The 57,671-nt window shown below is 42.8% G+C and carries 43 protein-coding genes, 1 pseudogene and 1 riboswitch (2 of these 45 only partly in view); of the genes and pseudogenes, 27 read left to right on the top strand and 17 right to left on the bottom strand.

Annotated elements, in window-relative coordinates; all coding sequences use genetic code 11:
* Positions 1 to 2,541, top strand: the 3' portion of a protein-coding gene (locus Q4492_RS01840) for a bifunctional diguanylate cyclase/phosphodiesterase (protein WP_303415553.1). The gene continues 312 nt to the left of window position 1, outside the view; only the last 2,541 of its 2,853 coding nucleotides appear in the window; the start codon falls outside the window, past its left edge; it ends in the stop codon at positions 2,539 to 2,541.
* Between the two features lie 26 nt (positions 2,542 to 2,567).
* Here the strand turns inward: Q4492_RS01840 and Q4492_RS01835 are convergent, their stop codons facing one another.
* A complete protein-coding gene (locus Q4492_RS01835) occupies positions 2,568 to 2,963 on the bottom strand; it encodes a PA2817 family protein (protein ID WP_303415552.1) in 396 nt (131 codons plus the stop codon).
* Positions 2,964 to 3,200: 237 nt separating this feature from the next.
* On the opposite strand from Q4492_RS01835, the gene Q4492_RS01830 reads away from it, so the two are divergent.
* The 6 genes from Q4492_RS01830 (at position 3,201) to Q4492_RS01805 (ending at position 9,120) form a co-directional block, all read left to right on the top strand.
* Positions 3,201 to 4,133: an ABC transporter ATP-binding protein gene (locus tag Q4492_RS01830; protein WP_303415551.1), complete on the top strand. Its 933-nt coding sequence runs from the start codon at positions 3,201 to 3,203 to the stop codon at positions 4,131 to 4,133.
* Positions 4,130 to 4,903 (top strand): ABC transporter permease, encoded by a 774-nt coding sequence (locus Q4492_RS01825; RefSeq protein ID WP_303415550.1) that lies wholly within the window; start codon positions 4,130 to 4,132, stop codon positions 4,901 to 4,903. Before Q4492_RS01830 ends, Q4492_RS01825 begins: the two co-directional genes overlap by 4 nt.
* On the top strand, positions 4,903 to 5,727 hold the full coding sequence (gene queF / locus Q4492_RS01820; RefSeq protein WP_303415549.1) for an NADPH-dependent 7-cyano-7-deazaguanine reductase QueF: 825 nt from the start codon (positions 4,903 to 4,905) through the stop codon (positions 5,725 to 5,727). Before Q4492_RS01825 ends, queF begins: the two co-directional genes overlap by 1 nt.
* Positions 5,728 to 5,739: 12 nt before the next feature.
* On the top strand, positions 5,740 to 6,297 hold the full coding sequence (locus Q4492_RS01815) for a nitroreductase family protein (protein WP_303415548.1): 558 nt from the start codon (positions 5,740 to 5,742) through the stop codon (positions 6,295 to 6,297).
* A gap of 18 nt (positions 6,298 to 6,315) precedes the next feature.
* Positions 6,316 to 6,780 carry a YiiD C-terminal domain-containing protein gene (locus tag Q4492_RS01810; protein WP_303415547.1) on the top strand — a complete coding sequence of 155 codons (465 nt, stop codon included), beginning with the start codon at positions 6,316 to 6,318 and terminating at the stop codon, positions 6,778 to 6,780.
* A 102-nt stretch (positions 6,781 to 6,882) separates the two neighbouring features.
* Positions 6,883 to 9,120 (top strand): heavy metal translocating P-type ATPase, encoded by a 2,238-nt coding sequence (locus Q4492_RS01805; RefSeq protein ID WP_303415546.1) that lies wholly within the window; start codon positions 6,883 to 6,885, stop codon positions 9,118 to 9,120.
* A 99-nt stretch (positions 9,121 to 9,219) separates the two neighbouring features.
* Here Q4492_RS01805 and Q4492_RS01800 read toward each other — a convergent pair whose 3' ends face one another.
* Together Q4492_RS01800 and Q4492_RS01795 are read right to left on the bottom strand one after the other, a co-directional pair.
* The gene (locus Q4492_RS01800; protein WP_303415545.1) at positions 9,220 to 9,786 is read right to left on the bottom strand and encodes a peptidylprolyl isomerase; all 567 of its coding nucleotides are present in this window, start codon (positions 9,784 to 9,786) and stop codon (positions 9,220 to 9,222) included.
* A gap of 476 nt (positions 9,787 to 10,262) precedes the next feature.
* Positions 10,263 to 10,703, bottom strand: coding sequence for a hypothetical protein (locus Q4492_RS01795; protein WP_303415544.1), 441 nt, complete (start codon positions 10,701 to 10,703; stop codon positions 10,263 to 10,265).
* 207 nt (positions 10,704 to 10,910) lie between these two features.
* Between Q4492_RS01795 and Q4492_RS01790 the strand changes: the two genes are divergently transcribed.
* Positions 10,911 to 12,329 (top strand): PLP-dependent aminotransferase family protein, encoded by a 1,419-nt coding sequence (locus Q4492_RS01790; RefSeq protein ID WP_303415543.1) that lies wholly within the window; start codon positions 10,911 to 10,913, stop codon positions 12,327 to 12,329.
* Positions 12,330 to 12,365: 36 nt separating this feature from the next.
* On the opposite strand, the gene Q4492_RS01785 is transcribed toward Q4492_RS01790, so the two are convergent.
* Positions 12,366 to 13,106 (bottom strand): spermidine synthase, encoded by a 741-nt coding sequence (locus Q4492_RS01785; RefSeq protein WP_303415542.1) that lies wholly within the window; start codon positions 13,104 to 13,106, stop codon positions 12,366 to 12,368.
* A 143-nt stretch (positions 13,107 to 13,249) separates the two neighbouring features.
* Between Q4492_RS01785 and Q4492_RS01780 the strand changes: the two genes are divergently transcribed.
* From Q4492_RS01780 to Q4492_RS01770, 3 genes are all read left to right on the top strand, one after another.
* On the top strand, positions 13,250 to 14,569 hold the full coding sequence (locus Q4492_RS01780) for a deoxyguanosinetriphosphate triphosphohydrolase (protein ID WP_303415541.1): 1,320 nt from the start codon (positions 13,250 to 13,252) through the stop codon (positions 14,567 to 14,569).
* Positions 14,570 to 14,646: 77 nt separating this feature from the next.
* Positions 14,647 to 15,021: a translation initiation factor Sui1 gene (locus Q4492_RS01775; RefSeq protein ID WP_303415540.1), complete on the top strand. Its 375-nt coding sequence runs from the start codon at positions 14,647 to 14,649 to the stop codon at positions 15,019 to 15,021.
* Positions 15,022 to 15,170: 149 nt separating this feature from the next.
* Positions 15,171 to 15,926, top strand: a complete 756-nt coding sequence (locus Q4492_RS01770) for a retropepsin-like aspartic protease (protein WP_303415539.1) — start codon at positions 15,171 to 15,173, stop codon at positions 15,924 to 15,926.
* Positions 15,927 to 15,942: 16 nt separating this feature from the next.
* On the opposite strand, the gene Q4492_RS01765 is transcribed toward Q4492_RS01770, so the two are convergent.
* The 5 genes from Q4492_RS01765 to Q4492_RS01745 all read right to left on the bottom strand — a co-directional run bounded on the left by Q4492_RS01765 (position 15,943) and on the right by Q4492_RS01745 (position 22,315).
* Positions 15,943 to 17,139 carry a hypothetical protein gene (locus tag Q4492_RS01765; protein ID WP_303415538.1) on the bottom strand — a complete coding sequence of 399 codons (1,197 nt, stop codon included), beginning with the start codon at positions 17,137 to 17,139 and terminating at the stop codon, positions 15,943 to 15,945.
* A gap of 1 nt (position 17,140) precedes the next feature.
* Positions 17,141 to 17,938 carry an outer membrane lipoprotein-sorting protein gene (locus Q4492_RS01760; protein WP_303415537.1) on the bottom strand — a complete coding sequence of 266 codons (798 nt, stop codon included), beginning with the start codon at positions 17,936 to 17,938 and terminating at the stop codon, positions 17,141 to 17,143.
* Entirely contained in the window at positions 17,913 to 20,264 is a 2,352-nt protein-coding gene (locus tag Q4492_RS01755) for an RND family transporter (RefSeq protein ID WP_303415536.1), read from the bottom strand. The genes Q4492_RS01760 and Q4492_RS01755 overlap by 26 nt, the downstream gene beginning before the upstream one ends.
* A 134-nt stretch (positions 20,265 to 20,398) precedes the next feature.
* Complete coding sequence (locus tag Q4492_RS01750) at positions 20,399 to 21,190, bottom strand: TetR/AcrR family transcriptional regulator (protein WP_303415535.1); 792 nt, start codon at positions 21,188 to 21,190, stop codon at positions 20,399 to 20,401.
* 171 nt (positions 21,191 to 21,361) lie between these two features.
* On the bottom strand, positions 21,362 to 22,315 hold the full coding sequence (locus Q4492_RS01745) for a methylenetetrahydrofolate reductase (RefSeq protein ID WP_303415534.1): 954 nt from the start codon (positions 22,313 to 22,315) through the stop codon (positions 21,362 to 21,364).
* Between the two features lie 182 nt (positions 22,316 to 22,497).
* Here Q4492_RS01745 and Q4492_RS01740 point away from each other — a divergent pair, with 182 nt between their 5' ends.
* Positions 22,498 to 23,022 (top strand): DUF1285 domain-containing protein, encoded by a 525-nt coding sequence (locus tag Q4492_RS01740; RefSeq protein ID WP_368389428.1) that lies wholly within the window; start codon positions 22,498 to 22,500, stop codon positions 23,020 to 23,022.
* Between the two features lie 108 nt (positions 23,023 to 23,130).
* Complete coding sequence (locus Q4492_RS01735) at positions 23,131 to 24,300, top strand: response regulator (protein WP_303415532.1); 1,170 nt, start codon at positions 23,131 to 23,133, stop codon at positions 24,298 to 24,300.
* A gap of 171 nt (positions 24,301 to 24,471) precedes the next feature.
* On the opposite strand, the gene nirD is transcribed toward Q4492_RS01735, so the two are convergent.
* The 8 genes and pseudogenes from nirD to Q4492_RS01695 form a co-directional block, all read right to left on the bottom strand.
* The gene (nirD, locus tag Q4492_RS01730; protein WP_303415531.1) at positions 24,472 to 24,819 is read right to left on the bottom strand and encodes a nitrite reductase small subunit NirD; all 348 of its coding nucleotides are present in this window, start codon (positions 24,817 to 24,819) and stop codon (positions 24,472 to 24,474) included.
* 30 nt (positions 24,820 to 24,849) lie between these two features.
* Positions 24,850 to 27,372 carry a nitrite reductase large subunit NirB gene (nirB, locus tag Q4492_RS01725; RefSeq protein ID WP_303415727.1) on the bottom strand — a complete coding sequence of 841 codons (2,523 nt, stop codon included), beginning with the start codon at positions 27,370 to 27,372 and terminating at the stop codon, positions 24,850 to 24,852.
* 102 nt (positions 27,373 to 27,474) lie between these two features.
* A pseudogene (locus tag Q4492_RS01720) lies at positions 27,475 to 28,608 on the bottom strand (NAD(P)/FAD-dependent oxidoreductase); the annotation flags it as partial.
* A 431-nt stretch (positions 28,609 to 29,039) separates the two neighbouring features.
* Positions 29,040 to 29,930 carry an ABC transporter ATP-binding protein gene (locus Q4492_RS01715; protein ID WP_303415530.1) on the bottom strand — a complete coding sequence of 297 codons (891 nt, stop codon included), beginning with the start codon at positions 29,928 to 29,930 and terminating at the stop codon, positions 29,040 to 29,042.
* Positions 29,931 to 29,959: 29 nt separating this feature from the next.
* Positions 29,960 to 30,925, bottom strand: coding sequence for an ABC transporter permease (locus Q4492_RS01710; protein WP_303415726.1), 966 nt, complete (start codon positions 30,923 to 30,925; stop codon positions 29,960 to 29,962).
* 83 nt (positions 30,926 to 31,008) lie between these two features.
* Positions 31,009 to 32,388 (bottom strand): CmpA/NrtA family ABC transporter substrate-binding protein, encoded by a 1,380-nt coding sequence (locus Q4492_RS01705; protein ID WP_303415529.1) that lies wholly within the window; start codon positions 32,386 to 32,388, stop codon positions 31,009 to 31,011.
* A gap of 410 nt (positions 32,389 to 32,798) precedes the next feature.
* Complete coding sequence (locus Q4492_RS01700; RefSeq protein WP_303415528.1) at positions 32,799 to 33,821, bottom strand: CmpA/NrtA family ABC transporter substrate-binding protein; 1,023 nt, start codon at positions 33,819 to 33,821, stop codon at positions 32,799 to 32,801.
* A 17-nt stretch (positions 33,822 to 33,838) separates the two neighbouring features.
* Positions 33,839 to 34,435 carry an ANTAR domain-containing response regulator gene (locus Q4492_RS01695; RefSeq protein WP_303415527.1) on the bottom strand — a complete coding sequence of 199 codons (597 nt, stop codon included), beginning with the start codon at positions 34,433 to 34,435 and terminating at the stop codon, positions 33,839 to 33,841.
* Positions 34,436 to 34,793: 358 nt separating this feature from the next.
* Here Q4492_RS01695 and Q4492_RS01690 point away from each other — a divergent pair, with 358 nt between their 5' ends.
* The 14 genes from Q4492_RS01690 to atzF all read left to right on the top strand — a co-directional run.
* On the top strand, positions 34,794 to 37,433 hold the full coding sequence (locus Q4492_RS01690) for a nitrate reductase (protein WP_303415526.1): 2,640 nt from the start codon (positions 34,794 to 34,796) through the stop codon (positions 37,431 to 37,433).
* Positions 37,434 to 37,592: 159 nt separating this feature from the next.
* Positions 37,593 to 37,979, top strand: a complete 387-nt coding sequence (locus Q4492_RS01685) for a YbaN family protein (protein ID WP_303415525.1) — start codon at positions 37,593 to 37,595, stop codon at positions 37,977 to 37,979.
* Between the two features lie 403 nt (positions 37,980 to 38,382).
* Entirely contained in the window at positions 38,383 to 39,630 is a 1,248-nt protein-coding gene (locus Q4492_RS01680) for an HDOD domain-containing protein (protein ID WP_303415524.1), read from the top strand.
* A gap of 186 nt (positions 39,631 to 39,816) precedes the next feature.
* Positions 39,817 to 40,809: a 23S rRNA (adenine(1618)-N(6))-methyltransferase RlmF gene (gene rlmF, locus Q4492_RS01675; protein WP_303415523.1), complete on the top strand. Its 993-nt coding sequence runs from the start codon at positions 39,817 to 39,819 to the stop codon at positions 40,807 to 40,809.
* 116 nt (positions 40,810 to 40,925) lie between these two features.
* The gene (locus tag Q4492_RS01670; RefSeq protein WP_303415522.1) at positions 40,926 to 41,720 is read left to right on the top strand and encodes a gamma-glutamylcyclotransferase family protein; all 795 of its coding nucleotides are present in this window, start codon (positions 40,926 to 40,928) and stop codon (positions 41,718 to 41,720) included.
* Between the two features lie 9 nt (positions 41,721 to 41,729).
* A complete protein-coding gene (locus Q4492_RS01665; protein ID WP_303415521.1) occupies positions 41,730 to 42,443 on the top strand; it encodes a hypothetical protein in 714 nt (237 codons plus the stop codon).
* Positions 42,444 to 42,466: 23 nt separating this feature from the next.
* The gene (locus tag Q4492_RS01660; RefSeq protein ID WP_303415520.1) at positions 42,467 to 47,530 is read left to right on the top strand and encodes a diguanylate cyclase; all 5,064 of its coding nucleotides are present in this window, start codon (positions 42,467 to 42,469) and stop codon (positions 47,528 to 47,530) included.
* A 389-nt stretch (positions 47,531 to 47,919) separates the two neighbouring features.
* Positions 47,920 to 48,019, top strand: a riboswitch (guanidine-I (ykkC/yxkD leader).
* A 62-nt stretch (positions 48,020 to 48,081) separates the two neighbouring features.
* Positions 48,082 to 49,161 (top strand): putative urea ABC transporter substrate-binding protein, encoded by a 1,080-nt coding sequence (locus Q4492_RS01655; protein ID WP_303415725.1) that lies wholly within the window; start codon positions 48,082 to 48,084, stop codon positions 49,159 to 49,161.
* Between the two features lie 48 nt (positions 49,162 to 49,209).
* Positions 49,210 to 50,040 carry an ABC transporter permease gene (locus tag Q4492_RS01650; RefSeq protein ID WP_303415519.1) on the top strand — a complete coding sequence of 277 codons (831 nt, stop codon included), beginning with the start codon at positions 49,210 to 49,212 and terminating at the stop codon, positions 50,038 to 50,040.
* Positions 50,033 to 50,836 carry an ABC transporter ATP-binding protein gene (locus tag Q4492_RS01645; RefSeq protein WP_303415518.1) on the top strand — a complete coding sequence of 268 codons (804 nt, stop codon included), beginning with the start codon at positions 50,033 to 50,035 and terminating at the stop codon, positions 50,834 to 50,836. The genes Q4492_RS01650 and Q4492_RS01645 overlap by 8 nt, the downstream gene beginning before the upstream one ends.
* 9 nt (positions 50,837 to 50,845) lie before the next feature.
* The gene (locus Q4492_RS01640; RefSeq protein WP_303415517.1) at positions 50,846 to 51,577 is read left to right on the top strand and encodes an urea amidolyase associated protein UAAP1; all 732 of its coding nucleotides are present in this window, start codon (positions 50,846 to 50,848) and stop codon (positions 51,575 to 51,577) included.
* 12 nt (positions 51,578 to 51,589) lie between these two features.
* The gene (locus tag Q4492_RS01635; protein ID WP_067863480.1) at positions 51,590 to 52,228 is read left to right on the top strand and encodes an urea amidolyase associated protein UAAP2; all 639 of its coding nucleotides are present in this window, start codon (positions 51,590 to 51,592) and stop codon (positions 52,226 to 52,228) included.
* Positions 52,229 to 52,348: 120 nt separating this feature from the next.
* Positions 52,349 to 55,981, top strand: a complete 3,633-nt coding sequence (gene uca, locus Q4492_RS01630; protein WP_303415516.1) for an urea carboxylase — start codon at positions 52,349 to 52,351, stop codon at positions 55,979 to 55,981.
* Positions 55,978 to 57,671, top strand: the 5' portion of a protein-coding gene (atzF, locus tag Q4492_RS01625; RefSeq protein WP_303415515.1) for an allophanate hydrolase. 112 nt of this gene lie beyond the right edge of the window; only the first 1,694 of its 1,806 coding nucleotides appear in the window; the start codon lies at positions 55,978 to 55,980; its stop codon lies off the right edge, out of view. Before uca ends, atzF begins: the two co-directional genes overlap by 4 nt.

The following is a 57,671-nucleotide window of genomic DNA, read 5'->3' as shown; positions in this document are numbered from 1 at the left end:
GATCTAGTTATGAGCGGTTCTATGGACGCTATCTATTTTTATGATAGTGCTGGTGTGCTCAGTGTTAAAGACGGCATCTTTGTTGATTTTCCTATATCTATTATTACTCAAGTTCAAGCGGTTGAAGAACCTGTTAAGTTTTTTTATTGCGCCGAACAGTGTTTACGCTTTATTGCTATGCCCGTCACTTTGGAGAATAACCAAATTGGTGTCGTTGTGGTGGGGCGTGAGATGCGTGACATCATTCTTGAATTTAACCATCAAACAGGACGAGATATTGGTCTTGCCTTGCAGCCGGCTGAAAGTGTTGATGATGCTCGGTTACAAATGTTGGAGCTTAAGTATTTAACTCAAAAGTCTGAAAATGAAATGTTGTTAAATACATTAGTAAGCGAGCAGCATATCTCTGCCGAAGGTGGGGTGTATGAAGTTGATGCCAATAATCGTCATTACCAAATTCTTTTAAAGGCGCCTGAGGGAACTGTTCCTGGTCAAGCTTATTGGATTCTTATAGAAGACCATACAAATACTTATATAGCGGCGAGGGATGATCTAATACAGAGCTTATTGGTTTCTGGGTCAGGACTTTTTGTGGCGGCTCTGTTTTTATTGACTGTTTTGCGCTCACCTTTGAGCGCCCTTGCTAAAGTATCGTCGCTTCTACCGCTTCTCGCAAAAAGTTCCTATGAAGATATTCGTTTAGGTATACATACAATCAAACGCAGTAATATTTTTGAGGATGAGCTAGATCTCTTACAAAATAGTACCTTAGAGGTTTCACAACAGCTTGAACATTTAGAAACCTCTTTACTTGAGCGAGCGGAAAACTTAACTGAGCGATCAGTTCAGCTTGAGGCGGAGCGTGATTTTGTTACTAGTCTTTTGAATACTGCTGAAGCAATTATTATGACCTTAGATGATGAGGGTAATATAGAGACAATTAACCGTTTTGGTTTAGGCATACTTGGGCTTAACGATGAGGAAGTGAAATCGCTTAGCTTTTTTGATCTGCAGCATAATCAGCAAGATTTAAAAAAGCATCAAGCGTTAATGGAGCGTTTGTTAAATAAGCAAGAAAATAAGATACAGGTTTCAGCGGGGATTCGAGCTAAAAATGGTCAAATATTACAGATTTCATGGTTGCATTCTGCATTAAATATCCCTGATTCAGATGTACAGGTTTTATCTATAGGCATGGATGTTACAGAACGACAGCACGCTGAAAAAAGACTTGAGTGGATCGCTAATCATGATCCGCTCACCGCTTTGCCTAATAGATTGATGTTTAATGAGCAGGTGGAGCAAGCCCTTAAGAGGCATTCAGGTGGTGAGGATATTATCGCCGTACTTTTTTGTGATTTAGATTCCTTTAAAGATGTAAATGATTCCCTAGGTCATCCGGTGGGGGATGAGCTGTTAAAGCAAGCGGCAGAGCGTATTCAAAATGTCATTAGTACTAGTGACATTTTAGCCCGTTTAGGTGGAGATGAGTTTACTGTTCTGTTGGAAGCGTGTTCTTCAGTTCAAGAGATTGAAGAGGTTGCTTCGCATATTTTAACAGCATTTAGAGAGCCCTTTATCATTGATGGTTACGAAATATTTAGTACTTTGAGTATTGGTATTGCGATCTATCCTGAACATGCGGTCGATGTGACTACGCTTGTGCAGTATGCAGATGTGGCTATGTTTGATGCGAAAGAAAGAGGCAAAAATCAGTTACGTTTTTATCATGATGAACGGGGTAGTGAGCGCTACGAACGCTTCTCTTTAGTCAATGATCTGCGCCGAGCATTAGAACGTGATGAGCTTAAGGTTTATTTTCAGCCTCAAATTGACACGAGTTCAGGTAGCGTCATGGGAGCGGAGGCGCTTCTGCGTTGGCAGCATAAAGAGCTTGGTATGATCTCTCCCGCCAAATTTATTCCTTTAGCTGAAGAACAAGGGTTGATTGTACCTATTGGCGAATGGGTGTTGCGCGAGGCTTGTAAGCAAGGGAAGATCTTGCATGACGAAGGTATGTATATTCGTATGGGGGTTAATGTTGCTGGCCAACAGATTATGCATGAAAGCTTATTGTCGACGGTGAAACAAGCAATAAATGAAACTGGTATAGACCCTAAACTAGTTGATTTGGAAGTGACTGAGAACTTTTTATTACGTCAGCCTGAAATCACGATTCCTAAACTGCAAAAAATTAGAGAGATGGGTATGTCTCTCTCCATGGATGATTTTGGTACAGGTTATTCCTCTCTTAGTTATTTGAAGAAATTACCGCTCAATACCTTAAAAATTGATCAAAGCTTTGTTCGCGATATAGGGGTTGACCCCGAAGGTGAAGCAATTGTTAAAGCGATTATTGTTTTGGCAAAAAGTTTAGGTTTAAAAGTACTTGCCGAAGGGGTGGAAACAAGTGAGCAACTTGCTTACCTTAGATTGCACGGTTGTCATTTAATCCAAGGGTATTATTTTAGTCGGCCACTGCCGGCCGCAGAACTTGTTAATTTTGTTGCTAACCAAGCAGTGGATATCACATTTGAATAAGAGTGCTGGGGATTTATACCTGTACGCTAGTTCTGGCCAAATATACTTGCGCGTTTGTTCAGATAGTCAAACTCTTCATTATTTTCTTCAGCGCTGAACCGCAGTTCATCTAACTGTTGAAATTTCTCTATCTCGTCGTCGGCCATATTATGTAGACAGCTACCTCCAAAAAACCAGAGGAGATCCCTAGCGATTAAGTGGGCTAGGGCTGGGTACATTCTAAAAGCACGTTCTAGAATTTGTTCTCCAGTTATATAGATATTTTCGTTACCTGCTTCAAACTCTTCAATAAGTTGCTTCAGGCTAAGAATAAAGGTTTCGTCTTCTGGTGTGATCTCATCATGCGTAAAGGGCTCGCACTTTATCAAATTGTTATATGCAATTTTCAGGAAATTAAGATGGTGAATTTGGTAAGATGTCATTTCGGGCTCCGATATCATGGTGAAGCTATTTTATAAGGTGGAACTTAAGCCTGCTAGTTTGATCTGAATAAATAATCCATTGAAAGCAAAATAGAGTTACTTACAATGTACGGCCGTTGTTCGTTTATATAGTTTATGGATGATATGGCGGAACTGCGTCTATTTGGTGTAGATAGTAGAACCTATACTCTTTCAAAAATTCACGTTCACCCCCTTATTTTAAGTCGGGATAGCTAGATGACATTAGCGTTAACAGTTGAAAAGTTACATAAAGTATATGGCAATGGTTTTGAGGCGTTAAAAGAGATCTCTTTTGATGTGGCTGAGGGCGATTTTTTTGCACTACTTGGACCTAATGGTGCAGGTAAGTCCACGACCTTAGGTATTGTCTCCTCATTAGTTAATAAAACGTCCGGCAAGGTATCTATTTTTGGTATTGATATTGATGACAATCTGACGGGAGCAAAGCTTAACTTAGGTGTTGTTCCGCAAGAATTTAATTTCAATATGTTTGAAAATGTTAAAGATATCCTAGTGACGCAGGCTGGATATTATGGGATTAAGCGGTCCATAGCTTCAGAGCGCGCTGATTACTATCTTAAAAAGTTAGGCCTATGGGAAAAGCGCAATGGCGCAGCTCGTATGTTGTCAGGAGGAATGAAGCGTCGCTTGATGATCGCACGTGCGTTAATGCATGATCCAAAATTACTGATTTTGGATGAGCCAACGGCAGGTGTTGATATTGAGTTGCGCCGCTCGATGTGGGAGTTTCTTCGTGAGCTAAATGCATCGGGTACTACGATTATTTTAACGACACACTATCTGGAAGAAGCAGAAAGCTTATGTCGAAATATCGCTATTATCGATAAAGGTCAGATTATTAAAAATACCAGCATGCGTGCCTTACTGCAGCAGCTCACGACCGAGACGTTTATTTTAGATGTTGATGCCAGTTTGTCTGAAGCGCCGCAATTAGATGGGTACGTCGTTCGTTTGATTACAGATAATGTTTTGGAAGTGGACGTTGAGAAGGAGCAGGGCTTAAATAGCTTGTTTGAACGTTTACAAGATCATAATCTGTCAGTGCGAAGTATGCGAAATAAATCAAATAGGTTGGAAGAGTTATTTGTATCGCTTGTGGATAAAAACCTTAATCAGGATAAAGCATGAACGCCCACGATCTTTTTATCGCTTTTTGGACTATTTTTCGCCGTGAAGTGCGTCGTTTTACCCGTATTTGGGCGCAAACTTTACTTCCGCCCGCAATCACTATGACGCTGTATTTTATTATTTTCGGTAATTTAATCGGCAGTCGTATAGGAGAGATGGGCGGCTTTAATTATATGGAATATATTGTTCCAGGTTTAATTATGATGTCCGTTATTACCAACTCATACAGTAATGTGGTCTCCTCATTTTATAGTACTAAGTTCCAACGTAGTATTGAGGAATTACTCGTATCGCCTGTTCCAAACTGGATTATTTTAAGTGGTTTTGTTCTTGGTGGCGTTGTACGAGGCTTAGGTGTGGGCTTGATCGTAACCTTGCTGTCCCTATTCTTTACGGATCTTCAGGTACAAAACCTATTAGTGACTATCGCAATCGTTTTCTTGACTGCTGTTTTGTTTGCTTTGGGAGGGTTCATTAATGCGGTGTTTGCCAACTCGTTTGATGATATCAGTATTATTCCTACCTTTGTTTTGACACCACTTACCTATTTAGGTGGCGTCTTCTATTCAATTCAGTTATTACCTGAATTTTGGCAGGGCGTATCTCAGCTGAACCCTATTCTTTATATGGTGAATACCTTCCGTTACGGTATTTTAGGGGTTAGTGATATAAATGTTGGGTTCGCTTTTATGATGATCTTGCTATTTATTGGCGGGCTCTTCTCTTATGCACTTTATCTGCTTCAAAATGGCAAAGGAATTCGTAGTTAATGAATACAAATGATGATGTAAAAAACTCGCCGCTTGGCCAAGACACTGAGTATATTAATAGTTACGATCCCTCAATATTATATCCAATAGCACGTGACCTAAATTGGAAAGAACAGGGCGTTGATCGCAGTACGTTACCCTTTAAAGGGGTCGATATTTGGAATGCTTATGAGCTTTCTTGGATAAATCAGCGAGGAAAGCCGGAGGTTCGTCTTGCTGAATTCCGCGTGTTTGCTGATAGTAAAAATATTATTGAATCTAAATCCTTTAAGCTTTATTTAAATTCACTGAATTTGAGTAAGTTTGAATCGCAGAAAGAGGTTGAGGCCTTATTGATTAAAGACCTTTCTGAAGCGGCGGGAGGACGAGTTAATGTAAGGATCTATCATCCTGATCAGGCGCCAGAGTTTGGCCAATTTACCGGCTTCTGTATTGATAACCAAGATGTTGAGATTACACAATACACACCAGATCCCGAGCTTCTATTTACTTGTGAAGATCAGGTTGAAGAGGTTCTATATAGCCATCTCTTAAAATCTAACTGTCCTGTAACAGGGCAGCCAGATTGGGCAACTTTAGGTATAAGCTACTCTGGTAAGGAGATTGATCGAGAGGGTTTACTTAAATATATAATTTCCTATCGTGAACATGGTGATTTCCATGAACAGTGTGTAGAAAATATCTTTATGCATATCTGGGAGCGTTGCAAACCAGATAGTTTAAACGTTTATGCTCGTTATGTGCGCCGTGGTGGATTGGATATAAACCCATTCAGAAGTAGTGAAATGGAAGATATCGATAATCTACGTTTAAGTCGACAATAACTGGAGCTGTTTATGGATGCATTAGAACTCTTACATAACCGTGTATCTTGTCCCGCCTTGGCTGAGCCAGGGCCAACTAAAGCGCAGCTCGATAATATCTACCAAGCGGCGCTTAGAGCACCGGATCATGGAGCGATTAGACCTTGGCGTTTTTTAACAATCACAGGGTCTTCTCGTGAACGTTTGGGCGAATTATTTTTACAAGCGGCTTTAGCTGACAACTCTGAGTTGGCGCCAGAGCGTCAAGAGAAAACACGTAAGATGCCGTTGCGTGCACCTACTTTGATTGTCGTCATAGCGGCGGTATGTGATCACCCTAAAGTTCCTCAGCTTGAACAAGAGGTTTCGGCAGGATGTGCAGCACAAAATATTATTTTAGCGGCCCATGCCCAAGGTGTTGGAGCAATGTGGCGTACCGGTGAGATGGCTTATCATCCGCTTGTAAAATCAGGATTAGGTGTCAAAGAAGAAGAAACGATTATTGGTTACATCTATTTAGGTACAGCTAAAAAATTACGTAATCCACCTCAACATGATCAGGAAACTTATGCCACTGATTGGCATGGGTAAAGTGAAAGGCAGCCGTTTTTGACAGATTATAATCAAATAGCAGAAGAGTTCCTTGTTAAGTTGAAGGGACAAATTCCATTGATTAATCATTTGGGACTTTTTCCTCTCAAATGGGATGGGACAAGGCTAGAGATGAAGGCCTCCCTCGCACCTAATGTGAATGATAAAGGCACAGGTTTTGGTGGATCTTTAGCAACGGTCGCCACCTTGTGTGGTTGGAGCATCGTTACACTTTATCTCAAGTCTCAGGGGCGGAATGATGATGTTGTCATCCGTGATAGCCATATAGAGTATTTTCTGCCGATTACCACCGATTTTACAGCAAGTACCTCTTTGCCTGATGAGGGGGCTGTTAGCCTGTTTTATCAGAAAATGTTAGAGAAAGGACGCGCTAGAATGGATCTTATTATCGACATTAAGCAGGATGATAAGATCGCTATGCGTTTGACGGGTAGTTATGTTGCTTTAGAAAAAAGACGTTAATACAAATAATATTCCTATCTAGTCTTGTCCTTTAATACAAACTAATCACTTAGTTTTGAGTGGTTAGTTCTTCTATTTAGTTTCTATTTATTGGATACCATCATGATATACCGCTTCTCGTTACAAGGTGTTAAATGTGCTGGCTGCGTCCGTTCTCTGGAAAAGGGTTTAACTGCGAGCAGAGTGATCGATGACTTTTCGGTGAATTTTGCGGATCGTAGTTTAACGGTTTCTTCTATGGAACCTGTTGAGCAGATCATCAGCACGGTAGAGGAGATTGGTTATGGTGCGATAGAGATAACGGACACGGATAGTTTAGAGAAAGTTCAGCTAGCTGAGCAGCAGCATTACCGAACAACGTTGATACGTAGCCTTGTTGCCTTAGGTTTTGGGGCTTTGTTAATGGTTCAGATGTGGCTTGGGTGGGTGCCACCTATTAATCAAACCAGTGGGATTTTGTTGGGTGTTATCACCGGCTTATTATCACTTGTTATCATGTTTGTCTGTGCAAGCCATATTTATAAAGGTGCTTGGCGGTCTGCACTTAAGTTAAATTTTAATATGGATAGTTTAATCGCACTGGGAACAGGTGCGGCTTGGTTTTATTCCACAGGTATTGTTTTAGTCTCCCTGTTTGGCGTGGTTCTTCCTGAACCTGCGACCCATCTTTATTACGAAGCTTCAGTGATGATTTTGGGGTTTATCTTATTAGGGCAAGCGCTCGAAGCAAAAGCGAGAAAGAAAACCGGTGATGCTGTGCGTAGTTTAATGCAGCTTCAACCGAGTACTGCATTACGGATACGTGGTGATGATGAGCAAGAGGTCGCCATTGAATTACTCTCGTTACAAGATTTAGTGCGAGTGCGTCCCGGTGAGAGCATTCCTGTTGATGGCGTAGTTGTATCGGGTGACAGCTACATCGATGAGTCGATGCTAACGGGTGAGTCAGAACCTGTACATAAAGTACAAGGTGAGATGTTGGTAGGAGGGACTCTGAATGGTTCAGGTAGTCTGCTTATGCAAGTTGAGCAGGTGGGTTCTCAAACAGTATTGGCACAAATTATTGAATCAGTCAGAGATGCACAAAACTGTAAGCCTGATATTGGTAAATTGGCGGATAAGATTGCTTCTGTTTTTGTCCCTTGTGTAATGTTTATTTCTGTTTTAACGGCGTCTATTTGGTTTGTTATTGGTCCTGAGCCTCAATTCACCTACGCTGTCATTACGATGATGACCGTTTTGATTATTGCTTGTCCTTGCGCTTTGGGATTAGCAACACCTATGTCGGTCATGGTGGCGGTAGGACGGGCAGCGAGTGAAGGTGTCTTGATTCGAAATGCAGATGCGTTGCAATTGGCTGAACGAGTAACAACGGTCGTATTTGATAAAACAGGTACAGTGACAGAAGGTAAGCCTGTAGTTACTGATCAAGAGTATATTTGTGACAGTCGAAATATTAGCCAAGTCCATCGAGCAATTTTAGCGATACAGTCTCGCTCTGAACATCCTCTTGCCGCAGCCATATGTACTCATATGCAAATGACGTTAGATCATGGTGGTGAAAACCTCAGTGTTGAATCGTTTGAAAGCCTCTCTGGATTAGGGCTTTCTGCTTGTGTAGCGGATAAGCATTGGGTTATGGGGAATGCCGCTCTTATGGCTGAGCAGGGTGTTCGTTGTGAGGAGGTTTTACCTCAAGCTAAACAATGGGCATCAGAAGCGAAATCCTTAGTATATGTTGCTTGTGATAAGGAGTTGATCGCTTTATTGGCTATTGCTGATCAGGTCAAAAGTGATTCCAAATCGGCTATCGAAAAGCTAAAAAAAGCAGGGCTGAATATCATTCTATTATCAGGGGATAACCAACTTACGGCAGAAGCTATTGCTCTCGAAGTGGGAATCGAGCGAGTGATTGCAGATGTTAAACCTGAGCAAAAGCAGGAGGTTATTAAAGACCTTCAAGCACAGGGAGAGGTTGTTGCTATGGTTGGAGATGGTGTTAATGATGCTCCTGCATTAGCTCAAGCTGATTTGGGCTATGCGATTGGTACTGGGTCTGATATAGCGATTGCGAGCGCGGATGTAACGTTGATTTCTGGGTCTATATCGAGTGTCTCTAAAGCGATGTCAATCTCTAAAGCCACAGTGAAAAATATCAAACAGAATTTGTTTGGTGCGTTTGTTTACAATGCGGTAGCGATTCCTATCGCTGCAGGCGTGCTATTTCCTTTTATCGGAGTGTTATTAAATCCGGCGATTGCTGGAGCTGCGATGGCGATGTCGTCCATTACCGTTGTCAGTAATGCCAATCGACTTAGGTGGCTTAAGATAGATGGTTAAAGCTAGATAGCTAAAGGGGATTGAGTCTTACTATAAAAAAATCTGCTATCAGAATAAGCGAAAGCATAGGATCTTAGTAAGACTCAATACAGCGCTTGTTTATTCGCTGATGCGGCTTATTTTTTCTATTATAATAGGTGTTTTTGGTACGTCTCTGTGGCCGCTTTTTTCTGTTCTAGGTGCACGACTTATTTGAATCGCTAAGTCCATACCATCGGTTACTTTACCAAAAACGGTATAGCCAAAGCGGTTGCCTCTTGCATCTAAATTTCTATTGTTGACTGTGTTTATAAAAAATTGGGAAGTTGCGCTATGAGGGTAGTTTGTACGTGCCATCGCAATGGTTCCGGTGGTGTTGCTTAGGCCATTTTTAGACTCATTCTTGACCGCTTCTTGGGTCTCCTTCTTTTCCATATCTTGTGTAAAACCGCCACCTTGAATCATAAACCCTGCGATAACACGGTGAAAAATCGTGCCTTCGTAATAGCCACTATCCACATAGTTTAGGAAGTTTGCGACCGTTTCAGGAGACTCATTAGGAAATAGCTCAATGGTTATATTACCTAAATTGGTTTGCATAATAACCTTAGGATTGTCACCTTCGGCGAATGCAGGTGAGATCAATAAGATAGGTAAAAGGATGGTTAGCAAAATCTTTTTAAACATAAGAGGTCCATTAGTTTTTATTTATACATATAGACGCTAAATCTACCGTTTATTCTTTGTTCTGGGTAGGGAAATTTTTGTGATTGCATAAATCACTTTAAGTGAGTGATTAGGGCTCCTTATCTAAGTGTATAAAGGCAATCAATGAGATGTTTAAACTAGAGACTCGTTTGAGTTCTTCTGTCAGGAAGCTCAAAGTGTAAGCTGATTGCTTACAAGGTTAAAAGTGGACATGTAGTTTGCTTTTTATCTATTTTGGTTGAGAGGTAAATTTTTCGATTATGGCAAAACCAAATAAAAAGGGCCCATCAACAACGGTTAATGTGTATTGCAGTCAGTGTCGAACGCGCCTTTTTAATTACCGAAAGGGAGGAAAAGGTGCACTGGTAAAATGCTTCAAAGAACGGATTAATGAAGATTACACCAGTACCCCTTGTGTTTGCCCTACATGTGATCGACTGTTTGCTCGTGAAGTATTAATTCGTGGCACGCCCGCTTATAAACTGATCGGTGGTAAGGTGTTTGCTAAGTAAACTATTCTCTTTAGAAGCTGTTTGTTCAGCGTAGTTTGGCGCCAAGCAGTTTACCTCTCCCTCGAGTAAGTAGTAATTATCATCTTTCGGTAGAAAGTTACTATTGAGGTTTGAAGTGTTTATGTTTTTGCGTTTTGTTGGCGTCAGAAAAGCATGTTCATAAGCCGCTCCTTTACACAGTTCCCGAGCTTTATGATGCCACATAGTGGTTACATCGTTTAAGCTGCTTTCTTCATTACCGTAGTATTGGATTGTGAAGCGACTAGGATTGATCGTTGCAAATTTATAGCCTGATAGACCATCAAATAAATGGTAGTTACTATCACAACCATTCAGTAGGCAGCTTCCTACTATAAGTAATACCCCTTTTTTAAATCTAAACATGATTCTGCTCCGTATCTAAATCGTCAATGCTTGTTTTTTAGCATTACAGATTGGTTTTTATCCCGATATTTAGAATAAATTAGGTTGATTTTTCATTACAGATCTAGAATTATTTAATTACTTGTATACAGATGCGATTTATTAGAACTGTAATGTTTAAAAAACCTATATCTGTATTACTTAGGCGATGTGTAATGGTGTTTTACTATGAAACTGTATGAACAGTTGTTGGAAGCGTTAAGTGTGCGTATTGAGCAGGGGTATTATCCGGTCGGCAGTAAAATGCCTTCTATTCGCACGCTAAGTAAGGAACGGAGCGTTAGTATTTCAACGGTTCAAGAAGCCTATCAGCGATTAGAAGAGCGTGGGCTTGTCGAGGTAAGACCTAAATCCGGATATTACGTGCTGGGTCGTTCAACAACACCTACATTGCCAGAGGTGAGCCGTCCGGCACAAAGGCCGTTAGAGGTCTCACATTGGGAGCAGGTCTATCACCTATTAAATACAGAGAAAGGTGTGGGTCATTTATCCTTAGGTACAGCCATGCCTGATGTCAGTTCGCCGACGCTTAAGTTATTGAAAAAGGCTTTAGTGGATTCTGCGAAAAGAACTGAAGATCCTTTTATCAACTATTGTGATCTTCGCGGTTCTGAGAAATTGAGAAAACAGATCGCTCGTTTGGCCTTAGATTCCGGATGCAAACTTCACCCTGATGAGATCATTATTACATCAGGTTGCCAGGAAGCGCTGGTTTGTAGCTTAAGAGCGACGACCAGCCCTGGTGATGTGGTTGCAACGGATTCACCTAGTTTTTATGGTTCTACGCAAGCGATTAAAGCACTTGGCTTAAAAGCACTAGAAATTCCAACTCATCCCGAAACTGGTATCAGTCTTGAGGCGTTAGAACTCGCTTTAGATCAATGGCCGATAAAGGCGATCCAAGTAACACCTACCTGTAATAACCCTTTGGGATACACTATGCCGGAGGATCGACGTAAAGCTTTATTACGCTTAGCGCAGCAATTTGATCTACCGATTATCGAGGATGATATTTATGGTGATCTATTTTATGCATCACCTCGACCAAGGACGATCAAATCATTTGATGAAGAGGGCCGTGTACTTTTATGCTCCTCATTCTCTAAGACACTGGCATATGGTTTACGGCTAGGTTGGGTAGCCCCTGGGCAATGTACTGAAAGGGTACTGCATAAAAAGTTTGTATCGACCGTGAGTAATCCACCGATCCAGCAAGCCGCTGTAGCAGAGTTTATTGCGCAAGGAGGCTATGAGCGCCATATGAGAATTATGCGAGCTCAGTATCAACAGGCACGAGACTTGATGATTGATCTTGTTGAAAGAAATTTCCCCGAAGGGACGCGTATTAGTTATCCAGAGGGTGGTTATTTGCTGTGGGTTGAGTTACCTATTGAGGTCGATACTATTAAGCTCAATAAATGTTTAGAAGAACATAAGATTAGTATTGCGCCTGGGGTGATTTTTTCTGCTTCAGGTAAATATAGAAACTGTATGCGTTTAAGTTTTGCTAAAAAACCAGATGAGGCTGTTAATCAAGCAATCAAACTTATGGCAAAACAGATCTATCAATTATTGGCTGAGGCTTGATCTGTTTTGGCATGAGGCTAGTCGACTTGTTTCTATTTAATACTGCTTTAGGCGGCTTAATGATGATGATAGTGAAAAACCTAGCTTTAGATTAAGCTCTTTAGCATGTTGCTTTAGCTGTTTGCTGGTCAGTGTGTTTTCTGCTTTTCCGGCAAATACAACCCAGTTGCCACAGCTCGTGCTGCAGCCTCTTATATCGGTAAATAATCCTCTTAGAATATCCAAGCAATCGCTAGATTGATGCTCTTTCCAACAATTCAGCACCAGCCAACCGTTCTCTTTTAGTAACGAGTGGGCAGCAGTTAAATACTCTGGAGAGAGTTGTTTAGCATCTAAGCCTTCTTCGCTATATATATCGCTAAAGATTATATCAACTTTGCGTTTGTGCTCATCATGCAAAAAGTCGTAAGCATCCATATTAATAAGTTCTAAACGCTTACTTCTTGGTAATTGGAAATACTTATAAGCGGTGTGTATGACATCGGCTCGTAGCTCAACAATCTGCTGCTTTAATTCTGGGTAATGATGATGTAAACAGCTATTTAGCGCACCTGCACCTAAGCCCAAAGTGATACAACGTTTTGGTTCGGTCATTAGCAGTGCAATTAACATCGCCCGCGCATATTCATGTTGGGGCACTAAAGGTTCGCTTTTAAGCCAGCAACTTTGTTCATCGGTATCACCAAATGCAAGGTAGCGTTTGTTACCATCATCAATGACGCGTATTGCACCATATTCATCATAGCTACGATGTATCTCTTTCCCGGGTATGAACATTTGGCTACCTTGCTTGATTAGAGTAGAGCGGGCATTCTATAGCGGTCTTATACTATTATGCTACTTCAGTTTTGTCTTTGAAGATCGACAGAATAGGCTGCAGCGAACTAATTTATATTAAGAATTCTTTTGGAGAGTTGTGCATGGAGATGCAATGGCCACGTTTATTAACGACTAAGCGTTATGGACATGCTGAGCTTGCAGATGAAGAGATCGGCCGTAGTCATTTTCATAAAGATCAAGATCGCATTATTTTCTCGAGTGCTTTTCGGCGCTTAGGACGAAAAACACAAGTGCACCCGATGGCTTTGAATGACCATATTCATACACGTTTGACTCACTCTATTGAGGTTGGCAGTTTAGGTCGTAGTTTAGGCATCCGTGTCGGTGAACAGATTCAGGATCAGTTACCCGAGTGGGCGACCGCTTATGATATTGGAATGATTGTACAGTCAGCCTGTCTTGCCCATGATATTGGTAATCCACCTTTTGGTCATGCGGGTGAGTATGCAATAAGGGATTGGTTTAAGCGTCGGGGTGATAGTGAGCTACTCAAGAGTTTAAGTCAGGAGGAGCGACTAGATCTGATGACGTTTGAGGGTAATGCTCAAGGATTTAGAGTCGTCACGCGGATTGAAAATCACCTGTTTGATGGCGGTTTACGTTTAACTTACCCAACATTAGGTGCCTTACTTAAATATCCGTGGAGTGCACAATATTCCGGCTCAAAGGGGAAGTTTAGTGCGTACTTAACAGAGCTAGAAATCTTGAATAAGCTAGGGCAGGAATTAGGTCTAGTCTCTTTGGGAGAAAACCGTTGGTGCCGTCACCCTTTAGCTTATTTAATGGAAGCCGCTGATGATATTTGTTATGCCATTGTAGATCTAGAAGATGCGATAGAACTTAATATACTGAGTTTTAATGAGATCAAACCTATACTTCTTCAACTTTGTGGTGATACCTCATTTGATGATGAGATTTTTACCTCTCAAGCATCTGCGCGGCGTAAAATTTCTGCCTTAAGAGGTAAGGCGATGGAGTTTATGGTCTCTTCTGCAGTGCAGGCTTATATGGATAATCAGCAACAGATTATGCGTGGTGAGTATCAAGGTGAATTACTGAGTGATGGAGACCCTGATGTCCGTGATGGTCTTTATGCCGCTAAAGCCTTAGCAAAAGAACGCGTGTTTCCAGATACACGGAAAGCTGAGCTTGAAGTTGGAGCTTACACGACTTTAGGTATTCTACTTGAAGCGTTTTGTCATGCGGTCTATGACAACCATTATCTCGAAGGTGAAAAGCTTAGCTATCGTAGTGAAAGAATTATCAGCTTAATGGGGATACATGCTCCCAAACCAGAGCTCCCACTTTATAAGGCTTATATGCGGGCATTAGATTTTATTAGTGGTATGACTGACAATTATGCGACTTATCTGGCTCGCCAGATTGGCGGTTTGAGTTAGAAGTTTACTCAAGTAGTTGAGCTCAGGTTAGGTAACTAGCTTATAATGAGCATTTAATAAAGATTAGGGAAAGTTACGTGGCTTCGTTAAAAGATCAGTTGAGTGGTTTGGTGTATTCAACAGAAAAAGGTGATCTATGCCCTGGTTGTTCTGAGGCGGTAGATGCATGTATCTGTGCTTCGTTAGATGATCAGCAGCGTTTGGCTAGTTTGGATGGTATTGTGAGAATCCGTCGTGAAACTTCTGTTCGAAAAGGCAAAGGTGTTACGACAATTACAGGTGTCCCATTGGCGGATGCAGAGCTAAAAGTCTTGGCGAAAAAACTGAAGAAAATTTGCGGTACCGGCGGGGCGCTTAAAGAGAGTGTGATAGAGATTCAAGGGGACCACCGCGAAAAATTAAAAACTGTTTTGGAGAAAGAGGGTTTTAGCGTCAAGTTGGCGGGGGGCTAATATGGCGAAGAAAAAGCTATGTACTCGGTGTATCGCTCTACGTTTTGCTTTGCTGTTTATGGCTGTAGTGGTTTTATTTATGCTTAATGGACTTTCCCATTTTTTCTCATAATCTGTAGTGATACTAGAGTTACAACGAGGTGGACTCCATGTTTGGCCTGTTGAATAAACGATCTGTACTGCTTTTACTTTTATTTATACCTACGCTTAGTGATGCAAAAATCTATCAGTACAAAGATGATTCAGGCCGTAATGTCTATGTAGATCGACTTTCCAAGGTGCCAGCCAAATATAGAGATCAGCTAGACGCTCGGGATGAAACAAAAGATCGCCTATCGAGTCAAGCATTGCAGCAGTTATCGAAAGAAAGGGATATTAAAAAGCTACAGCTTAAAATCACTACTGAGCGCTCGAGAATAAAAGAGGCGATGAAAAAGTGGGTTACCCCCTTTACCTTTCACTCTAACCGTATTCAGTTACCGATTAAGTTTGTTTATGGCGCACGCTCAGTCATACTTAATTTAGTGATGGATACGGGCGCGTCATTCACCGTTGTACATAAATCTGCTATTGGTTCATTGGGTGCGCAATTGATTGATGCTGGTGCGGCTCGCGTTGCTGATGGCGGTATTGTGCAAACGCAACGGGTCAACTTTGATCGAGTTGATATAGGACCCTATCAAATTCCCCATGTGTCTGCGGCGGTTATCGATTATCAAGGGAATTCAGGCGGTAGCCATGGTTTACTAGGTATGGACTTCCTATATAACGCGCAGTATGAGTTAGATAGAGAGAATCAACAGATTATTTGGGCACCAGTTAAGTATCAAAAACTACAAGGTGATCTGTTGGAGTTAGATAAACTAGAGGAGCGGCTTCTGAATGAAACCGCTGCTTCAGAGTAATACTAACGAGTATTTATTAGAAATAACGTTCAATCGTTAATTGCAGGTGATCGTCTTGCTTAATGCTGTAGCTTAGATCCAGAGGGTCGTTGCTACTAAAAAAGCGTCCATCTAAACTTAGTTTCCAGTTATCACCATATCGACGACTCGCTTCAATGATGAGGCTATGGCTGTGATAGTCAAAGTCGTGGCTAATGCCCGCAAGCATTTCGGTACTACTTGCATCGTTGAGTGTTAAGCGTGCGCCTAAAAACAGATCGTTTTGTCCCGCAGCATCGGCATCTTCTCCACGCTCATCCCAACCATATTCCATTAATACGCCGAGATCAGCGGCACTCTCTTGGATGCCGTAAAAGGTATACTCAAATCCACCTTGGGCAGCCCAGTAGTTTTCGCTACTAGTATCACGGTTAATGGTTTCTAGTTTCCATAGCCAGCTATCTATAGTGGCTTGTAGATCAAATCCTATTTGATCCATCTGCTCATAATAGGGCGCTAGGTAGGTTGTACCTTCACTGTTCTTGAGTAGAAATTTTGGGTCACGATTGGTTCCGTGGAACCAGTAAGCACCTAGATCAAAGTCGCCTAAGGTGTGGCTCCAGCGTATAGCGGTGTCTAAATGATGCTCGCCTGCTGAGGATTCGTAGCTGGCAAGGTCTCTGTTGACAACAATACCTGAGCGAACTCTGCCATCTTCACCGACAAAAGTTCTTTCTCTAAAACCTGGTAATAGATAAAGATCGACAATACCCCAGTCTCTGACGAGGGAGAGGTTAATCATCTGTTGGCCTAGTTTATCTTCGCCATCAAAATCTTCTACGCTATCGGTTTGGTTTATAACATCCACTAAGTGCTGAAACTCAGTAACACCCCAAAATACTTTGCGTAGGCCTGTGCGTAGTTCCCAATCTTCACCAATATGGATCCAACTCAGCTCGCGTATATCGCCGTGAGTACGTTCGTTATCGTTCTCGTCGACACGAAGATAGGGGGTGAAGGTAAGATTGTCTATGCCATCATTCCACTCCCAATAGAACTCGGGCTCTACAGTGAAAGAGAGGTTGGAGCTATAATCCTGATTTTGGAATTGCGCATCTTGAGTAAAGTAACGTGCTTCTGCCGTTATTTTGCCCGACATCTCATAATATGTTTCGGCTTGAGCGGGTAGGGCGGTTATCAGCCCCGCCGCTAGCAGTAATCTTTTACTGTTCATCTTAACGCGCCCGTTTAAGGGTGTTTTTATTGAAATCGTTTTCGCCTAAGCCTGTTTTAAAGGTGTAATCGCTATAGGTTAAATCTGTGCTTTTCCCCGATTGATGGTTAACCATTTTCATTAGGTTAGGACGCCAATGCTTACCTTCGTACTCATTGTACTCATGGTAAGTGAGAGTTTTTAAAAGTGAGTCTTTACGATCAAAGAATTCAATCTTCCAAGGACGATATTCTGTTTGATCTAACCAAGCGATACGGCGTGTATAACCTGAGTTTTTATCAACAGGGTACTGTTCAACAACATAGCAAGTGCCCCCTTCACAGGCCTCATCACGTAAAAATTTATAGGTGTATTTCTCTACTTCGAATGATGATAAATCTTCGTAGGAGAACTCAGAGCCCATAAACGGGCCGGACTTGTTACGTGAGGCGATACGTTTAACACGCTTTAATTTAGGTAGATATAACCACTGCTCATCAGCACCTACCGCATGGGAGAAACTGAGGAACGCTGTACCTTTCACATCTTTTGGTTTGTCAAAAACCGATAAACTTTTGTCACCATCGTTTTCAATTTCTAGTGATTTAAGGCGAATATCACGGACACTCTCCTGGCCTTGCTTGTTGCGAAGGATCATATTCATGCTGGTTTGCATATCTTGCCAACCTTTATCGCTTGCTTTTGCTTCTACCGCGATGCGGGTGCCTTTCTCTTCAGCGGTTTCTGCTGAAGCGATCAATGGTGCCGTCATTAGGCCTAATACGACTAACGAATTAAGCGATTTTTTTAACACAATCATTGTTGTCTCCTTCAGCAGGGTTGCTAGTATTTTCGGTGGTTGGATGATCATTTTTATCCAGCTTCATTAATAAAGCCGGTAGGAATAAGAAATCTACAATTAGTGCGATAAGAATAGTAATGGCTGTGAGTAAACCCATATCTGCATTTAATTTAAAGCTAGATTGGGCGAGTACCATAAAGCCAGCCACCAGCACAAAAGTAGTGACCCATAATGCCCGGCCTACACTGGCAAATGCATACTCTACAGCGGCTTTAGGGTCTTTATTTCGATCGCGACGGGCATGTAGGTATTTACTTAAAAAGTGAACGGTATCATCGACAATAATCCCTAATGTCATACCGGCGACTACAGATAAGGCTAAACCAATTTGGCCATCAATAAAGTACCAAATGCCGAACCCCATCGCTGCGGGAGCAATATTGGGAATAAGGCTGATCAGGCCAAATTTTATGGACTTTAAAGCGAACCCTAAAATGAGGGAGATTAAGATCAAAGCAACCGTTGTACCGAGCAGCATGCTTTTGATATTGCGTTGTCCGATATGGGCAAACATTAAGTTAGGGCTGGCAATTTCTACTTGATAGTCTGGAGCATTGTCTGTAAACCAGCTGTAGATACGCTCTTCAATTTCAATTTGTTCTGTACTGGTTAAGTTACGAAAAGTGGCTATAACGCGAGCGGATGACTTATCTACATTCAATTGGTTATTAAGATCTAATCCGTACGGCAATGACATCTCATACAGTAGTAAATATTGTGCGGATAGCTCGCGGTCTCCGGGGAGAGTGTAATAGCTAGGGTCATCGCCATGCATGTTTTTATTAAGGCGTTTTATAATGTCTGACAGTGAGCTGACATGGTCTGTTTCAGATTGTGTACGCAGCCATTCGGTTAAGTCACCTACTGCTTGAAGAAACTTAGGGTCATTGATACCACTAGCTTCGCCGGTTTCAATAGAGATCTCCATAGTGGACAGGCCAGATATATTTTCTTGCATGTAATCTGTGGCTTGTCTAAATGGTACGCTGGTATCAAAGTATTTAACAAAATCATCATTTAGGGTGTTTTGCGGCATAAAGACGATCACGCTGATCATAATAGCGGACATGCCTGGCAGTAGAACTTTACGGTTCTTAACTACAAAACCCGCAAATCGGTGCATAAAGTCATGCTTACCGTCCTTCGTCGCTTTCACACGCAGGGGTAACAAACTTAACATCGCAGGGAATAAGGTTATGGAAAAAATAAACGCAAGCATTACGCCGGCCGCTACCATATTACCTAGATCTCGAAAGGGTGGAGAGTCGGAGAAGTTTAAACTTAGGAAGCCTATCGCTGTTGTGACACTGGTTAGAAATATAGGTTGGAAGTTTATACGCAGACTGTCGAGTATAGCTTTTCTTTTTTCAACACCTTGGCGCATCTCATAGAACATAGTGGTCAAGATATGGATGCAATCCGCCACCGCTAATGTGAGAACCATAATGGGAGTTGTTGAAGAAGGGCCTGTTAAGAAGAAGCCCGTGTGTCCCGCTAATCCCATAGTTGAAACTATAGTGAAGATGATGATTATTACAGTAGCAAATGTACCGCTGAAGGTACGTAGCAAAAAGATCATCCCTAGTAGTACAACAGCAAACATAATAGGCACTAGCACCGCATTATCGCTTAAGGAAGATTCAGCAAAGCTGTTATTCATCATCACCATGCCGGATAAGCGAACGCTAATATCTGGATTTTTTTCAATAAATTGAGCTTGCATCTCCCGTATTTTGGAGACAACTTGTGGGATCTCTTCTACAGGATTAATGCCTGGTAGTTGTACAGTCACATTAACTAAAGTGACATGAGCTTGTGGTGAGATAAGTTTGTGGAGTAAGAGTGGTTCATTAATCGCAATCTCTTTGAGACGGGGCATATCCGCATCGGTTACCGTCTCAGCATCTAATACTAGATCTTCCACAAACATATCGTCTTCTTCAGACCATGTATGCTGAAAGTTAGTAATTGAATCAACACGGGTAGAGAAGGGCACTTGCCAAGATTCAGTGGTTAGCTCTTGAATTGCTTTAAGTGTTTTAGGTGTAAACACTTGGCCATCATTAGGTGAGATGATAAACGCAACATTATCGCTTTTACTGTAGATCTTTTGCATCGATTCGAATGCAGTTAGCTGAGGGTTTTCCTCACTAAAAAACACTCTATAGTCGCTTTTAAAGACTAAGTTTTTAGCACCATAGGCAGAACCAAATACGAACAGCATAGTGAGTAAGATGACCCAGACTGGATGATCCAGCACAAATCGGAAAATACGGTCTTTCATTTTCCTTCTCCAGTTTCCCTTATCAGGGTTATGTTGCTCTGATTGGCAACTTTAAGGTTATTTTAATTATTCATAATGACGAAACGTCATTTCTGAGTTTTAAAAAAACGATGAGTACATCGTTTTCTGTTGTCTTAACTTGTTTGCTGTAACTTTAACTGCCGCACTTCATTTGGATACAGTTCGGTTTTATATTTTTGAATGGTTTCAGCCCAGTCATGTTCTTGTGTATAGGGCTTCCAGTTCAAACCATCTAGTAGCAAATTTGAATGGTTAATTAATTCTCTTTCTAGCTTCATTTCAGTTCGAACGCTACAGCGGTCTAAACTTTCATGTAATAGAACAATTGTCCCAAAGCACATAGACCAGAGGGAGAAGGCCACTTGGGCCGGACTTAAATGATTTTGCAGCTTAAACTCACCGTTGCTGAGACCTTCTGATATAACCTGTAAAAGACTATCGAGTAGTTTGCCTTCAAGTATTAGATGTTCTTCGCGCCGTTTTTCAGAAGATTTTTCAAAGATAGAGGGGGTTTTAGCGGAAATAACCAGCATAAACTCGGTGGGACTTAGTAGTGAATGGAGCATGTAGGCATAGCCTATGGCAAGAATCTTTTCCCGGCTAGAACCATTGAATGACATTGCGTGGCAGAAAAGATCATATAGATTTTGGATGCTGCGGTTACATAAGGCCGTTAGTAGATCTTCTTTACAGGTAAAGTGGTTATAGATAGTGCCTTTTGAATAGGGAACTTTAGCCGCTAGCTTATCCATGGTTAGCCCCGCCACGCCTTTAGATGCCATCATCTCTAAGGCAGTATTCATGATATTTTCTTCGCGCGCTTTTAATGCACTGTCGTGAGTATTCTTGGGGCTCATTTGATCTTTTTCGATAATTGACGAATCGTCAAAATATATCGGATGCATATTTTTTTCAAGGATTAAAAATGCAACAAACTATCTTATAAGTTGTTCTGAAGCGGCGGATGAGCTGTTATTTAGCCGTCTTAGCTGTAAATGGAAGGGTATTATCAGTTCACTGGACTGCCTCGCTTAGGTATAAACGAAGGCAGTCGGAACAAGATGGGAGAGAAAGGGTTATAAATTAGCTTCAGCTAGTTTTAGATCCACTATGGATTTAAGTAGCTTAAATAAACGAATAGATGCATCAATTTCCTCTTTTCGGTTAGTTAAACTTTCAATATTTAAACCGATGGGAATATTAAGTGGCATTACCGCTTCTAATATCTGCTCCAAATTATTACGGCAGATTTGGGTTGATTCCTGTAATGGGTTTTCAGCATCAATAATGCGGAATTTAGTTGCTTCAGGTACAGAAATACCTAGCCACTCCATAAATTCTAGTGTTTTAGCGCTTCCGCATGGGGTGAATGTGAGAATAACTCGTTTCGGCGTTATATTATCTTGACGACATTTACGCGCATAGCTGCTTAGCATATCAATGGTTGCTTGCGCGTTGTAAACCGCTTGCGAAACAAAAAACTCACAGCCGTTTGCTGATTTATTTATTAAACGTTCATGCTCATTTCCTTTTACGGCATGGCGTTCTGCAATAGTAACGCCACCTAGCTGGAAGTTAGCAGGATGTTCTGAGATGGCAGCGTAAGCATCATTTAAGCTGAGTTGTATCTCCCCTTCAGAGGATGGGCTGCCAACCAATACGGTATCGCGTACACCATAGGTATTCCAAGCGCTATCGAGCCATTTAATAAAAGTGCTTTTATCTCGCTGCGAGACGCTTTTATAAGTGATAACAGGTTTTTCTGCTTTTTCACGCAATAGCTTTGAATAGGCAAGTGGATCTAAGGTGCGCATATATGGAAAGGGTCTAGGTATATCAATGCGACTACTTTCATCTTGAATGTCATAAACAATCAGACCGTCAAATTCCACATGCTGAAGACGATTAAGTAATTTGTCTGCGATCTCTGATGCTGCCTCATCAGTTGTTGTCGCTTTAGGTGGAGTGGTGCCAAAGAGATAAACTCCGCGACTAGTATCAGCAAACTTGCTTCTTAAATCCTGTTTCATGGTATTTTTTACTTTTATCACTAAGCTTTAATTGCTGGCTATTCTAACAATTAATCATTTTCATGTAGTTAGCTAAGAGCATGAAAGTTTTTCTAATAGTGATGAGTAAATTTAATAACAGATTTAAATGGAGCAAGTATTTGTCGGATACTAATTTTGATTTAGTAAAAGTAAGCAAGACTATTGAGGGTGCGTCAGATGAAATTCCACCGTTAGAGCGCTGGAACCCTACGTTCTGCGGTGATATTGATATGCGTATTGCCCGAGATGGTCGTTGGTTTTATATGGGGACACCGATAGGTCGCCCAGCGATGGTCAAACTATTTTCTAAAGTGCTATGGATGGAGGAGGGTAAGTACTTTCTTAAAACACCGGTAGAAAAAGTTGGGATTGAGGTAGAAGACGCTCCTTTTCTTTTCATCTCTGTTGAGCAAAAAGAGGGGAATAAAGGGACCGAGCTGATCTTTAAGAGTGTAACGGATGATGTTGTGACTGTGGGGGCTGAGCATAAACTGTGGGTTGAGCAGTGCCCTGAAACAGGTGAGCCTTCACCTTATATTCATGTGCGATTTGGTATGAAGGGGCTATTACATCGTAATGTTTTTTATGAGCTGGTGGATAAAGCTCAGGAGGTTATAAGGGCGGGAGAAACAACATTAGTCGTGACTAGCCAAGGTATTGAGTTTGCTTTAGGTTCATTCCGTTAATTTTTTGATTTATAAAGTAACTTAATTAAGTGATTTTAAAGAAATTTTTTCAGATTGTATTAAACTTAAGGGATCAATATGACGTATGTGCCGCCAGGGGATGAGTAGATGAGTTCAGGAAAAAGGTTTTCTGTGCTTTTAATTATTAATTCAACAGAAGAGATTAAATCTCTTTGTAATATGGTTAAAAGGCATTTTCCTCGCTTCTATACAGCTTCTACCGAAGAGGAAGCCCTTCGTCTTATTGCTAAGCATCAGATCGATGTGCTTCTTTTAGGCCTTGACGGAATTCAAAAGAATGAAGTGTTTTATCTACATCTTCTCAGCGCTAAACAGGATGTAGATAAGATTATTTTTAAGAAAATGGTTTTTTGCAGTAGGGATGAACTGAAAGAAGCGTTTGGCATCTGTAACAAAGATGTTTTTGATGATTACTTTATTATTCGGCCTCTTTACGATCCTTACCATCTATTACTCCGCTTGCGATTTATACGTCGTGAAATGACAGAAAGAGATGATAGAGGCCTTTTAGGGTCTGGAGATTGTAGTGTCGAAAATTTATGTGGATATTTTGATCAGATCATTAACTGTGATAGTGAAATAGCTGATCTCAATGAAGATAACTACGCTAAATTGATGGAGCTTGTCTCTTATTCAATGAAGCATATGAAAGATAAAATCATTGATGATGGCAATATTACGGAACAATCCCGCCAAAATATTAGCAGCCTGATTGATACGCACGCTAAAGAGCATATACAGGAAGTGGGTGTGCATCAGAAAAGTGCTAATGGGCAGATGCAAAGTAAATTAAATGCTGTTGCTGAAGAAGCGAAACAGAAAAAAGCACGTTTAGACGCTGAAAAAGATAATCCTATCGTCTTTGATGATAGCAATATCCTTTTGCTAGAAGATGAAGTTGAAGAGCGCGATAAAATTAAAATGATTTTAGAGGACGCTGGATATAAAGCTCAGATATCAGGTAGTGCAATTCATACAATGAAGTTATTAAAGAATTGGAAGCCGGATATTATCTTGCTGGATTTAACGCTGCCAGATATGAGTGCGTTATTTGTTATTGATCAGATAAAGCAAGATCCTGAGATGAGTCATACTCGGATTATGGTCTTGGCTAAACCGGGTGACACCCAAAATGCTCGAGAAGCGATGAAGCAGGGTGTACATGAGGTCATGTTAAAACCAGTAGATAAAGATATGCTGCTCTTTAAAATGGGTCATAACTTAGAAGCGATTAAACTCGAAGCTAAATCATCTTAATCTTGTGGTTATAAAAAAACCGCAGGGTAAAACCTGCGGCAAAAACTCGGATGGAGTTGTAGTTAGTACAATGGAGTAATGGCAATCTAGTTAATCAGATTCTATTACTTAATCTTAAATTTCAGCTTATTGTAGAGCGCAGTTACACATCCTTGTGTACAAAAATCACGTTTATGATTGCATAATCTCTACACTCTCACCTTGTAAGCGTATAGGCCAAACGGGTACTTTAATCTCTGTATCTTCTAAGCAGCTACCAGTATTTAAAGAGAAATGTTGCTTATATAGAGGTGATGCCACCATAAGCTCTCCCTTTATATCGCCGACTAAGCCACGAGCTAATACATTGGCACCACTAAATGGATCTTGGTTGCCTATGGCAAAGACTTCCTCTTTATATTCAGGAATATAGAAGATAGCGATCTGTTGGTCTTGGTATAAAGCAGCAACACCTGTATTAGGTACTAAGTCGCTTTTGTTACAGAGTTTGAGCCATTCTGTATTTGGATTCGTTGTCATAACTTTGTCCTCTATTTTCAGCGTACTTAATTAAGCGGGTCTAACTTGATTGCGCTCGATAATGTGCACAATTTGTGGGTCAGTTTGTTCTTCTGTATTCACAAGAGTTCTAAACTGTTTTAGTTTCTCTTCATCTTCAAGTGTGGTTTTCCACTCACACTGATAAGTATCTACAACATGCTGCATCTGGGCTTCTAGCTCTGTAGTAATATTTAACTTATCGTTTAGAACCACTTCTTTGAGATAATCCAAGCCACCTTCTAAGTTTTCCATCCATACGGATGTGCGCTGTAGGCGGTCGGCTGTTTTTACGTAGAACATTAGAACCCGGTCGATATATTTAACGAGAGTTTCATCATCTAGGTCGGTAGCAAATAGATCCCCGTGGCGAGGTTTCATGCCTCCATTACCGCAAACATAAAGGTTCCAGCCATTTTCCGTAGCGATAACACCAATATCTTTGCTTTGTGCCTCTGCGCATTCACGGGTACAACCAGAAACAGCAAATTTGATCTTATGGGGAGAGCGTAAGCCCTTGTAGCGATTCTCAAGCTCGATCGCCATGCTTGCGCTGTCCTTCACACCGAAACGACACCAAGTACTACCGACACAAGATTTAACTGTACGAAGAGACTTGCCGTAGGCATGACCGGTTTCAAAACCCGCATCAATTAACTCTTTCCAGATAAGTGGAAGTTCATGCAATTTTGCACCAAATAGGTCAACACGTTGTCCACCCGTAATCTTGGTGTATAAGTTGTATTTTTTACCGACTTGGCCTAATACGATTAGTTTGTCAGGCGTAATCTCACCACCGGCGATACGGGGGACAATAGAGTAAGTGCCATCTTTTTGTATATTGGCCATGAAGCGATCATTGGTGTCTTGTAAGCCTACATGGGGCTCATCCAATACATGTTCGTTCCAGCAAGATGCGAGAATAGAACCGGCCGTTGGTTTACATATTTCACAACCTAAACCTTTACCATGCTTGGCAAGTAGATCGGAGAAGCTACGAATCCCTTCAACACGAATAATGTGGTAAAGCTCTTCGCGGGTGTAGGCAAAGTGTTCACAGAGATCTGTACATACCTCTACACCCCGTTTTTCTAATTCATGGTCAACGATGGTTTTCAACATCGCTGCGCAACCACCACAACCTGATGCTGCTTTGGTAACCTCTTTAACATCGGCAACGCTCATAGCGCCGTCATCTATGGAGCAACAGATTTGGCCTTTAGTAACATTTAGACATGAGCAAATGGTTGCTGTGTCAGGCAAAGCATCGGGGCCTAGTACGGGCGCTGACGATCCGTCTAATGATGGTAGGATAAGAGCTTGCGGTTTGTCTGGTAGATCTATGCCATTGAGTGCATATTGAATCAGCGTATCGTATTTACTGTTGTCACCTACTAAAACAGCACCGAGCAGTTTTTTACGATCTTCAGATACAACGATACGGTAGTAAACCTGTGTGTCTTCATCTAAATAACGGTAGCTAATGCTGCCTGGCGTTTTACCATGCGCATCGCCAATAGAGCCAACATCTACGCCGAGAAGTTTAAGCTTAGTGCTCATATCCGCGCCGGTAAATGTAGCCTCGTTTTCTAAATCGCCGACAATGGCTGCAACAGCTGTTTTCGCCATAGTATAACCGGGCGCCACTAAACCAAAGATTTGATTGTTCCATAATGCACATTCGCCGACGGCATAAATGTTTTTATCAGAAGTTTGGCAGTAGTTGTCAACAATGATGCCACCGCGCTCGCCAATTGCTAGAGCGCTACTACGAGCTAGGGCGTCTTGAGGACGGATACCCGCAGAGAATAGGATTAGGTCTGTTTCTAAGAAAGTGCCATCACTGAAGTTCATACGGTAGGTATGCTCTTCACCTGGGACAATTTCGGAAGTTGCTTTATTGCAATGAACGTCTACATCTAAGGCTTCTATTTTTTTCTTTAAAAGCTCGCCACCATCTTCGTCTAGCTGTACTGGCATTAAGCGCGGAGCAAACTCAACAACATGGGCTTTTAAACCTAGAGATTTAAGCGCGTTAGCCGCTTCTAGCCCCAGTAAACCACCACCAACAACAACGCCGACGGAGGCCGCTTTTGCACACTCTTGGATTTTATCTAAATCTTCCAAGGTGCGATAAACAAAGCAGGCATCACCATCATTTCCCGGAATGGGGGGGACAAAAGGGTATGAACCGGTAGCGAGTACTAGCTTGTCATAGGGATAGCTAGCTTGCTCGGTGATCACCTGCTTTGTATCGCGATCGATCTGCGTAGCACCTTCGCTTAAGTGAAGCTGCACGCCATGTGTTTCATAAAAGTTATCTTCTACTAGGCAGAGGTCTTGGTAGGTTGAATCACCAAAGTACTCTGAAAGGTGGACGCGGTCGTAAGCTGCACGTGATTCTTCGGCCAATATATGAATTTCATATTCGCCTGCAACTTCGTTAGCGACAAAGTTTTCAATAAAGTGGTGGCCCACCATACCGTTACCGATAACGACCAACTGCTTTTTGTTTGAGTCCGTTGAAGTAGTCATAGAAGATATACCCATGTCTTGTGTTTGAGTGTCTTGAGAGCAGAACGGACTGCCAAATAGCAGTTGTTGTCTGTTCGCACTCAAATCGATGTTTTGTTTTAGCTGATCGAAATACCACTGCCCCTCACGGACATCACCGTATAAAACGGCGCCGACTATTCGGTTATCTTTCAGCCAAAGTTTTCTGTATTCATTGTGTTGAATATCGTGATAAGTCAGTGTTTCTGTCTCAGGAGAATCCTGAAGCGAACCACATGAAAAAAGGTCCACACCGCTGATTTTTAACTGAGTCGCCACCGGTGCTTCTTGATAAAATTTGGTTTCGTTGAGAAGGCTAGAGACAAGAATATCCGCCTGCTGCCAGATAGGGGCGACTAAACCATAAGTGAATGATTCAAACTGGCAGCACTCCCCTAACGCATAAATAGATGAATCTTTAGTGCGCATTTGGGCATCGACCAATATACCGCGCTGGTAATCAAGTCCTGCTGTTTCGGCTAATGCCTTATTCGGTGTTACACCTATAGCGGTGACTACAAGGTCGGCGGGTAGAGTTTCGCCTGTGGCTAGTGCTACCGACTCTACCGAATCATTGCCTTGGATCGCTTGAGTGTTAGCTTTAAGGCGGAATTTTAGGCCTCGCTCTTCAAGCGCGTTTTGCAACATTTTTCCGGCGGTTTCGTCCAGTTGATGATCTAGTAGGTACTTGCCACGGTGAAGAAGCGTTACATCCATACCTTGCACACGTAGGCCTTCTGCCGCTTCAAGGCCTAAGAAACCACCGCCAATAACAACGGCACGTTTCTTTTCTTTGGCAATACGTTGCATCTGCTCAACATCTTTAAATGTTCTAAAGCTCATAACCCCGTTTAGATGTGCGCCCTCAACAGGCAGAGGGGTTGGGTATGAGCCGGTCGCAATAACCAGTAGATCGTAATCTACTTGGACGCCTTGCTCGCTAATGATTAATTTATTAGCGCGATCAATCTGTATAGCGGGATCTTGGCTGTGTAATTTCACACCATGTTCTGCGTACCACTCTGTGGGTAGGGTGATCACTTTATCTTTATCCAGTTCACCGCTGAGTAAGTTGGATAGCAAAACACGGTTATAGCTACCGCCCGGCTCTTCACCAAAAACAGTTACATCAAGCGAGTGCTCTGCACGCTCAAATAAGCGTTGCAGTAACCGGCCTGTTGCCATTCCGTTTCCAATGATGACCAAACGTTTTTTCATAAAAATCCTAAATCCCAAAAATAAAAAAAGGCGTTCACATTCAACATGTATGAGCATGTTGATGTAGAACGCCTTTGTTCTCAGAGCTTGTTGTAGATAACAAATACATTAATATTTGTTACATGCTTTTATAAAAGCATTTAGTGTGCCATTTATTTTTATCTATTATTTTTCAATGTGTTAAGTTTTTTTAAATCAGTATTGCTAGGTTTTAATTCAGCAATCTGGCTTTGTTTTGATGCGGATTAGGCTGGTGGTGAGCGGTTTTGGTGCGATTGTTGGGAGTGATAGAGGTGTCGAGATGGTTTGGGTCTAGATGGGCTGTGATTGGTCGTTCAGGTTAGTGCTTGTAGAAGATAAATAGGCGTTCATACCTTTCCCTATGCAATCGGGAAGGGTGTAGAACGCCTATTATAAAGTGCTGTTAGTAACTAGGCGGCTTTATCTTCGCCCTTTGCTTTTGGTTTGTGCTCACCAGTGGCTACTTTAAGCGTTGCCTCATCCTTTTTTTTACTGCTAAGACCGCTATCAGGAGTCCGTTGTTTTTCATAAAGAAAGGTCAGTACTTCGTGACGATAGTGGTTATATTGAGGGTCATCGGCTAAGGCGATGCGATCGCGAGGACGGGGCAGATCTATATGTAAGATCTCACCTACTGTCGCGGCTGGACCATTGGTCATCATAACGATGCGATCAGAAAGTAATACAGCTTCGTCGACATCATGGGTAATCATAATTACGGTGTTATTCAGGTCTTTTTGGATCTCCATTAAGGAATCTTGCAGGTGGGCTCTTGTTAGGGCGTCTAAGGCACCAAAGGGCTCATCCATCAACATAACGGTAGGCTCCATTGCTAACGCACGTGCAATACCTACACGCTGCTTCATACCACCTGATATCTCATCTGGGCGCTTGTCCATTGCGTGATCCATATGAACAAGTGATAGATTATGTTCTATCCATTCGCGCATTTCGGCTTTGCTTTTTGATTTGCCAAATACTTGTTTTACGGCAAGCTCGACATTTTCATAGGCCGTTAACCAAGGCAGTAATGAGTGGTTTTGAAATACAACCGCTCGTTCTGGACCTGGAGCGTTTACCTCTTTTCCATCGAGTAGGCAGCCGCCATTGGTGGCTTGATAGAGGCCGGCTACTATATTCAATACAGTCGATTTACCGCAACCTGAGTGACCGATCAAAGAGACAAACTCCCCTTTGTTAATCGTCAGATTAATATCCTGAAGCGCTTTAAAAGGGCCATTAGGTGTAGGGAAGTCTATATCGACTTTAGTTAGCTCTAAATGCTGAGGAGGCTGACTCATGATAATTATCCTTTTTCTAAGACCACTAATTAACGAAGTACTACTGTTTTGTCCCAAGACATTTTGCGCTGTAGAAACAACATGCAACGGTCTAATAGGAATCCGATAAATCCAATAACGAGTACGGCGACCATAATACGACCAAGAGAGTTGGAGCTACCGTTTTGGAATTCATCCCAGACAAACTTACCTAGTCCAGGGTTTTGAGCCAGCATTTCTGCTGCGATTAATACCATCCAAGCGATACCAAGGGATAAACGTAATCCGGTAAACATCATTGGAATGGCTGATGGTAGGACGATCTTAACAATATGAGTGAACCAGTTAAGACGGAGTACTTGTGATACGTTTTGTAGATCTTTACTTATTGATGATACGCCCACTGCTGTATTCAACAGTGTTGGCCATAAGCTACAAAGAGATACAGTGATCAATGAGGTAATAAATGATTTAGCAAACATTGGATCTTTGCTGACATAAACCGCACTTACAATCATTGTTACTAAGGGTAGCCAAGCAAGGGGCGACACTGGTTTGAATAGCTGGATGAGCGGATTAAACGCTGAATAGAGTGTACTATTTAAACCTATAAGTATGCCCGCAGGTATGGCGATAAGTGAAGCGATCACAAAGCCAGCTAATACGGTAATAAGGCTTGTAATGATCTGATCAAAAAACGTGGGTTTGCCTGTATATGGGCGCACTTTTATTTTAGCATCAGGGTTTTTAGCCAATTTTTTCTCGTTGCGCACATCTTGGCGTTCGTAGAATTTGACCTCTTTTATGCGTTCAGCTTTATGCTCTTCTATTAATGTTAGGGATTGCTGGTAGACCGCCGCAGGGCCTGGGAATGTACCCAAAGATGTGTGAACGTTTTTTGCGCCGATCTCCCAAATAAACAAGAAAATTAACAGGCCAATAAGAGGTATAAGTAAAGACTTTCCCAACTGACTGAAATTTGTTTTAGGGTTCTCAATAAAGCGACTAAGACCCATGGTGGCTAAAATATTACTCATAATGTATTCCTCTCGTTGATCTGTAGCCCCTCCCGTTTAGGGGAGGGGCCTTTATTGTTAGATCAAAGTTTCTGATCTGGCTTCAGACCGATTGAGAATTTTTCTAGGTATGCGTTTGGTTGTTTGCCATCAAAGGTGATGTTGTCGATAAAGTGTGTCTGTGGTGCTTTGTAGCCATCTTCGGAGACAAAGTCAGGGAACATATCAGTTGTCATTTTCCCTTCTTCGATAAGCTCTTTGGCAGCAACTGCATAGATATCTGGGCGATATACTTTTTTAGCTATGTCCATAAACCACTGATCTGATTTAGGTTCAGCAATTTGACCCCAGCGACGCATCTGAGTTAAGTACCAGATCGCATCAGAGTAGTATGGGTAAGTTGCGTTATAGCGGAAGAATACGTTGAAATCAGGCACTTCACGTTTATCGCCTTTTTCGTACTCAAAAGTACCCGTCATTGAGTTAGCGATAACATCGTAATCCGCACCGACATAATCAGATTTTGATAAAATCTTCACCGCTTCTGGGCGGTTAGCATTATTGTTGTCATCTAACCATTTAGCGGCACGAATCATCGCTTTAACAACACGGATATGGGTATTAGGGTTTTCGTCCGCCCATGTTTTAGATACCCCGAAAACTTTCTCTGGGTTGTTTTTCCAGATCTCATAATCGGTTACGACTGGAACACCAATACCTTTAAACACGGCTTGCTGATTCCAAGGTTCGCCAACACAGTAACCATAGATAGTGCCTGCTTCCATTGTTGCAGGCATTTGAGGTGGCGGAGTCACGGATAAAAGCGCATCTGCATCGATTGTGCCTGATGTATCACCGTTATGAGGCGCGTAATAACCAGGGTGAATACCGCCTGCCGCTAACCAATAACGTAGTTCATAGTTATGGGTAGAAACAGGGAACACCATACCCATGTTGAAAGGTTTACCTTCATCTTTATATTTTTCAACAATTGGCTTTAAGGCGTCTGCTTTAATTGGATGAACAGGTTTTCCATCAGGCCCTTTAGGTACGTACTGTTTCATCTGATCCCAAATGTCATTGGATACAGTGATAGCGTTACCATTTAGATCCATGCTGAATGCAGTAATAATGTGGGACTGAGTACCAAACCCTATTGTTGCGCCTAAAGGTTGGCCTGCAAGCATATGGGCGCCATCAAGTTCTCCATCAATAACGCGGTCTAAAAGAACCTTCCAATTAGCTTGGGCTTCTAGTGTTACGTATAGGCCTTCATCTTCAAAGAAGCCTTTTTCGTAAGCGATCGCCAAAGGCGCCATATCCGTTAACTTAATAAAACCAAATTTAAGGTCTTCTTTTTCGGGCTCGCCTGTTACTGCCCATGCAGGGGTAGTAATCAAGGCGGCGGCCAAAACCGTACTACTGATGATTTTGCTGAGTAGAGCCGTTTTCTTATTAAGCATGGATCGCTTCTCCAATCTTGAAAAACAAAAAGGCGCCTAACGTAACCACAAATTCGTGATTCGTTAAGGCGCCTTTGCCATAAAATAAACTGTCGGGTTTTTAGGCCCTTGTAATCTTTTGAGAGTGCCCATCATTGAGCAATTCTTTGTGGATTAATAAAGCATGTGCTGTGCCATTAATTATAAATTCTTTTATAAACAGATAGTTAGTTTTAATTTCTTGGTTTTTTGTAAGATTAAACAGAGCTGCCGCGCTGCACAATAGTGCGTGAGTGGTCATAAGAGGTGCGTATTGATGCAAAAAGGGTGTAAGGTTTGTTTCTGACATTATGGGGAGGTTTTCGCTCTTACTGTCGATAAAGCCTAATCAAGAAAAAGGTAAGGCAGAAGATGTGCTTCTGCCTTTAATTTCAGCTGATCCAGTGCTGAAAAAGATCATGGCGGTAGACTGAGTGGCTAATCTCGGAGAAATCAGCTTCTTGGTTTGATAGTTGTCCACACTGCTTCATCTGCTCCAGTATAAAAATACCCTGTTTAGGATCTGGAATGTTAACCGTCGCGCCAGCGAAATGCTGCTCCATTGCCAAGGGTGGTGTGTAGTCAGAAAGCTTAGTGGCGGCTTGATCTAGGTATGGAGGTAGCGCAAGGAGTTGGTAGAGCTCCTCTTTATTGTTGATATCTTCAACCCATTGGCAAGCTTCATATAACGCTTTTACTAATGCTTGGTGGGTATTAGGGTAGGCCGCTGCCCACTCTTGAGTCACACCAAGAACCTTTTCTGTATGGGCTCCCCATATTTTGTGCCCGGTCGTCAGTAAGCCGCCGATCTTCTGAATGAGCGCTAAACTGTTCCAAGGTTCACCTACGCAATAACCATCTATAGCGCCATTAGATAAGCTTGGTATCATCTGGGTTGGTGGAACAGCGATTAATTGCACATCATGTTCTGCATCAATCCCATGTTGTTCAAGCCAGTAACGAAGCTGATAATAATGGTTTGAGTATGGATATACCGTTGCCATGACCGGTTTGACTGAGCTGCTCTTTACCTGTTTTTTAAATTGCTCACCGACTAGTTTGTCGTCTTCCCAGTTATCAATTGTTTTGGATAAGAGGGTATGGAACTCTTTAGATAAAGTGATTGCCGTACCGTTTTGGCTGAGGGATAGGGCGGTTAACATTGCTGTTTTATTGCCATTTAAGCCCAGTGTAGCGGCTAATGGCATAGGTGCGAGCATGTGGGCGCCATCGTAAAGACCGAAACTGACTTTATCCCGTATCGAAGCCCAGGAGGCTTCCTTACACAAAACAACGTTGAGATTATACTTCTCGAAAAAGCCTTTTTCCCTAGCAACAACTAAAGGTGCACAATCTAATAGCGCGACAAAACCGAGCTTTAGTTTGTTTTTTTCAACTGTCAGTAATTCTGACATAAATTATCCTCTCATCTCTACTTGCGCAGGCCGTTCGTTAGTTCCAGAACATCAATAACACTCTGAGCGACATCAGGTAGTTTTTGACCTCGATCCATGGCTAATTTTCGAAGCGTTTCAAATGCTTGTTTCTCATCGCACCCTTGATGCTTCATTAGCATGCCTTTGGCTTTTTCAATAACTTTCCTATCCGCTAATTGAGTTTTAGCTTTTTCGAGTTCTGCGCGTAGTGAACTGTGAGCATCGAAATGAGCAATAGCGGTATCCATAATGGCTTTAACTCGCTCGGGTTGTAATCCGTCTGCGATATAAGCACTGACACCGGCATTGATAGCATCACACATGGTTTTGCGATCGTTTTGCTGCTCAGCGAAAAAAATGATGGGTCTTGGATTGTTCTTACTCATCGTAGACATACTTTCGAGCGTGTCTCGATTAGGCGAATCCATATCTATAATCACGATATCAGGATGAGTATCCTCTACGCGTTTATTGAGATGGGTAGTATTTGGTAGTTGGCAGACGACATAATGGCCTAATGAGTGTAGCGCTTCTTTGAGCGCTTGGACTCTTTCCGGTTCGTCATCTATCAATAAAACATTTAAACGATTCACGTTACTTATTAATCCATATCCGGAGTTGGATAGGAATTAAATAAGCAATAAATGTTCCATTATGGGGCGGTTTTAAGTTTTCTCTATTTTCGCTGCCCATTTTTCTACTTTTAACAGTTAATTGGGCGGCTGTGAAATGAGTTGAGCTTAGCCTATATTATCAATTGGCACATTGCTTGCTGAGTCACTCATCATATTTATTGATAAAAATGTACAGCATGTTTAGTACATAAAAAATTATAGTAGCGCAACGGAGCGCACTTATCTGGCAACTAGCAGATATGTGGCTCCGTGCCGTGTACGCTGTAAACTGGAAAGTGCATCTGGATTTGTGTGTTACAAAGCAGTGGAGGTTTAGATGCACAAAATGACAACGTGTCCATACTGCGGTGTGGGCTGTGGTGTTGATGCTGATATTCTGGATTCCGGTTCAATCGGTGTTAAAGGCGATAAATCTCATCCGGCTAATTTTGGCAGGTTATGCGTTAAAGGCTCAGCCCTGCATGAGGTATTAGGTGCGGGTGGTCGTCTACTTTCCCCTCTTATAAATAATGTCCCTGTTTCTTGGGATAGCGCACTAGATGAGGTCTCTTCTAAATTTCTTCGCACTATATTGGAGCACGGGCCTGACTCTGTAGCTTTTTACTTATCCGGTCAGTTGCTCACAGAAGATTATTATGTAGCCAATAAACTGATGAAAGGTTTTATTGGTAGCGCCAATGTAGATACGAATTCACGTCTTTGTATGTCGTCCGCTGTAGCGGGTTATAAACGTGCCTTTGGTAGCGATACAGTGCCATGTTCCTATGAAGACTTGGAAAAAGCGGAACTATTGGTGCTGGTCGGCAGTAATACCGCGTGGAACCACCCTGTTTTATATCAACGTATGCAGGCTGCTAAGAAAAAGAACCCTTCCCTTAAAGTAGTAGTGGTTGATCCTCGCCGAACAGCAACCTGTGATTTAGCGGATCTTCATTTAGCGCTTAAGCCAAGTACCGATAGTGAGTTATTTTCAGGATTATTGAGCTACTTGGCTGATCAGGATTGTTTAAATCATGATTACATTGAGCAATACACAGAAGGTTTTGAGCTTGCTTTAGCTTCAGCCCAGCAGCAGTTTGACTCCGTTTCAGCGGTAGCTAAGTATTGCGACCTAGAGAGTGATATTTTAACAACGTTTTATGAGTGGTTTGCCCAGACTGAAAAAGTTGTGACCTTTTATTCTCAAGGGGTAAACCAGTCTTTTAGTGGCACTGATAATTCCAATGCGATTATTAATAGCCACCTTGCTACCGGTCGTATAGGTTTTGAAGGTGCGGGCCCGTTTTCTATTACTGGACAGCCTAATGCTATGGGTGGGCGTGAGGTTGGCGGTTTAGCAAATCAGCTAGCCGCGCATTTGGATTTCTCTTCGCCTGAGTATATAGATCTTGTCTCGCGTTTTTGGAATGCACCGAATATTGCTCAAACCGAAGGTTTAAAGGCGGTTGAGCTTTTTCAAGCTATTGAAGAGGGTAAAGTTAAAGCGGTTTGGATTATGGGGACAAATCCTGCAGTGAGTTTACCTAATACCCATCAAGTGACACGGGCGTTGGAAAAGTGTCCCTTAGTGGTTGTTTCTGATTGTATGGCGAGTACTGAAACCCTTAAATATGCTGATGTTTGCTTACCCGCAACAGGATGGAGTGAGAAAGATGGCACAGTCACTAATGCAGAGAGAAGAATTTCACGTCAGCGTAGTCTCTTAGCACCTACGGGGGAGGCTAAACATGATTGGTGGATTATTAGTGAAGTGGCCAAGAAAATGGGTTTTGAAGATGCATTCTCTTATCAACATCCAGCAGAAATTTTTGCAGAGCATGCTGCGCTCTCTGGTTTTGAGAATGATGGCAACAGAGATTTTGATATTAGTCTGTATCAAGATATAGATATTGATACTTATAATTCTTTTAAACCGGTTCAGTGGCCGGTGACTCAGGAAGCACCTTACGGGACTGCGCGTATGTTTTCAGATGGCCGCTTTTTTACGCCATCAAAACGGGCAAGGTTTATACCTATTCAGGCTTCAAGCCCTATTCAGCAAGTCACCCCTGAACTGCCTTATATCTTAAATACAGGCCGTATTAGAGATCAATGGCATACCATGGCAATGAGTGGACGTGCGCGCCGCTTGTTTCAACATAGGGATGAACCTTTTGTGGAGCTTAATCAGGCCGATGCGCTAAAAGAGCAGATCTCTGATGGCGAGTTGGTTAAGCTGAGCCATCCTCAAGGGGATTATATTGGCCGTGCTCGAGTTATGGTATCGGAGCAGCGTAGGGGCGAGCTGTTTGTGCCTATGCATTGGAATAATGAATTTAGTTCCTTGGCTAAAATGGGCGCTTTACTGGAACCCGTGACGGACCCTATTTCAGGGCAGCCTGAGTCTAAGCATGGACGAGTCAGTCTTTCTAAACTTAATCCGAGTTGGCAAGGGTGGCTAATGTGTCGCTCTGATTTGGAAATCAATTTACCCGTTGAATACTGGTCCAAAGTACCTAAAGGTGATGTTACTTTTTATTATCTTGCTGATAGTGTTGAGTTGGTTGACGGTATTGCTTGGTGCAAAGAGCATTTAGGGGATGTGTCTATCTGGTTAGAAGATCCGAATAGCCAAAACTTTAGAGCAGCGGGGCTAAAAGGCGAAGCACTTGAATGGACTTTTTTTGTTATGCCTTATGGAGAGATACCTTCTACACGTTGGTTGGAGGAGATGTTTTCTGAAGCGGAATTGTCGATTGATCAACGCCGTTTTATCTTGAGTGTAACCGGATGTGAAATTGAAAATCCCGGTGAGATGATCTGTAGTTGTTATCAAGTAGGTAGTAATGCCATAGTAGAAGCGATAGGGTTAGGTTCTAGGACGGTTGATATGCTCGGGGATAAGCTTAAGTGTGGAACTAACTGTGGATCCTGTATTCCTGAATTGAATGCTATATTGGCAAAAGAGCTGAAATAAACAATGATAACCAGAGAGGGGCCATTGCACTGAGTGTAGAGCTTTTCCAGAGTAGAGATAATTATAGGCATCGTTAGGTGCCTTTTTTTTACTGACTATCTTATTAGATAGGTTAAGTATCTACTTAGGCTTTAGGTTTATGCTGTTAAAGGAGGAATAGTGAAAGCTAAAATTATACGTTCTATATACCTCATAGTCGGTTGCTTATGTGTCGTTCTTGGATTTATTGGCGTAATCCTACCGCTTCTTCCTACAACACCTTTCTTGCTTGTCGCTACTTTCTGTTTTTCACGTAGTTCTGAACGCCTGCATCAGGCTTTATTAAATAATCGGTATTTCGGTCAATATATACGAGATTGGGAAAATGGCGGTGTTATCCCAACAAAAATGAAGATTCTGGCTACGACAATGATGTTGTTAATGGTTATTTATCCTCTGTTTTTTAAATCATTTCACTTAGGTTTAAAAGCGGGAGTTGTTGCTACGATTATTATTGCGCTGCTGTATATCTGGTCGCGCCCTTCAAAGTTAGAGTTACAAGAGTAGTGCTTCTTTTATTTTGTATAGAGTTCGTTTTATGGGTACTTTTTATATGCTCAAGAGCACCTTTTTTCTATAAAAATAAATATGGAATAATTAGTAAAAAACACTTTGTTTTTACAAAGTTTAATGGATGTTTATTGAATTGTTTTTTTATATTTTGATCTTATTTAGTGATTTTAAAATGAAATATACTCATTAAAAGGTCGATAAAATTTTAATCAAAACAAATGAGTAATTAATAACCTTTGTTTTGTGGGTGGTTTGCCCTGTTTTTCAAACAGCTTTTATTTTATTCGTTTTAATTAGCTAAAATTTTAATAAAAACAGACTTTTAAAACGCCTTATACTCACTATTTTACAGGTACAAGGTTTGTAATGATTAACTCAATAATTGTGAGTAAAGGCCATGAGCACGATCACTAATAGTTCTTTACATAATTTCAAAGTAGTCATGTTGGATGCTGAATGCCGATATACTAATTGGACTAGAGATGTCACGGCGTCTAATCTTGCGTGGGATTTTGTTCGCTTTGATTCTAAAGACAGTTTGCTTTTATGCTTAGATGAGCAGATTTGTGATGCGGTGATTATCCCTTGCTCTATGCGTGCTCAAGTTGATATTGAGTTGATGGCTCAAATAGCTAAACGCCATCCTACGTCTGTTCGAGTGTTTATGGGGGCAGAATATTGGAATGCTGCTCAAAAAGCGAAAGCGGCGGATGTGGCACACCGAATTTATCCTAGCGCTGTAACGATTGAAGACTTAGGGGCGTCGCTTGAATATCAAATTAAATTACTCCACTTACTTAATCGAAGCTCCTTACAAGCTTATGTAGGGTCTGTTGGTTGCTTGCCGTCACCCCCTAGTATCTATCGTCAACTTACTGATGCTATTAATTCTGATCGAGCAGATTTGGCTGATATTGGTGAAATTGTTGAGCAAGATCCCGCCGTTGTCGCGCAAATCATGAAGCAGGTAAATTCTGCTTTCTTTGGTTTTGAACGCACTATCGTTGATTTAAAAGAAGCGATCTCTATGTTAGGTGTTCGTAACTTACGTAGTCTTGCCTTGAGTAGCCAGTTAAATAACCAGTTTAAAAGCCCAGATGATTGGAAGGCATTTTCATTTGAGCAGATGAATGCGCGCTCCTTAGTTGTGGCTCGTTTGGCACAGACCATCTGTCGTCGAGCAGGTGCCAGCAAAGTGATGCAGGATCAAGCCTTTTTGGCGGGTTTACTGCATGATTTGGGTATATTGATAATGGCATCTCATAATCCAGAGCAATATAAAAAACTATTAAATTATGCGGTTAAAAAAAGTAAACCTATTTATTTGGTAGAGAAGGCCGCTTTTGGCTTTTTCCATGGTGAGGTGGCGGGCGCTTTGCTTGCTTTATGGAACTTACCTCCTCAAGTGATAGAGGCGGTGATGTTACATCATGTCCCACATCTATCTAAAGATCATGATTTTAAAGTACTAACTGCCGTGCATGTTGCTGATGCAATGATACCCTCAGTGCATGTGGAAGGAGAGTGTAATCTCGCGAGTAATTTATCACTACGTTATTTAGATCAAGTGGGCGTTATGGATGAAGTCCCACAATGGCGGATTGTCGCCAATGAATACCGTGTTCGCATGGTATCCAACTTATAAGAGAGGATCTCATAAAATCGCTGGTAACTTTGGCCAAGTCTTGCAGGAAACATACGTTTGGGGTCTGTAGTCGGTAAGACTTGGCGATTTTTTTAGCCTAACAGGGGTAACTTTCTTAAACCCTTTTCACTTATCTTGCTACAATCTCACTGATAAATATGAGCTGATATTAGAATGTGAGGATGTGTGAGTAAACCTTTGAAAAGTAGCAGTGATCGATCTGTAGTTAAAACCTCACTGCACGCTCGCAATCTCCATCGCTCACGTTATGATTTTGATCAGCTGTGCAAAGCATCTCCAGAGCTGCTATCCCACGTATATCAAACGCCTAATGGGCAAGATTCCATTAACTTTTCTGACCCGCAATCGGTTAAATTACTTAACCAAGCTCTTTTGAAAGTATTCTATCAGATAGCATTTTGGGATCTTCCTCAAGGTTATCTTTGCCCACCTATCCCAGGACGAGCAGATTACATACATCATATAGCGGACCTGCTAGCGGAGAGTAACGGAGGTCGTGTACCTGTAGGTACAAAGGTGCGTGGTTTAGATGTGGGCGTGGGGGCTAACTGTATCTATCCCATTATTGGTAGTCAGAGCTATGGGTGGCAGTTTGTTGGCTCTGATATAGATCCTATCTCCATTGCTGCGGTGGGTGAGATTGTTAGATCAAACAAGGTGATGAAGAATAAATTGCAGTGCCGATTGCAGCCCTCGTCTGATCGAATCTTTGAAAATATTATTCAGCCGGAAGAGTTCTTCCATTTCTCTATCTGCAATCCCCCCTTTCATGCTTCGCTTGCAGAAGCTAGCGCGGGAAATAAGCGTAAAGTGAGAAACTTAAATCGAGCTAATGGAAATGCGGATAAGGCTAAAGAGAAACTCAATTTTGGCGGGCAGGGCGCTGAATTGTGGTGTAAAGGTGGCGAGATCGCTTTTGTACGCCAAATGATTAAAGAGAGTAAACACTTTGCAGATAATGTGCTTTGGTTTACGACGTTAATATCTAAAAAAGATAATCTGCCGGCTGTTTATCAGGTACTTAAGCAGGTGAATGCTAAAAAAGTTAAAACGGTTGAGATGGCGCAAGGGCAAAAAGTTAGCCGCTTTGTTGCTTGGAGTTTTTATACTGCATCGGATCGTGAGCTTTCCTTTCTTGATCCTTCTTCTGCTTCCTAAGCTATTGATTTTGAGTCCTATCTCTGTATTGTAAAGGTCTTGCTGTCAGCCAAATAACGTCGATTTAGGTTAAGTGCTGGCTTAGTGTATTGCCCCTATAAGGTGGTTTATATCACATGTTTCGTTATTTCGGTTTTGGCTCCAATATGAATCAGCTCTCTCTACGAGCTAAAGGTGTTGAGCCTTTAACATCACAGCGAGCGGTTTTGCGCGGTTGGCGTTTGCGCTTTAATGTGCAGCATTTCTTCCGGCAGGAGGGCGGTGTTGGAAATATTGAATGTACCGGTAATCTGAGTGATTGTGTTTGGGGTGTGCTTTATGAGTGTCCAGATGAGGCGCTTGCACCTTTAGATGCGGTAGAAGCTTGCGGCCATGGTTATGACCGAGTCAATGTTGATGTGGAAACAGAAAGTGGAACTATCACGGCGTTTGCCTATATTGGCATAGCTGAGTTTATCAATGAGATGTGTTTACCTAGCCAGCGCTACCTTAATATTATTGTTGAGGGTGCCCGATCAGCAGGACTTGATGCTGAATATGTAACAGCGCTTGCACGTCACCCTGTGCATGACCCCGGCGTATACCCTCCTTTTCAGCCTCCCCAAGGTGATTATCCTCAATTTAATAGAACTTCTTTAGCTCAGTATCCATTGTATACGGTGTTGGATGGGTCTGTTTTTGATATGTCGGAGGCGCGACGACAGCATGAATATTTAAAAGGTTTCTTCGGGGGTAAAGATATGACATTGTTTCATCTAAAAAGGCTAGATTGTAGCGATCATAGTGAAACTATGGATGATGTGAGGCACAGGCGCTTTAATCAGGCCCAGCGGCAATATTTAGACGCGTTTCTACACGAATATGCTCGCGAGTACCGTTATGTTGGACGCTTTGATTACAGCGAAGAGTAAGGAGTATTAATGAATCATTTTCCCCCAGCGCTTGCCCATGGTGCATTAGAAGAGGTATTTCCAGACCTGTTTTTTGTTAGTGGTGCTATGGAGACCGTTTTACAGGAGATGGACTGGGCGTTTAGTCGTAATATGACGGTGGTTCGGGATGGTGAGCGCCTGATCCTTGTTAATAGTGTACGTTTAGACGAAGAAGGGCTTGCGGCATTAGAGCGTCTAGGAAAGGTGACAGATGTTATCCGTCTAGGATGTTTACATGGGCGTGATGATGAGTTTTATGTGGATCGGTATGATGCTGACTACTGGACTTTACCTGGTATGGAAAGCGGTAAAAGTGTGAAGGACGCACGTGTACTTACAACAGAAAACTTACCTATCTCAGATGCTTCGCTATTTATCTTTGAGACTACAAAAATACCCGAAGGCATTTTACACATTGATCGAGCAGATGGTGTTCTTATCGCCTGCGACGCACTACAAAACTGGTTAGAGCCAGATCAATATTTTTCCGATGCCTCTAAAGAACTGATGCAAAATATGAACTTTTTTGTGCCCGCCAATATAGGCCCTGTATGGGCGCAAGCGGCTGAACCTTTAGGGGATGACTTTAAACGCCTGTTAGCCTTGCCATTTAAACATGCTCTATGTGGTCATGGTGCCCCTGTCTCTGATACCGCGTTCGATGATTATAATGCGACATTTCAACGAATGTTCTCCCTTTAGTGCCCAGTGCTAGGGAGCATGGAGTGAGGGGCGTCGGCTTAAAATTACCCGGTTATATCATCGGTTCAGTACTATGGCGGGCTGATGGGCGGGTCGTTTACCGTGCGCGCTGCTTATCCAATGATCTTCCTGTTGCTATTGAGACACTCGATACTGAATTTCCAGAACGTCATCAAGTGGCAGGTATTCGTCGAGAGGGATTAATCGGCCAACATCTATCGGAGGTTGTAGGGGTTCGAAAAGTCCATGAAGTGCTACCCCATGGCAGCGGTAATTTAGCCTTAGTCGGCGAGTTGTTTGATAACACCCTTAAAACATTGCTCATTCGTGAAGGGCGATGGGGATTGCCTGTAACTGATGTGCTCAATATAGCTTTGAGTATAGTTCGAGCTTTAGGAGGTATACATGAGAAGGATATAGTCCATAAAGCATTAACGCCGGGCCATATATTGTTCGATACCTTAACAAAAGGTGTTTCTATTGCCGGTTTTGGTATTGCCTCCGAATTAGATCAAGAGCGTCAAGCGGTGCAGATGTCTCGTTGTCTCGAAGGGCCTTTGCCCTATATATCCCCTGAACAGACAGGGCGGATGAACCGTGATGTAGATTATAGGTCGGATTACTACTCGCTGGGTGTGCTGCTGTTTGAGTTATTGACAGGTAGGCTGCCCTTTCAAGCGGATACCCTGCTGGAGTGGGTTTATAGCCATATGAGCTGTTTGCCGCCTGCTCCAGACGAGCTAAGACCTCAGATCCCTAAAGCTGTATCAGCGATTGTTCTTAAATTACTCTCAAAAGAACCTGAAACGCGTTATCAAAGTACCGAAGGTATTATCTATGATCTCGAACGTTGCGCGGAGAAACTATCGATTGAAGATCACAGCATCGAGCCTTTCGAGTTGGGAAAGAATGATGTAGTACAGAAGTTTCTAATACCGCAAAATTTATATGGCCGCGAAGCTGAATTGGCTCAATTATTTGAGTTATTTGAAAGTGCAGTGACGGGACGAACTGAGTTTTGTTTAGTTCATGGTTATTCTGGGGTCGGAAAATCCGCGCTTGTTAATGAGATTGATCGCCCGCTGGTACGCGAACGAGGCTTCCTTGTTCAAGGTAAATTTGAACAGTTTCAGCAAGGGGAGGCTTATACCGCTTTAATAACGGCCTATCGAGGCTTGGTACAACAGCTATTAGCTGAACCAGAAGTGGGACTGGGTGAGTGGCGGAAGAAGTTGCTTGACGCTTTAGGGCCTAATGCTCGTTTAGTGACAGATTTGGTACCTGAATTAGAAATTATTATTGGTCATCAGCCTGAGGTAGCAGCACTTCCTCCCGCTGAAGAGCGCAACCGTTTGCAGATTCTATTAACTGCGTTTCTCCGAGTCTTTGCAGGAGAAGGCCACCCCGTTGTTCTGTTTCTTGATGATTTACAGTGGAGTGATGTGCCCACGTTGGCGCTGTTGAAACGCTTAGTTACCTCAAGAGAGATGAGCCATTTATTGTTAATTGGATCGTATAGAAGTAACGAAATTGGCAGCGGTCATCCTTTAGGTTTGTTGCTTGATGATTTGAGCAATCAGCATAATATTCGTCAACTTCCTTTAGGGGCGCTCGATCAACATTCCGTAAGGCAGTTAGTGGCTGATGCATTGTGTGGTGAGCTGGATGAAACTTATATATTGAGCGATATGCTTTTTTATAAAACACTCGGCAACCCTTTTTTTATCAATGAGCTATTGAGGCAGCTGCATAAAGAGGGGGCTATTACAGCAGATAAACAGAGTGGCAAGTGGTGTTGGGATCTTGATGCCGCCCGTTGGTCAAATGTAAGTACAGATGTTGTTGAATTTATGGTGGGTAACCTCCGTCAGCTTCAGCCTGAGACTCAGAATGTTTTACAGTTAGCCGCGTGCATTGGAAGTACGTTTGATCTTCAAACCTTAGCGGCTATTTCTGAACAAAGTATTGATGATACGGCTATAGCACTTTTACCTGCATTGAAACTTCATACAGTGCTACCTTTGCATAGTGATTATCGTTTGGTCGGGCGGAATTCGGAGGCGTTAGGGTTTAATCCAATTTATAGGTTCCAGCATGACCGTATACAGCAAGCTGCTTATACGCTTATCGACGTTCAGCGTTTACCTGAGGTACATCTTTCTGTAGGTCGTCGCATGTTACGTCATGCTGGTGAAACTGTACCTAATGATCGCTTAATTGATATTGTGGAGCATTTAAACGAAGGGCGTTTACTGATTGAGTCGGAAGCGGAGCGTTTATATCTTGCTGAACTTAATCTACGTTCCGCTGTGCGAGCGAAACACACTTCGGCTTATGAGGTGGCACTGAATTATCTACAAATAGCTATTGGTTTATTACCCGCTAATCCTTGGTGTAGCGCGCCAAAGTTAATGCAACCTTTAGCTATAGAGATCCAACAATGTACTTATCTCACAGCTCGAACGGAGCAGGCAGAAGAGTGGATCGAAATTTTATTAGAGCATGCGCATACTGATTTGCAGAGAAGTGACATTCTGGCCACACGAACACGACAGTATTCGACCCTTGGAAAGATGGAGGCATCGATTCTCTCTGCTATTCAAGGCCTTGCGCTTTTAGGTGTGGAGTTTACCGATAATCCAACAGATGAAGAGGTTGCCGAGGAGCGGCAGAGGGTTAAGATTAACTTAGGTGAACGCCAAGTTGCGGAGCTTGTGGATGCTCCGTTAGTTAAAGATGAGGCTGTTTTAACCGCGATACGTCTTATGATGGAAATTTTTCCAGCCACGTTTCTTTCGGGTTGTGGGAATCTATTTCCGTATCTGGTCTTAAAGGCAGTCAATCTTTCCTTACGGCATGGAAATAGCCCCGAATCCGCTTTTGCATATGCCGCTTACGGCATGCTCTTGTGTGGTGATATTGACGAGCCCGAAGAGGGTTATCAATATGGGAAAGTTGGTTTAGCTTTGAATGACCGTTTTGATGATCAGGCGCTACGGACACGCGTGATTTATGTTTACGCAATGTTTGTTCATCACTGGAGTAATCATTGGTCTACGTTGACCCCTTTATTTCGTAAAGGTATTGAATCGGGTTATCAATCCGGAGATCTGCTTTACCTTGCATACAGTGCTCAAGACTGTGTGATTTGGGATCCTACTCTTGATTTAGAAACGGCCCATCGTCTACATGCGGAAAATTTAGAGATTGTTCGAGAGTGTGCTTATCAGGACTCATTAGATTCTGGCACCTTATTTTTGCAGTTACAGCGTAATTTGCTGGGACTGACGCATACCCCGTTTACCTTAAGTGATGATGACTTTGATGAGCAGCGCTGCTTAGAGGGTATGCGTGAACGTCAGTTTATGACAGGGATTGCCAATTATCAGATCTATACTGCGGAGATCTGCTTTTTGTATGGCGATTATGATCGTGCGTTGAGCTTTGTTCGTGCACAGGATTTGATGATCAAATCTTCCATGTCGCTACCACAGTTAGTGCGTTTTTATATTGTATCTTTTCTGACGCTTGCAACACATTTTCCATTAATGGGAACTGACGATCAGGCTGAAACAGGTCAACGTTTAGAGCGTGATCTTGCCCGTATGCGGCGTTTAGCAGATAACTGTGCTGAGAACTTCCGTCACCTTCAATTTTTAATGGAAGCAGAATTAGAAAAGATCTATGGCTGCCCGGAAAGCACCTTAGAGCTTTATGATGTGGCGATTGATGCAGCTAGAGAAAGTGGCTTTTTGCGTGATGAGGCGACAGCATGCGAACGTGCTGCCCGTTTTCTTATCGGCCTTGGCCGTAGACGATCAGCGGAAGGTTATTTGAGAGCGGCCCATCGTATTTATGATCGCTGGGGGGCACACCGTAAGGTGGAATTACTTGAGCAGGAGTTCTCTATATTAACTGAGTGCTCCGCTAGTGCTTATCTGTCAACGGCCAAGCAGGAGATGACAGATCTTGATTTAGCCTCAGTTATGAAAGCGTCTCGTGACATATCTGGCGAAATTTTATTAGACCGATTACTCAAAACCAGTATGAGCATTTTACTAGAAAATGCAGGTGCTCAATGGGGTTGCCTCGTGGTTAAGCACGAGGGGGAATTAGTGGTAGAAGCGGTAAAACTGCCAGATCATTTGTCGGCAGAGGGGTTAGCAAATCATTCACTTATTTCAACGGTTGCTGGTGAGAAAATACCTTTACCTGTCACTTTGCTAAGCCAAGTATTTCACAATGGTTCTGCGATCGTACTTCATAATGCACTAGACGATGGCTGTTTTATCCATGATCCCTATATACAGACATTTAAGCCTTTATCTGTGTTGTGTGTACCTATTCAAAGAGAGCGCTTTGAGGCTGTGCTTTATATGGAAAATAATCTTGCAAGCGGCGTTTTTAGACATGATCGTGTTGAGGTTATTCGTCTTTTAGCTGCTCAAGCATCTGTGGCCATTGAGAATGCACGCCTTTATGAGCAAGTGCAGGAGCACTCTAAAACCTTGGAAGATAAAGTTGCTGAACGAACGGCTCGTTTAGAACAAGTCAATCAAGAGCTACAAGGGCTAGCTGATCGGGATGGTTTGACGGGGGTAGCCAATAGACGCAGAGGTGATGCTTATCTAGCTGAAGTTTGGGAGCGTTTACGCAGAGAAGCACACCCACTCACGATTATTATGCTTGATGTTGATAATTTTAAGGCCTTCAATGATAACTACGGACATCAAGGCGGAGATGATTGTTTGATTGCCGTTGCCAAAGCGGTGCAATCTCAACTTCTTAGACCTACTGATTTAGTGGCACGTTATGGGGGAGAGGAGTTTATGCTCATTCTTCCGGATACCGATTATAAAGGCGCAGCACTTATTGGTGAGAAGGTTCGTTGTGCTGTGCAGGATATGACGATTGAGCATGCTCATTCATCAGCCAGTCATGTAGTGACGGTCAGTGTAGGTACCGCTACTATGATTCCGGTAATAGAGCAGGGGGCTGATAGCTTGCTTCGTGAAGCGGATATTGCTTTATATCGTGCGAAAAGGATGGGGCGAAATCAATTACAACAAGCCTCTAATATTAGTTAATTAATAGCACTAAATAACGTTCTATTAGCAACGACCGAGGACAGCATCACTTAACTTTGTAAGCTTCATCCCAGTAAACCCTATCGGTTTTTCTCTTAATCTCTAGTCAAAGTTCATTCACCCTATATAGTTCGAGTCGTCTAGCTGCTTGCCGCTCAGTACAGGTGAGTTTGTAAGGATAATTTGCCTTTTTTTGGGGCGTGGATGCTATTTTTGTTTTCTTTTGGGGCAGATTAAGTGTTCTTTGAGTCGATTTTATATTTTTAACTTTTTGTTTTTAAAGAATTTAGTTTGTTTGGCCCTTATTTTGCTTTTGTATAAAGCAATATGCACAAGAGCATACTTAGGTTGGTATTAATTATGGTTAATACCGCTTATGACAATTTGATCAAATGGGTATCTAGGGTTCCGACTACAAAGATGTAGTGTCTGGACCGAGAGTTACCAACCTCACCTGAGGTCACACGGAGGGATAAAAGCCCGGGAGAACAAAACCTATTGGTGATGTCTCTTGTGCTTAATTTTCGTGAAACTACAAAGGTGAAGTTATGATGAATACCATTCGATCTTTCATGCGAACGCTGCTGATGTGCGCTTCAGTGTTCTCCCTTCTACTAAGTTTTTCCTCAACTCTTCAAGCTGAAGAAAAAAGCGAATTTAAAGTCGCTTGGACGATCTACGTCGGTTGGATGCCATGGGATTATGGCGCAGCGACAGGGATCGTGGATAAGTGGGCTGATAAATACGGCATTAAAATCGACGTTGTTCAGGTCAATGACTATGTTGAGTCTATTAACCAGTTCACGGCAGGCCAGTTTGATGCCACTGTAATGACTAACATGGATGCATTAACTATCCCTGCAGCGAGTGGTGTTGATTCAACAGCGCTTATCGTTGGGGATTTCTCAAACGGTAACGATGGTGTTGTACTTAAAGACGCTAAAACATTGGCAGATATTAAAGGCCAGCAAGTTAACCTAGTTGAGTTAAGTGTTTCCCATTATTTACTAGCACGCGGCCTTGAAACAGTTGGCATGACAGAGCAAGACGTTAAAGTGGTTAATACCTCTGATGCCGATCTTGTTGCTGCTTTTAGTGCTGACGATGTGACAGCAGTTACCACTTGGAACCCTTTGCTAAGTGAAATAACGGCTATGCCGAATGCAAGCAAAGTATTTGATTCCTCTATGATCCCAGGTGAAATTATTGACCTGATGGTTGTTAATACTGAAACCCTTGAAGCGAATCCAAAACTGGGTAAAGCCTTAGTAGGTGCTTGGTATGAGATCATGACAACCATTGCTGCTAATGATGAAGGCTCAATTAAAGCGAAAAGCTTTATGGCTGAAGCATCAGGTACTGATCTAGCGGGTTATGAAGCTCAGCTTGCCTCTACAAAAATGTTCTATACCGCTGCCTCCGCCCTAGAATTCACAAATAGTGACAGCCTTACAAAAACGATGCAGAAAGTGAGTGAATTCTCATTTGAACATGGTCTTTTGGGTGAAGGTGCACCGGATGCTAAGTTCATAGGTATTGAAACACCCGCAGGTGTTTACGGTAACGCAGCGAATATCAAACTTCGTTTTAACCCAGCGTATATGAAAATGGCTGCCGACGGCTCTCTGTAATCTCTTAATACATTAATTGCTTAATCCAATAGAGAACTGGAGCCTAGAATGACACGCCTTATAAACCGTCAACCCAGCCGCTATTCGCGGTTGGTACTTGGGTTGCTGCCCTTTATCATTCTGTTTGTCATATATCTTGTGACATCAGATGCACGATTGGCTGAAAACCCAAGTGATAAATTGCTCCCATCGATGGGAAGTTTCGCGGATGCGATTATTCGTATGGGGTTTGAGCCTAGTAAACGAACAGGTGAATATCTGTTGTGGCAAGATACTTTCGCCAGTTTACAACGGTTAGGTATCGCTGTTGGGTTAAGCGCTATGATCGGTTTAGTGATTGGCGTATTTAACGGCATGATTCCCTATATCCGATCTCCTTTATCGCCTCTAGTGACTGCATTATCACTGATTCCTCCCATGGCTATTTTACCGATCCTCTTTATCACATTTGGGTTAGGTGAGCTGTCCAAGGTGGTGTTGATTGTGATTGGCATAACGCCGGTGATTATTCGAGATATTCAGTTACGCACCGATGCCCTGCCATCAGAACAGTTGATTAAAGCGCAAACCTTAGGTGGCAATAGCTGGCAGATTATTCTTAGGGTGGTTTTACCACAGACGATGCCGCGCTTAATTGATGCGGTACGTCTGACCTTAGGGAGTGCTTGGCTCTTTCTTATTGCCGCTGAAGCGATTGCAGCGACAGAAGGGTTGGGTTACCGCATCTTCTTGGTACGACGCTACTTAGCCATGGATGTGATTTTGCCCTACGTTTTTTGGATTACAACACTCGCGTTTGCGATGGATTGGTCTTTAAAACGCATCTCTATATTAGCTTTCCCTTGGTACCACTCAGCGCAAGGAGCTCGCAATGACTAAAACTGAGCCCCCCATTATACAGATCAATAATCTGTGGAAAGAGTACGGCGATAACGTTGTGTTAGAGCGCGTAAACCTTAGTGTTCAAGCCGGCGAATTTGTCAGTATTGTCGGAGCCTCAGGGTGTGGGAAAACAACCTTTCTAAACCTGCTATTAGGCATTGAACAACCGAGCCAAGGCGAGATTCTACTGGACGGCGAACCTTTAGATCCTGAACCGAGTGTCGAACGTGGCATTGTCTTTCAGAAATACTCCGTCTTTCCCCATATGACGGCACTGGAAAATGTGATGTTAGGCCAAGAGTTTAGCGAAAGCTCTCTGAGCAGTCGCTTACTCGGTCGCTTATTTGGTTCGGCGCGCCGTGCTGCAAAAGCGGAAGTGCTGGATATTTTAGAAAAAGTAGGTTTAGGGCCCGCCGCAGATAAATACCCTAGTGAACTATCAGGTGGGATGCAGCAGCGTTTAGCTATAGCTCAAGCGTTAATTCGTAAACCAAGAATTTTATTACTTGATGAGCCTTTTGGCGCTCTAGATCCTGGTATTCGTAAAGATATGCACAAGCTTACCCATAGTTTGTGGGAGGAACAGAAACTAACTGTTTTTATGATTACTCATGACCTAAGTGAAGGATTTGAGCTAGGGAGCCGCTTATGGGTGTTTGATAAAACTCGCCATGACCAACAGGCTCCAGAACGCTTTGGTGCCAATGTAACTTTTGATATTCCATTGAGTACGGGACAAGAAAACCCAGAACAACTCGCTAAATTACAGGCTGTTAAACCGAGCGCAGCTTGAGGAGGAAATATGAACGAAGCAATCTTTACTGATCGTATACCGGGGGCCAGCCATTGGTCCTTGGTTGTACCTGCCGGTCATAGCTTAAAACTGACCGATTTAGAAGGTGGGGCGAATGTCAGTATGTTGTTTTATAACCCGCAAAATCTACTAGAGCGCTATAACGCACCGGACTCACTTAAGTGCCAACACACGTTTAAATTAACCACAGGTAACTGCCTCTACTCTGATATGGGGCGGATCTTCTGCTCTATTGTACGTGATGATACTCAGTGGATTGATACAGTGGGTGGTGTGGCCAATAAAAGCAAAGTGGCTGAAAAGTGGGGCGCACGTGATTATCAGAAAGACCGTAATGCATGGTTGCAAAACGGTTATGACAGCTTGTTGGTAGAAGTCGCTAAATATGGTTTAGGTAAACGGGATTTAGCCGCGAATCTAAACCTTTTTAGTAAGGTCTTTACTGATGACGAAGGCAACTTAAGTTTTGCCGAAGAACACAGTAAAGCAGGCGACGTGATTGAACTACGTTTTGAGATAGACACTTTAGTGGTGTTTACAACCTGCCCCCATCCTATGAATCCTGCGGCTGAATACCCTAATCATCCTATTGAAGTAAGCATGTATAAAGCGGCGCCGTTGACGTCAGACGATACCTGTTTAAATCATCGTCCAGAAAATGCACGCGGATTTGAAAACAATCAGCGTTATTTAGCAACGCCTCATGTTTGTTCGCACTAAGGGAGAAATATCATGATTAAAGAGAGTTCATTAGCTGCTGAACAGGCGAGTCAACGGGAAACTATTGATGCCGGTGACTACTACATGAAAGTGGTTAAAGCGGGTCAGGTTTTGCGCATCTTGGATTTAGAGGGTAACCAAGCCGCAGATACCTTGTTTTACAACGCAGATGATCCTTCTGAGCGATACAGTGCAATAGATACGGTGCGAGAGCAGGGTAATGTTTACCTTACCGCAGGCAGTAAGCTGTTATCTAATGAAGGCAATCTAATGCTGGAAATTGTTGCTGATACCTGTGGTCGTCACGATACCTTAGGCGGTGCTTGCGCAACAGAAAGTAACACTGTCCGTTATGATCTAAATAAAAAATGCATGCATGCTTGCCGCGATAGCTGGTTATTAGCGGTTGCTGAAAATGAGCAGTTTGGCATGAGCAAACGTGACATTACTCACAACATTAACTTCTTTATGAATGTACCTGTGACAGCCGATGGCGGATTGAGCTTTGCGGACGGGATCAGTGGTGCTGGTAAGTATGTTGAGATGAAGGCTGCCATGGATGTGATTGTACTGATCTCCAACTGTCCACAATTGAATAACCCTTGTAATGCTTACAACCCAACGCCGGTCGAAGTACTGATTTGGGATTAGTTTTTCGCTTTGTGTAGAACAAAGTGCTGTCTACTTATTGGCAGATAAAATGGGCGGGGACGACCCCAATTAAGCCCTTAGAGTGTTGCTGGGACGACCCAGACATTCAGGTGAATACATATGTTTTCTAAAGTGCTAATTGCTAATCGTGGTGCCATTGCTTGTCGTATTATTCGCACACTTCGCAAAATGGGTGTTACTAGTGTTGCCATTTATAGTGAAGCAGATGCGGATAGCTTACATGTACTTCAAGCGGATGAGGCCTATTCCTTAGGTGAAGGGGCTGCCACCCAAACTTACCTTGATCAAGATAAAATTATCGCCATAGCTAAACAGAGCGGTGCTGAAGCAGTACACCCCGGTTATGGTTTTTTAAGTGAAAACCCCGATTTTGTTGCGCGCTGTGAAAGTGAAGAGATTACCTTTTTAGGGCCAACACCTGAACAGATGAATGACTTTGGTCTTAAGCATTCAGCTCGTGAGTTAGCCGAGCAAGCGAAAGTACCCCTTCTACCGGGTACAGGTCTATTAGATAGTTTAGAGCAGTCGTTAGAAGAAGCAGAGCGGGTTGGTTATCCTGTTATGTTGAAAAGCACAGCCGGTGGCGGCGGTATTGGTATGCAACGTTGTGATACTGCCCAAGAACTAACTGATGCGTACGACTCAGTGCGCCGCTTAAGTGAGAATAACTTCAGTAATAGTGGTTTATTTATTGAAAAATTTATCCAGCATGCACGCCATATAGAGGTTCAGATTTTTGGTGATGGCGCTGGAAATGTTGTAGCGCTAGGAGAGAGGGATTGTTCCGCTCAGCGTCGCAACCAAAAAGTGATTGAGGAAACGCCAGCACCTAATCTAAGTGATGAAACACGTACAGCGTTACAAAATACAGCGGTACGTTTAGCAGAGCAGGTTAACTACCGAAATGCAGGTACGGTTGAATTTGTACTGGATCAGACCACTGAGCGTTTCTACTTCCTTGAGGTCAATACACGCCTCCAGGTTGAGCACGGGGTAACAGAAGAGGTTTTTGGTGTCGACCTTGTTGAATGGATGGTGAAGCAGGGTGCTAATGAACTCGATCTTGTTAAAGAGGGAGCAGGATTAAGCCCTAAAGGTCATGCGATTCAGGTGCGTTTGTATGCTGAAGATGCAAATAAAGAGTTCCAACCTTGCGCCGGTTTATTAAGCCATGTGGAGTGGCCGGAGATCGACGGTCTACGAGTTGAACACTGGATTGAGGCAGGCGTCGAAGTCTCCCCATTTTTTGATCCTATGTTAGCAAAAGTGATCTTCCATGCGCCTACGCGTCAGCAAGCCTTAACGGGTTTAATGCAGGCGCTATCGGAATCAACGATTTATGGTATTGAGCATAATTTAGGTTATCTACATCAGCTATTAGGTAGCGAGGTTGTACAGAGCGGCCAAGTATTAACACGCTCTCTTAATGACTTTAATTATCAGCCGTACACGTTTGATGTACTTAATGCCGGTACACAAACAACGATCCAAGATTACCCTGGTCGTGAAGGTTATTGGGATATTGGTGTACCACCTTCAGGTCCTATGGATTCTGTTAGTTTTAGGTTAGCAAATCAGCTGCTTAATAACCCTGTGGATGCCGCTGGGCTCGAGATTATTATTAGCGGGCCAACACTGCGCTTTAACCAAGCGACTCAAGTGGTGATTACGGGGGCTGAACTTGCTGCAACCTTAGAAGGTCAGGCGGTACCTATGGGCACCGTGCTAGCTATTAAAGCCGGTCAAACCTTAGCGTTGGGTGCGACAAAAGGAGATGGCGCGCGTGCTTACCTTGCGGTTGCCGGTGGTATTAAATGCCCTGATTATCTAGGCAGTAAATCGACCTTCACCTTAGGGCAGTTTGGTGGGCATGCGGGTAGAGCGCTACGTTCTGGTGATGTACTCCAGCTTGATAGTCGTTTCCAAATATCTGCTGAGGCCGGTGCACAAGTAAAATCTGCGCCTAAGTTAACAAATGATTGGCAGATTCGTGTTATTTACGGCCCTCATGGCGCACCGGACTTTTTCACAGATAAAGATATTTCTGAGTTTTTTGCCGCAGATTGGCAGGTTCATTTCAATTCGAGCCGCACTGGGGTTCGCCTGATTGGGCCTAAACCTGAATGGGCGAGAACTGATGGTGGTGAAGCAGGTCTGCATCCATCTAATATTCATGATAATGCGTATGCTGTAGGTACGATCGATTTTACCGGTGATATGCCAGTGATCTTAGGTCCTGATGGTCCAAGTTTAGGTGGTTTTGTTTGTCCTGCTACGATTATCAAAGCTGATCTGTGGAAGATGGGTCAGCTAAAAGCGGGTGATACTGTACGATTTTTACCTGTATCTATTGCCGATGCTGCCGATGCTGAACGTGAGCAGTTACAACAAGTATCCTCTGTTGCTATTCAGGAGAGTGAGCTGCCCCAAGCGGTTATCGACTCACCGATTGTTAAAGTGTTGCCTAAAGAAACCTATGGCGAAAACGTTGTTTATCGTCCAAGTGGTGAAGACTTTCTGCTGGTGGAGTACGGTCCGCAGCGTCTTGATATTAAATTACGCTTCCGTGTTCATGCATTAATGCTGAAACTCCAAGCGCTGAATATCACAGGTATTAAAGAGCTCACACCGGGTATTCGTTCGCTACAAGTACATTACGATAATTTACAGCTACCTATAGCTAAGCTGATTGAGCTGTTAGAGCACGCTGAAGCTGATCTGGGTGATATAGATAAGCTAACGGTGCCTGCACGTATAGTTTCGTTACCACTTTCTTGGGATGACGAAGCAACGCGCTTAGCGATTAAAAAATACGATGAAGTAGTACGTAAAGATGCCCCTTGGTGCCCTGACAATATTGAGTTTATCCGTCGAATTAATGGCTTAGATTCCGTCGAAGATGTTAAGAAAATTGTCTTTGATGCTAGCTACCTTGTGATGGGGTTAGGGGATGTGTATTTAGGTGCGCCGGTGGCAACACCTATGGATCCAAGACATCGCCTAGTCACGACAAAATACAACCCAGCACGTACATGGACACCGGAAAATGCGGTCGGCATTGGGGGGGCCTACATGTGTGTTTACGGTATGGAAGGGCCGGGTGGTTATCAGTTTATTGGTCGTACCTTACAGATGTGGAACCGCTACCGTAAAACTGAGGCGTTTACGCAGCCTTGGTTACTGCGCTTTTTTGATCAGATCCGTTTCTATGAGGTGAGTGCAGAGGAGCTGAAGGAGATTCGACGTGATCACCCTCGGGGTAAATACCCTGTCAAAATAGAGGAAACTGAGTTTTCTCTTGCTGAGTATCAAGCCTTACTTGATCAGCATCAGGATGAAATTCTGCAGTGTAAAGAGCGTCAACAAACTGCGTTTGAGGAGGAACGTCAACGCTGGGTTGAGAGCGGCCAAGCTAACTTTGAAGCAGATATGATGGTTGAGTCTCAAGGGCTTGATGAGCTGCTTAGCGAACATGAAACCGCAGTGGAAAGCCAAGTGGCAGGAAATATCTGGCAGGTCTTGGTAGAACCAGGTCAAAAGGTCAAAGCGGGTGAAGTCGTCATGATCTTAGAAGCAATGAAGATGGAATTAGAAGTGGTTGCATCTGAATCGGGCGTTATTAGTAGTATCAGCCAAGAAACGGGGGCTCAAGTTCACTCGGGTCAGCGACTTATGGTTATTAAGACTCAAGTAGAAACATCAGTAATATCACAGGAGACGGGTGCTGTATGAATATGCCAATAACAGTAATAGAACTATTAGCCGCTTATGAATCAGAGCAGTGGTCACCTGCTGAGTACCTTACTCAAAAATTGGCTGAGGCCAGAGCTGATACACGTAACTGCTGGATAGAATCTATCTCGGATGAGCAGTTAAATGGATTTCTGAATAACCTAAAAGGTAAAACGATTAAAGAGCTACCTCTTTACGGAATACCTTTTGCGATCAAAGATAATATTGATCTTGCTGGGCTACCAACCACTGCGGGGTGTAAAGCTTATACTTATGAGCCTGACTCCTCTGCTTATGTGGTTCAGGCTCTTATCAATGCGGGGGCTGTGCCTTTAGGTAAAACCAATTTGGATCAGTTTGCAACGGGACTTGTCGGTACGCGTAGCCCGTGGGGCGCGGTGAAAAATAGTTTTAATGATGAGTATATCTCCGGCGGTTCAAGTTCTGGTAGTGCGGTCACGGTGGCGACGGGTCAGGTCTGTTTCTCTTTAGGTACAGATACTGCAGGTTCTGGACGGGTTCCCGCCGCGTTTAATAATATCTTGGGGATGAAGGCAACTAAAGGCATGGTCAGCTGCACAGGCTTAGTACCGGCCTGTAAAACCCTAGATTGTATTACTATTTTTGCCCACACAACGGATGATCTTAATCTACTGTTGGATATCGCCGGCGAATATGATGAGACAGATTGTTATGCAAGGCCTAATGTAGCTTCTAACGATGCCTCAGCTTACCAACCTGAAAACGCGCTTAAAGGTCGTAAGGTTGGTGTGCCAGCGCCTGAGCAGTTAGCATTTTTTGGTAATAAGAGTGCCGAAGCGCTGTTTAACGCATCGCTGGATAAACTGCGAGAGCAAGGTGTTGAACTGACCGAGATCGATTTTGATCCTTTTGCCCAAGCAGCACTGCTGCTCTATGAAGGCCCTTGGGTTGCTGAACGCTATGCCGCGATTGAATCTTTCTTCGAGGAAGATTCCAGCCGTTGCCTGCCTGTAATAGAAACCATTATTGGCGGCGCTGCAGGGAAAACTGCGGTAGATGCGTTTAAGGCGATCTATCAATTGCAGGCTTATAAAGTGCAGTGTGATGCGATCTTATCTACTGTCGATGCAGTGGTGATCCCTACCGCGGGTACTATCTATACCATTGATGAAGTTAATGCAGATCCCATTAAGCTAAATTCAAATGTGGGTTACTACACTAACTTTATGAACCTGCTGGATTACACCGCTATTGCGTTACCTGCAGGTATACAAACATCTGGGTTGCCGTTTGGTATTACGCTTTTTGGTCCGGCATGGTCAGATAGAAAACTATTAAGTTTTGGTGGATCTTGGCAGCAAAGTTTAGGCTTACCTTTAGGTGCGACAAATACACCGCTTCCTAAGCTTTTACCTGCGGCGACAATACAAGAGGGCTGGGTAGAACTAGCTGTTTGTGGCGCACACCTTGAAGGCTTACCGCTGAATTTCCAACTGCAGGAGAGGGGGGCAAGCCTAGTTCAAGCAACGCAAACATCTGCTAATTATAAGTTATACGCACTGGCGGGAGGTCCTCCCTTTCGTCCCGGTTTGATTCGGTCTGAAGGTGAAGGAAGCGCAATTGATGTGGAAGTGTGGACTTTACCCCAAACGGAACTAGGTAGCTTTCTACAAGGGATTCCGCAACCGCTAGGTTTAGGCAAAGTGGA

The sequence above is a fragment of the Neptuniibacter sp. 1_MG-2023 genome, assembly GCF_030547185.1.
In the GTDB taxonomy this organism is placed as follows: domain Bacteria; phylum Pseudomonadota; class Gammaproteobacteria; order Pseudomonadales; family Balneatricaceae; genus Neptuniibacter.
This window is presented reverse-complemented; position numbering and strand designations above follow the sequence as displayed.

Coding starts and splice junctions, on each gene's coding strand:
- Q4492_RS01835 (WP_303415552.1), bottom strand. CDS start 2,963: ATGACATCTTACCAAATTCACCATCTTAATTTCCTGAAAATTGCATAT.
- Q4492_RS01830 (WP_303415551.1), top strand. CDS start 3,201: ATGACATTAGCGTTAACAGTTGAAAAGTTACATAAAGTATATGGCAAT.
- Q4492_RS01825 (WP_303415550.1), top strand. CDS start 4,130: ATGAACGCCCACGATCTTTTTATCGCTTTTTGGACTATTTTTCGCCGT.
- queF (WP_303415549.1), top strand. CDS start 4,903: ATGAATACAAATGATGATGTAAAAAACTCGCCGCTTGGCCAAGACACT.
- Q4492_RS01815 (WP_303415548.1), top strand. CDS start 5,740: ATGGATGCATTAGAACTCTTACATAACCGTGTATCTTGTCCCGCCTTG.
- Q4492_RS01805 (WP_303415546.1), top strand. CDS start 6,883: ATGATATACCGCTTCTCGTTACAAGGTGTTAAATGTGCTGGCTGCGTC.
- Q4492_RS01800 (WP_303415545.1), bottom strand. CDS start 9,786: ATGTTTAAAAAGATTTTGCTAACCATCCTTTTACCTATCTTATTGATC.
- Q4492_RS01795 (WP_303415544.1), bottom strand. CDS start 10,703: ATGTTTAGATTTAAAAAAGGGGTATTACTTATAGTAGGAAGCTGCCTA.
- Q4492_RS01790 (WP_303415543.1), top strand. CDS start 10,911: ATGAAACTGTATGAACAGTTGTTGGAAGCGTTAAGTGTGCGTATTGAG.
- Q4492_RS01785 (WP_303415542.1), bottom strand. CDS start 13,106: ATGTTCATACCCGGGAAAGAGATACATCGTAGCTATGATGAATATGGT.
- Q4492_RS01780 (WP_303415541.1), top strand. CDS start 13,250: ATGGAGATGCAATGGCCACGTTTATTAACGACTAAGCGTTATGGACAT.
- Q4492_RS01770 (WP_303415539.1), top strand. CDS start 15,171: ATGTTTGGCCTGTTGAATAAACGATCTGTACTGCTTTTACTTTTATTT.
- Q4492_RS01765 (WP_303415538.1), bottom strand. CDS start 17,139: ATGAACAGTAAAAGATTACTGCTAGCGGCGGGGCTGATAACCGCCCTA.
- Q4492_RS01760 (WP_303415537.1), bottom strand. CDS start 17,938: ATGATTGTGTTAAAAAAATCGCTTAATTCGTTAGTCGTATTAGGCCTA.
- Q4492_RS01755 (WP_303415536.1), bottom strand. CDS start 20,264: ATGAAAGACCGTATTTTCCGATTTGTGCTGGATCATCCAGTCTGGGTC.
- Q4492_RS01750 (WP_303415535.1), bottom strand. CDS start 21,190: ATGCATCCGATATATTTTGACGATTCGTCAATTATCGAAAAAGATCAA.
- Q4492_RS01745 (WP_303415534.1), bottom strand. CDS start 22,315: ATGAAACAGGATTTAAGAAGCAAGTTTGCTGATACTAGTCGCGGAGTT.
- Q4492_RS01735 (WP_303415532.1), top strand. CDS start 23,131: ATGAGTTCAGGAAAAAGGTTTTCTGTGCTTTTAATTATTAATTCAACA.
- nirD (WP_303415531.1), bottom strand. CDS start 24,819: ATGACAACGAATCCAAATACAGAATGGCTCAAACTCTGTAACAAAAGC.
- nirB (WP_303415727.1), bottom strand. CDS start 27,372: ATGACTACTTCAACGGACTCAAACAAAAAGCAGTTGGTCGTTATCGGT.
- Q4492_RS01715 (WP_303415530.1), bottom strand. CDS start 29,930: ATGAGTCAGCCTCCTCAGCATTTAGAGCTAACTAAAGTCGATATAGAC.
- Q4492_RS01710 (WP_303415726.1), bottom strand. CDS start 30,925: ATGGGTCTTAGTCGCTTTATTGAGAACCCTAAAACAAATTTCAGTCAG.
- Q4492_RS01705 (WP_303415529.1), bottom strand. CDS start 32,388: ATGCTTAATAAGAAAACGGCTCTACTCAGCAAAATCATCAGTAGTACG.
- Q4492_RS01700 (WP_303415528.1), bottom strand. CDS start 33,821: ATGTCAGAATTACTGACAGTTGAAAAAAACAAACTAAAGCTCGGTTTT.
- Q4492_RS01690 (WP_303415526.1), top strand. CDS start 34,794: ATGCACAAAATGACAACGTGTCCATACTGCGGTGTGGGCTGTGGTGTT.
- Q4492_RS01680 (WP_303415524.1), top strand. CDS start 38,383: ATGAGCACGATCACTAATAGTTCTTTACATAATTTCAAAGTAGTCATG.
- Q4492_RS01670 (WP_303415522.1), top strand. CDS start 40,926: ATGTTTCGTTATTTCGGTTTTGGCTCCAATATGAATCAGCTCTCTCTA.
- Q4492_RS01665 (WP_303415521.1), top strand. CDS start 41,730: ATGAATCATTTTCCCCCAGCGCTTGCCCATGGTGCATTAGAAGAGGTA.
- Q4492_RS01655 (WP_303415725.1), top strand. CDS start 48,082: ATGAATACCATTCGATCTTTCATGCGAACGCTGCTGATGTGCGCTTCA.
- Q4492_RS01650 (WP_303415519.1), top strand. CDS start 49,210: ATGACACGCCTTATAAACCGTCAACCCAGCCGCTATTCGCGGTTGGTA.
- Q4492_RS01645 (WP_303415518.1), top strand. CDS start 50,033: ATGACTAAAACTGAGCCCCCCATTATACAGATCAATAATCTGTGGAAA.
- Q4492_RS01640 (WP_303415517.1), top strand. CDS start 50,846: ATGAACGAAGCAATCTTTACTGATCGTATACCGGGGGCCAGCCATTGG.
- Q4492_RS01635 (WP_067863480.1), top strand. CDS start 51,590: ATGATTAAAGAGAGTTCATTAGCTGCTGAACAGGCGAGTCAACGGGAA.
- uca (WP_303415516.1), top strand. CDS start 52,349: ATGTTTTCTAAAGTGCTAATTGCTAATCGTGGTGCCATTGCTTGTCGT.